At 42.6% G+C, this 57,671-nt stretch carries 47 protein-coding genes and 1 other RNA gene (2 of these 48 cut by a window edge); 24 read left to right on the top strand and 24 right to left on the bottom strand.

Annotated elements, in window-relative coordinates:
- From FEK29_RS05655 to FEK29_RS05630, 6 genes are all read left to right on the top strand, one after another.
- On the top strand, nucleotides 1-97 hold the final stretch of the coding sequence (locus FEK29_RS05655) for a DUF779 domain-containing protein (RefSeq protein WP_138257454.1). 278 nt of this gene lie to the left of the window's left edge; only the last 97 of its 375 coding nucleotides appear in the window; its start codon lies beyond the left edge, outside the window; the stop codon is at nucleotides 95-97.
- Between the two features lie 103 nt (nucleotides 98-200).
- On the top strand, nucleotides 201-434 hold the full coding sequence (gene yidD / locus FEK29_RS05650; RefSeq protein ID WP_138257453.1) for a membrane protein insertion efficiency factor YidD: 234 nt from the start codon (nucleotides 201-203) through the stop codon (nucleotides 432-434).
- Between the two features lie 87 nt (nucleotides 435-521).
- Entirely contained in the window at nucleotides 522-1,484 is a 963-nt protein-coding gene (lgt, locus tag FEK29_RS05645) for a prolipoprotein diacylglyceryl transferase (protein ID WP_138257452.1), read from the top strand.
- Between the two features lie 13 nt (nucleotides 1,485-1,497).
- Nucleotides 1,498-1,989, top strand: coding sequence for a DUF192 domain-containing protein (locus FEK29_RS05640; RefSeq protein WP_138257451.1), 492 nt, complete (start codon nucleotides 1,498-1,500; stop codon nucleotides 1,987-1,989).
- Between the two features lie 3 nt (nucleotides 1,990-1,992).
- Complete coding sequence (locus FEK29_RS05635) at nucleotides 1,993-2,511, top strand: GNAT family N-acetyltransferase (RefSeq protein ID WP_138257450.1); 519 nt, start codon at nucleotides 1,993-1,995, stop codon at nucleotides 2,509-2,511.
- Nucleotide 2,512: 1 nt separating this feature from the next.
- On the top strand, nucleotides 2,513-3,733 hold the full coding sequence (locus tag FEK29_RS05630) for an ATP-binding cassette domain-containing protein (protein WP_138257449.1): 1,221 nt from the start codon (nucleotides 2,513-2,515) through the stop codon (nucleotides 3,731-3,733).
- A 206-nt stretch (nucleotides 3,734-3,939) separates the two neighbouring features.
- Here FEK29_RS05630 and secDF read toward each other — a convergent pair whose 3' ends face one another.
- The 3 genes from secDF to mdh form a co-directional block, all read right to left on the bottom strand.
- The gene (secDF, locus tag FEK29_RS05625; RefSeq protein WP_138257448.1) at nucleotides 3,940-6,903 is read right to left on the bottom strand and encodes a protein translocase subunit SecDF; all 2,964 of its coding nucleotides are present in this window, start codon (nucleotides 6,901-6,903) and stop codon (nucleotides 3,940-3,942) included.
- Nucleotides 6,904-7,011: 108 nt separating this feature from the next.
- The gene (locus FEK29_RS05620; RefSeq protein WP_138257447.1) at nucleotides 7,012-7,626 is read right to left on the bottom strand and encodes a hypothetical protein; all 615 of its coding nucleotides are present in this window, start codon (nucleotides 7,624-7,626) and stop codon (nucleotides 7,012-7,014) included.
- Nucleotides 7,627-7,768: 142 nt separating this feature from the next.
- Nucleotides 7,769-8,695, bottom strand: a complete 927-nt coding sequence (gene mdh / locus FEK29_RS05615) for a malate dehydrogenase (RefSeq protein WP_138257446.1) — start codon at nucleotides 8,693-8,695, stop codon at nucleotides 7,769-7,771.
- Nucleotides 8,696-8,985: 290 nt separating this feature from the next.
- On the opposite strand from mdh, the gene FEK29_RS05610 reads away from it, so the two are divergent.
- A complete protein-coding gene (locus FEK29_RS05610; protein ID WP_138257445.1) occupies nucleotides 8,986-9,360 on the top strand; it encodes a hypothetical protein in 375 nt (124 codons plus the stop codon).
- Between the two features lie 147 nt (nucleotides 9,361-9,507).
- Here FEK29_RS05610 and FEK29_RS05605 read toward each other — a convergent pair whose 3' ends face one another.
- The 3 genes from FEK29_RS05605 to asnB form a co-directional block, all read right to left on the bottom strand.
- Complete coding sequence (locus FEK29_RS05605; RefSeq protein ID WP_138257444.1) at nucleotides 9,508-10,521, bottom strand: DUF6588 family protein; 1,014 nt, start codon at nucleotides 10,519-10,521, stop codon at nucleotides 9,508-9,510.
- A 70-nt stretch (nucleotides 10,522-10,591) separates the two neighbouring features.
- Complete coding sequence (gene gyrB / locus FEK29_RS05600; protein WP_138257443.1) at nucleotides 10,592-12,532, bottom strand: DNA topoisomerase (ATP-hydrolyzing) subunit B; 1,941 nt, start codon at nucleotides 12,530-12,532, stop codon at nucleotides 10,592-10,594.
- 297 nt (nucleotides 12,533-12,829) lie between these two features.
- Nucleotides 12,830-14,500: an asparagine synthase B gene (gene asnB / locus FEK29_RS05595; protein ID WP_138257442.1), complete on the bottom strand. Its 1,671-nt coding sequence runs from the start codon at nucleotides 14,498-14,500 to the stop codon at nucleotides 12,830-12,832.
- A gap of 242 nt (nucleotides 14,501-14,742) precedes the next feature.
- On the opposite strand from asnB, the gene FEK29_RS05590 reads away from it, so the two are divergent.
- The gene (locus FEK29_RS05590; protein WP_138257441.1) at nucleotides 14,743-15,282 is read left to right on the top strand and encodes a DUF2911 domain-containing protein; all 540 of its coding nucleotides are present in this window, start codon (nucleotides 14,743-14,745) and stop codon (nucleotides 15,280-15,282) included.
- 508 nt (nucleotides 15,283-15,790) lie between these two features.
- Here FEK29_RS05590 and FEK29_RS05585 read toward each other — a convergent pair.
- The 3 genes from FEK29_RS05585 to FEK29_RS05575 form a co-directional block, all read right to left on the bottom strand.
- Complete coding sequence (locus FEK29_RS05585; protein ID WP_138257440.1) at nucleotides 15,791-17,602, bottom strand: DUF885 domain-containing protein; 1,812 nt, start codon at nucleotides 17,600-17,602, stop codon at nucleotides 15,791-15,793.
- A gap of 28 nt (nucleotides 17,603-17,630) precedes the next feature.
- Complete coding sequence (locus tag FEK29_RS05580; RefSeq protein ID WP_138257439.1) at nucleotides 17,631-18,386, bottom strand: NYN domain-containing protein; 756 nt, start codon at nucleotides 18,384-18,386, stop codon at nucleotides 17,631-17,633.
- A 71-nt stretch (nucleotides 18,387-18,457) separates the two neighbouring features.
- Entirely contained in the window at nucleotides 18,458-19,411 is a 954-nt protein-coding gene (locus tag FEK29_RS05575) for a DUF6807 family protein (protein WP_138257438.1), read from the bottom strand.
- Between the two features lie 104 nt (nucleotides 19,412-19,515).
- Between FEK29_RS05575 and FEK29_RS05570 the strand changes: the two genes are divergently transcribed.
- The gene (locus tag FEK29_RS05570) at nucleotides 19,516-20,304 is read left to right on the top strand and encodes an NIPSNAP family protein (RefSeq protein ID WP_240042675.1); all 789 of its coding nucleotides are present in this window, start codon (nucleotides 19,516-19,518) and stop codon (nucleotides 20,302-20,304) included.
- Here the strand turns inward: FEK29_RS05570 and FEK29_RS05565 are convergent.
- The 3 genes from FEK29_RS05565 to FEK29_RS05555 are packed head-to-tail and all read right to left on the bottom strand — an operon-like array spanning nucleotide 20,298 to nucleotide 26,272.
- A complete protein-coding gene (locus FEK29_RS05565; RefSeq protein WP_240042674.1) occupies nucleotides 20,298-21,425 on the bottom strand; it encodes an OmpA family protein in 1,128 nt (375 codons plus the stop codon). The two genes, FEK29_RS05570 and FEK29_RS05565, sit on opposite strands and share 7 nt — an antisense overlap.
- Nucleotides 21,426-21,470: 45 nt before the next feature.
- On the bottom strand, nucleotides 21,471-23,225 hold the full coding sequence (locus tag FEK29_RS05560) for a TonB-dependent receptor (RefSeq protein WP_240042673.1): 1,755 nt from the start codon (nucleotides 23,223-23,225) through the stop codon (nucleotides 21,471-21,473).
- A 23-nt stretch (nucleotides 23,226-23,248) separates the two neighbouring features.
- Complete coding sequence (locus FEK29_RS05555; RefSeq protein ID WP_138257436.1) at nucleotides 23,249-26,272, bottom strand: tetratricopeptide repeat protein; 3,024 nt, start codon at nucleotides 26,270-26,272, stop codon at nucleotides 23,249-23,251.
- A gap of 157 nt (nucleotides 26,273-26,429) precedes the next feature.
- Here FEK29_RS05555 and FEK29_RS05550 point away from each other — a divergent pair, with 157 nt between their 5' ends.
- Entirely contained in the window at nucleotides 26,430-27,113 is a 684-nt protein-coding gene (locus FEK29_RS05550; RefSeq protein WP_138257435.1) for a cell division ATP-binding protein FtsE, read from the top strand.
- 12 nt (nucleotides 27,114-27,125) lie between these two features.
- Here FEK29_RS05550 and FEK29_RS05545 read toward each other — a convergent pair whose 3' ends face one another.
- From FEK29_RS05545 to FEK29_RS05530, 4 genes are all read right to left on the bottom strand, one after another.
- The gene (locus tag FEK29_RS05545) at nucleotides 27,126-28,184 is read right to left on the bottom strand and encodes a mandelate racemase/muconate lactonizing enzyme family protein (protein ID WP_138257434.1); all 1,059 of its coding nucleotides are present in this window, start codon (nucleotides 28,182-28,184) and stop codon (nucleotides 27,126-27,128) included.
- Complete coding sequence (locus FEK29_RS05540) at nucleotides 28,184-29,245, bottom strand: DUF1611 domain-containing protein (protein WP_138257433.1); 1,062 nt, start codon at nucleotides 29,243-29,245, stop codon at nucleotides 28,184-28,186. Before FEK29_RS05540 ends, FEK29_RS05545 begins: the two co-directional genes overlap by 1 nt.
- Before the next feature lie 7 nt (nucleotides 29,246-29,252).
- Nucleotides 29,253-30,314, bottom strand: coding sequence for a pyridoxal-phosphate dependent enzyme (locus FEK29_RS05535; RefSeq protein ID WP_138257432.1), 1,062 nt, complete (start codon nucleotides 30,312-30,314; stop codon nucleotides 29,253-29,255).
- Nucleotides 30,315-30,437: 123 nt separating this feature from the next.
- Nucleotides 30,438-33,059, bottom strand: a complete 2,622-nt coding sequence (locus FEK29_RS05530; protein ID WP_138257431.1) for an MGH1-like glycoside hydrolase domain-containing protein — start codon at nucleotides 33,057-33,059, stop codon at nucleotides 30,438-30,440.
- Between the two features lie 717 nt (nucleotides 33,060-33,776).
- Here FEK29_RS05530 and FEK29_RS05525 point away from each other — a divergent pair.
- Nucleotides 33,777-34,076, top strand: a complete 300-nt coding sequence (locus FEK29_RS05525; protein ID WP_138257430.1) for a hypothetical protein — start codon at nucleotides 33,777-33,779, stop codon at nucleotides 34,074-34,076.
- A gap of 140 nt (nucleotides 34,077-34,216) precedes the next feature.
- Nucleotides 34,217-34,966, top strand: a complete 750-nt coding sequence (gene ppgK, locus FEK29_RS05520) for a polyphosphate--glucose phosphotransferase (RefSeq protein WP_138257429.1) — start codon at nucleotides 34,217-34,219, stop codon at nucleotides 34,964-34,966.
- 27 nt (nucleotides 34,967-34,993) lie between these two features.
- Here ppgK and FEK29_RS05515 read toward each other — a convergent pair whose 3' ends face one another.
- The 3 genes from FEK29_RS05515 to FEK29_RS05505 all read right to left on the bottom strand — a co-directional run bounded on the left by FEK29_RS05515 (nucleotide 34,994) and on the right by FEK29_RS05505 (nucleotide 40,367).
- Entirely contained in the window at nucleotides 34,994-35,782 is a 789-nt protein-coding gene (locus FEK29_RS05515) for an SDR family NAD(P)-dependent oxidoreductase (RefSeq protein ID WP_138257428.1), read from the bottom strand.
- 279 nt (nucleotides 35,783-36,061) lie between these two features.
- Complete coding sequence (gene typA / locus FEK29_RS05510; protein WP_138257427.1) at nucleotides 36,062-37,861, bottom strand: translational GTPase TypA; 1,800 nt, start codon at nucleotides 37,859-37,861, stop codon at nucleotides 36,062-36,064.
- Between the two features lie 106 nt (nucleotides 37,862-37,967).
- The gene (locus FEK29_RS05505; RefSeq protein ID WP_138257426.1) at nucleotides 37,968-40,367 is read right to left on the bottom strand and encodes a TonB-dependent receptor domain-containing protein; all 2,400 of its coding nucleotides are present in this window, start codon (nucleotides 40,365-40,367) and stop codon (nucleotides 37,968-37,970) included.
- A 194-nt stretch (nucleotides 40,368-40,561) separates the two neighbouring features.
- Between FEK29_RS05505 and FEK29_RS05500 the strand changes: the two genes are divergently transcribed.
- The 3 genes from FEK29_RS05500 to FEK29_RS05490 all read left to right on the top strand — a co-directional run bounded on the left by FEK29_RS05500 (nucleotide 40,562) and on the right by FEK29_RS05490 (nucleotide 43,054).
- Entirely contained in the window at nucleotides 40,562-41,158 is a 597-nt protein-coding gene (locus tag FEK29_RS05500; RefSeq protein WP_138257425.1) for a hypothetical protein, read from the top strand.
- A gap of 15 nt (nucleotides 41,159-41,173) precedes the next feature.
- Complete coding sequence (locus tag FEK29_RS05495) at nucleotides 41,174-42,244, top strand: sensor histidine kinase (protein WP_138257424.1); 1,071 nt, start codon at nucleotides 41,174-41,176, stop codon at nucleotides 42,242-42,244.
- An 87-nt stretch (nucleotides 42,245-42,331) separates the two neighbouring features.
- Nucleotides 42,332-43,054, top strand: a complete 723-nt coding sequence (locus tag FEK29_RS05490) for a LytR/AlgR family response regulator transcription factor (protein ID WP_138257423.1) — start codon at nucleotides 42,332-42,334, stop codon at nucleotides 43,052-43,054.
- Here the strand turns inward: FEK29_RS05490 and FEK29_RS05485 are convergent.
- Complete coding sequence (locus FEK29_RS05485; RefSeq protein WP_138257422.1) at nucleotides 43,051-43,632, bottom strand: hypothetical protein; 582 nt, start codon at nucleotides 43,630-43,632, stop codon at nucleotides 43,051-43,053. The genes FEK29_RS05490 and FEK29_RS05485 overlap by 4 nt on opposite strands.
- Before the next feature lie 76 nt (nucleotides 43,633-43,708).
- Between FEK29_RS05485 and kdsA the strand changes: the two genes are divergently transcribed.
- The gene (gene kdsA, locus FEK29_RS05480) at nucleotides 43,709-44,527 is read left to right on the top strand and encodes a 3-deoxy-8-phosphooctulonate synthase (protein WP_138257421.1); all 819 of its coding nucleotides are present in this window, start codon (nucleotides 43,709-43,711) and stop codon (nucleotides 44,525-44,527) included.
- Here the strand turns inward: kdsA and FEK29_RS05475 are convergent.
- The gene (locus FEK29_RS05475; protein WP_138257420.1) at nucleotides 44,524-44,904 is read right to left on the bottom strand and encodes a DUF1801 domain-containing protein; all 381 of its coding nucleotides are present in this window, start codon (nucleotides 44,902-44,904) and stop codon (nucleotides 44,524-44,526) included. The two genes, kdsA and FEK29_RS05475, sit on opposite strands and share 4 nt — an antisense overlap.
- A gap of 316 nt (nucleotides 44,905-45,220) precedes the next feature.
- Between FEK29_RS05475 and FEK29_RS05470 the strand changes: the two genes are divergently transcribed.
- Nucleotides 45,221-46,387, top strand: coding sequence for a serine hydrolase domain-containing protein (locus FEK29_RS05470; RefSeq protein ID WP_138257419.1), 1,167 nt, complete (start codon nucleotides 45,221-45,223; stop codon nucleotides 46,385-46,387).
- An 84-nt stretch (nucleotides 46,388-46,471) separates the two neighbouring features.
- Entirely contained in the window at nucleotides 46,472-47,590 is a 1,119-nt protein-coding gene (locus tag FEK29_RS05465; protein ID WP_138257418.1) for an Sb-PDE family phosphodiesterase, read from the top strand.
- Here FEK29_RS05465 and FEK29_RS05460 read toward each other — a convergent pair.
- Both FEK29_RS05460 and FEK29_RS05455 read right to left on the bottom strand, forming a co-directional pair.
- On the bottom strand, nucleotides 47,564-48,898 hold the full coding sequence (locus tag FEK29_RS05460) for a sensor histidine kinase (protein WP_138257417.1): 1,335 nt from the start codon (nucleotides 48,896-48,898) through the stop codon (nucleotides 47,564-47,566). The two genes, FEK29_RS05465 and FEK29_RS05460, sit on opposite strands and share 27 nt — an antisense overlap.
- Before the next feature lie 309 nt (nucleotides 48,899-49,207).
- The gene (locus FEK29_RS05455) at nucleotides 49,208-50,407 is read right to left on the bottom strand and encodes an NAD(P)-dependent oxidoreductase (protein WP_138257416.1); all 1,200 of its coding nucleotides are present in this window, start codon (nucleotides 50,405-50,407) and stop codon (nucleotides 49,208-49,210) included.
- A 353-nt stretch (nucleotides 50,408-50,760) separates the two neighbouring features.
- Here FEK29_RS05455 and ssrA point away from each other — a divergent pair.
- Both ssrA and FEK29_RS05445 read left to right on the top strand, forming a co-directional pair.
- Nucleotides 50,761-51,160, top strand: a transfer-messenger RNA (tmRNA) gene (gene ssrA, locus FEK29_RS05450).
- A 669-nt stretch (nucleotides 51,161-51,829) separates the two neighbouring features.
- Nucleotides 51,830-53,362: a Kelch repeat-containing protein gene (locus FEK29_RS05445; protein ID WP_161595320.1), complete on the top strand. Its 1,533-nt coding sequence runs from the start codon at nucleotides 51,830-51,832 to the stop codon at nucleotides 53,360-53,362.
- Nucleotides 53,363-53,512: 150 nt separating this feature from the next.
- Here the strand turns inward: FEK29_RS05445 and FEK29_RS05440 are convergent, their stop codons facing one another.
- Entirely contained in the window at nucleotides 53,513-54,436 is a 924-nt protein-coding gene (locus FEK29_RS05440; protein ID WP_138257414.1) for a LysR family transcriptional regulator, read from the bottom strand.
- Nucleotides 54,437-54,528: 92 nt separating this feature from the next.
- Here FEK29_RS05440 and FEK29_RS05435 point away from each other — a divergent pair, with 92 nt between their 5' ends.
- The 4 genes in view from FEK29_RS05435 to FEK29_RS05420 are tightly spaced (at most 59 nt apart) and all read left to right on the top strand, a layout consistent with a single transcriptional unit that may run on beyond the window.
- A complete protein-coding gene (locus FEK29_RS05435; RefSeq protein WP_138257413.1) occupies nucleotides 54,529-54,837 on the top strand; it encodes a hypothetical protein in 309 nt (102 codons plus the stop codon).
- Nucleotides 54,838-54,896: 59 nt separating this feature from the next.
- Nucleotides 54,897-55,103, top strand: a complete 207-nt coding sequence (locus FEK29_RS05430) for a hypothetical protein (RefSeq protein WP_138257412.1) — start codon at nucleotides 54,897-54,899, stop codon at nucleotides 55,101-55,103.
- An 11-nt stretch (nucleotides 55,104-55,114) separates the two neighbouring features.
- Nucleotides 55,115-56,575 carry a proton-conducting transporter transmembrane domain-containing protein gene (locus FEK29_RS05425; RefSeq protein ID WP_138257411.1) on the top strand — a complete coding sequence of 487 codons (1,461 nt, stop codon included), beginning with the start codon at nucleotides 55,115-55,117 and terminating at the stop codon, nucleotides 56,573-56,575.
- Between the two features lie 4 nt (nucleotides 56,576-56,579).
- Nucleotides 56,580-57,671 carry the 5' portion of a DUF2309 domain-containing protein gene (locus FEK29_RS05420; RefSeq protein ID WP_138257410.1) on the top strand. 1,284 nt of this gene lie beyond the right edge of the window, so 1,092 of the gene's 2,376 nt are visible here — the first part of the coding sequence; it begins with the start codon at nucleotides 56,580-56,582; the stop codon falls past the right edge of the window.

The raw sequence follows: 57,671 nt of genomic DNA, 5'->3' as shown, positions 1-57,671 counted from the left end.
CTTGGAAATACCAATGGGCATTCGTTTCATTATCAAATCTAGACTCTACTCCCCGGAAGAGGCGGAAAACTTGGAGCCTGTTCGAGTGGGGGAGTAATTATTAAATTATAGATATCATTAAATTAAGGCCTGTAGAACATACGGGCCTTTCGCTTTTTCAACACAATTTATTGCGTAACTTGCCATCCTAATATTTTCGGTTGAAACCTACATTTAAAAATATACTGATTGCTCCTTTTGTGCTTTTGGTGCGCTTTTACCAGTTGGCCATTTCCCCCTATACGCCCGCCACGTGCAGGTACTCGCCCACTTGTTCGCAATACACCTTGGAAGCCTTGAAAAAACATGGTCTCTTCAAAGGCGGCTGGTTATCCATCAAACGTATTTTCAGTTGCAATCCGTGGGGTGGAAAAGGCTACGACCCCGTTCCATGACCGGAAAACTTTCAAACGTAAGATGCGTCATTTTCCCAGCCCTAATAGCTCCTATTTACGTATATTAGCCCTTCAAAAATAACTCGCATGTACTTCTTAGGAATTATCTGGAATCCCAACGAGACCCTCTTCAATTTAGGCCCCATCCAAATAAAGTATTATAACCTGCTTTGGATTATTGCTTTTGCCATTGGATGGTATCTTATGAAAAAGATATTCGTCAATGAAAAAAAACCGGTGGAACAATTGGATTCCCTTTTTGTGTATACCGTTTTGGGCACCATGTTAGGAGCCAGACTGGGCCACGTTTTCTTTTATGATTGGCCTTATTATAAAAATCACTTGTTGGAAATACTCTTACCCATTAGGGAAAGTGATACGGGCAGTCTCCTTTTTGGACTTATCGATGGCTATGAATTTACGGGTTTTACGGGCCTTGCCAGTCATGGGGCAACTATTGGAATTATTATTGCCACTTATTTGTTTACCAGAAAACATACCGGTTTCAGCATGTTATGGATATTTGATAGGCTGACGATCCCCGTAGCTATTGGAGCTTTTTGTGTGCGCTTGGGCAACTTTTTCAATTCTGAAATCAATGGGAAGACCGTTGACGAGTCCTTCATCTTTGCGACAAAATTCATCAGGGATTCTGACGATCTCCATCCATCAAAAGCCTTGGGCGTAACCAAGGAAAGAACACTGAACGCGGCCTATGATGCCATTGAGAACGACCCCCAATTTTCACAATATTTAATGGAGATTCCCTATCGGCATCCTGCGCAATTGTATGAAGGCGTTTGTTATATTTTTGTTTTTGTGCTATTGTATTTTCTCTATTGGAAGACCGATAAAAAGAAAAAGCCCGGCTATCTTTTTGGATTATTTTTAATCCTATTATGGACCGTTCGTTTCTTTGTGGAGTTCGTCAAGAAAAGCCAAGGCGGTTTTGAGGAATCTTTGGGGTTATTGTCCACAGGACAGTGGTTGAGTATTCCATTTATACTGTTAGGCCTTTATTTCATGTTCAGACCCGTAAAATCAAACTAATTAAATAAGACACATGCATCTTTCAAGGCATTTTTTAGGCTTGGCGATTGTTTTATTGGTTGGCTTGACATCCTGTAAAGAAGAAGCGAAAAAAGTAATCAAAACAACGCCCGTAACCTTCACAAAGGAAGGTTCTTTAAAGATTTTCAAACAGGAAAATGACTCGCTAATCTCCTCCTTGGATATTGAAATTGCCGAAAGCGATTATGAGACGCAGACCGGACTCATGTATCGTAAAGGCATGGAAACGAATCAGGGAATGCTGTTCATTTTTCCAGATGTCGCCATGCATTCGTTCTATATGAAGAATACCGAGTTTCCCTTGGACATCCTATTCATAGATGAAGATTTGAAAGTGGCCAGTATCCAAAAAAATGCACAGCCGTTCAATGAGAACGGTCTATCCTCCAAAGTACCCGTAAAATATGTACTGGAGGTCAATGCAGGCTTATCGGATACTTGGTCTATTGAAGTTGGCGACCGCATTTCGTTCGAAAGATTATAGCCCATGAACTATTCCATGGAAGGTGCCGAAACGGAAAGGCTACTATTCAGAAAATTATCTAGGGACGATTTTGATGCCTGGTTGCCTTTTCACGAAGACCCTAGATCGTCGAAGTTTTGGTCGGGCATTCCTCAAAATCCAGTTGCTGCCTGTTCCCAACAGTTTGACCGCGTTTTTGAGCGCTATGAGAAAGGACTTGGCGGAATGTTCGCCCTAATCGATAAGACCTCAGATGAACTCATTGGATTGTGCGGCTTGTTGATACAAGTTGTGGACGGCCAAGAAGAATTGGAAATTGGGTATTCCGTTCTACCGACGCATTGGGGTAAAGGTTTCGCTTCCGAAGCCGCACAAAAATGCAAGGAAACCGCCTTTAAAAATGGATGGGCCAATCGCCTTATATCCATTATCCATATCGATAATGAACCGTCAAAAAAAGTGGCCCTTAAAAATGGGATGCACCTGGAAAAAAGAACGGTATATAAGAACAATCCCGTTTACATCTTTAGAATAGACCTTTAGTATGCAACATTTAGGGATTTTTACGGATAATCAAACCAACAAAAAAGAGCTCATTCGAAAGCTCCAAAACAACGAATTTTCAGACATCGTAAACCTAAAGGATATATCCGGGAAACTATTTTCCCAATTGGCGGTAAGAAGGTTTATGGAAGAAGAGGAAAAACATGGAACCAAATATATATCCACGAAAGGGCAGGCATTGAAAACCATGTCAAGCGGGGAACAAAAAAAGGCCTTGCTTTTTCATATCCTCGACCAAAAACCGGACTATATCCTATTGGACAATCCGTTTGATAATTTGGACATTTCATTTCAAAATGATCTAAAAACACTTCTTCAAGAAAAGGCTAGCGGAACCTTGCTGATACAATTGGCCAGTAGAAAGTCTGACATGCTTTCCAATATCCGCAACTTTGCAAAAGTCATTGATGGCCAACTTAGGATACTAACCGAAGATATACAAGGAGAAGAGGAGGAAGCGACCATTTTTATGGGAAGCATTCCTCCTGCCATTGAACCAATACCGTTCAATGGGGAAACATTGATCAGCTTTGAAAAAGTATCGGTTTCCTATGGTGAAAAACACGTCCTAAAGGATATTGACTGGGAAGTGAAAACCGGGGAATTTTGGCAACTGATAGGAAACAACGGAACCGGCAAGACAACCATTCTTTCCATGATAACCGGCGATAACCCAAAAGCCTTCGGACAAGAAATATACATTTTTGGGAACAAGAAAGGTTCCGGGGAAAGTGTTTGGGACATCAAGGAAAAGATCGGCTACTTCTCCCCCGCCATGACCGATAGCTTTTCCGGAAGACATTCGGTCGAAAACATGCTTATTTCCGGATTATTGGATTCCATCGGATTGTATATAAAACCCACCGAGACCCAAAAAAGAATCATCAAGGATTGGCTCTTGCTTTTAAGTTTATGGGAGCGGAGAAACGTACAATTCAACGATTTGTCACTTGGGGACCAGCGCCTTGTAATGACCGTTCGGGCCATGGTAAAACATCCACCTTTATTGATACTTGACGAACCCACCAGTGGCATGGACGATGCATCAGCCAGCATACTTGTCCAACTTGTCAACAAAATAGCCCAAGAAACGCAGACCACCATCCTTTTTGTTAGCCACCGAAAAGAACCCGGACTCAACCCAAAGAAAATCCTTGAATTAAAACATACCGATAAAGGTTCCATCGGCATTGTAAAATAGACCTAACAGGTTCCAAAACCTTTTAGGTCTGGGCACACTAAGCTATTCCAGTAAACTACCTCGGGGCAAGCCCAGGAGGCATTCGCAGGAAACAAATTTTTTATTTCTAGGCAAGCCTCGGAGTATTAAACCCTTTGGCGGTGCCAATAAAAAAAGGCCGCTATGCAGTACATAGCGACCTTCTCGAGTTAGTTGTGGTCAAAGTCCTAATTAAGGACCTTGGTAATTTTCTTGCTCAAGGCATCGAACATTACGGGTGTCGCGATGAACACAGAGGAGTAGGTACCTACTACCACACCCACGATCATAGCGAACATAAATCCTCGTAACGACTCCCCACCAAAGATGAAGATGGCCAATAATACTACCAAGGTAGTCAAGGACGTATTCAATGTTCTTCCCAAAGTACTGTTGATGGCAGAATTGACATTCTCCCCACCTTTCCAACCTCTTTCGGCCAAAGTTTCACGTATACGGTCGAAAACCACCACGGTATCGTTCAAGGAATATCCAATGACCGTTAAAATGGCCGCAATAAAGGCTTGATCAATTTCCATGTTGAACGGCATTATTTTTCCGAAAATAGAGAACACGCCCAATACAATCAACACGTCGTGGAATACCGCAACAACAGCTCCCAAGGAGAATTGCCATCTACGGAAACGTATCAAGATGTAAAGGAATACCACGGCCAAGGACCCCAAAATTGCCAAGAAAGCATTGTTTTTAATATCATCCGCGATGGTAGGCCCAACTTTTACGGACTGTAAAATTCCAATGGATTTTCCTTCACTACCAATAGCAAACGCATCTTTAGAAGTGCCATCAGGTAGGTATTTTTGTAAGGAAGTGTATAATTTGTCCTGAATCTCGGTATCGACCTCAATCCCTTCCACATCCACTTTATACGGCGTTGTGATCTTGATTTGGTTAGCTTCACCAAAGGTCTTCACATTGGTGCCACTTCCAAATACATCGTTCAATTCTGATGCGATTTCCGATGGATTTACAGCCTGTTCAAAACGTACGGTGTAGGAACGTCCCCCTACAAAATCCACACCTTGCTGTAGCCCAGGTCCAAAAAATAAGGACGCTAATCCAACCAATACCAAAATTCCGGATATCACATAGGAAATCTTCCTTTTGGCCAAGAAATCGATAGAAAGGTTCTGAAACAAACCTTTGGTAAGACTAGTGGAGAAGTCCAAGCTTCTACCCTTGCCACTGATATACCAATCAATTAACAATCGGGTAATGAAAATGGCCGTAAACAGGGAGGTAAGAATACCGATCAATAGGGTTGTTGCAAAACCTTTTATCGGGCCTGAACCAAAAACAAATAGGATGATTGCCGTAAGACCTGTGGTAATGTTCGCATCCAGAATGGACGAAAGGGCGTTTCCAAAACCATCCGAAACAGCAAGACCTTTTCCTTTGCCCTTGGCCAACTCTTCCTTGATCCTTTCAAAAATAAGCACGTTCGCATCCACGGACATACCTATTGTCAAAACGATACCCGCGATACCTGGCAAGGTCAATACCGCGTTCAAACTTGTCAATACCCCAAAAATCAAAAGGATGTTCAATAACAACGCCACATCGGCAAAGGCTCCAGCCTTTCCATAATAGGCTATCATCCATAACAATACAATGGCCATGGCGATCAAAAAGGACATAAAACCACTATCGATCGCTTCCTGACCTAGTGACGGACCAACGATTTCAGATTGAATGATTTCTGCGGAGGCAGGTAGTTTACCCGCTCGCAATACATTAGAAATATCCTTGGTCTCGTTTACGGTAAAATTTCCCGTGATTTCAGAACGGCCTCCGCTGATAGGACCACTGGAAACCCCTGGAGCTGTATATACTTTATTGTCCAAAACTATGGCAATCCCCGTTTGGTTGTTATAGGCATCCCCAGTCAATTGCTCCCATTCCTTGGCGCCCTTGGTATTCATGGTCATGGAAACGGCAGGCTTGCCAAATTGGTCAAAATCATCTCTGGCATCGCTCACTACATCACCACTGATCCTTGGCACCCCTTCTCGGTTCGATTTCAAAGCGTACAAGTCGATAACCTCCGTATCCTCGGTAGCTGGTCTTTCCCAAACGAACTTTACGAATTGGATATCAGCGGGCAATAACCTTCTAATTTCAGGCATCCTAAAATAAGAACCAATCGTAGCCGTATCCTTGATAGCCGCCCTGAACATGGCATGGGTTCCAGGATTTGCAGGTATCAACAATTCGTAAAGTGGATTTACTTGTGTGGTCAAATCCAAGGAATCAGCGGCAACATCTGACAATAACGAATCCAATTCAGATTCTTCCTTAACGGGTTCCGGCTTTTTAACATCCACGATTTCCTTCAACTTTTCATTTGCTTGAATCAGGAAGGTACTAAAGGAAGGGTTGCTCTGCTTGTACGTCTCCCAAAACTCCAACTGCGCCGTACTGGACAACAAGTCCTGGGCACGGTTAATATCCCTGGCTCCTGGTAATTCTACCAAAATCCTACCGGAATTTCCTTCTCTCTGGATGTTGGGCTGAGTTACCCCAAAACCGTCGATACGCTCACGCAATACCTCAAATGCGGAAACCACGGACTCATCGATTTTTCTTCGGATGATAGGTTTTACCTCATCATCAGACATCTGAAAGTTAATTTCATCGCTCAATCCCTTGTTCGCGAAAATATCGGGTGAAGCCAATTTTGTTTCCCCCTTTATGTTGTCAAAAGCTTCGAAGAACAAGTCAATATAGGTGTCGTCGCTGTTCTTTGATGCGGTATCCGCATCGGCCAAGGCCTTATTAAAAACAGGATTTTTTGTATTGTTGGCCAAACCTTTCAAGATATCCTTTACGGAAATCTGTAGCGTTACGTTGATGCCACCTTTAAGGTCAAGACCTTTGTTCAACTCCTTCTTTTTGGCCTCGTTGTAGTTGGTATACCCTAAGATGGTATTGTTGCCAATGGAATCCAAATAACTGGCTTCCAAGGCCTCCCTTTTTGAGATATAATCCTCTTCCGCCTCAGAAATTCGGCTTGCAGCGAATACTTCCGCCTCCTTTTCAACCTTATTGGTGATGAACGTATAGGATAGCTGATAGATACTAACTAACCCGAATAATAAAGCGAACAGCTTTATAAGTCCCTTATTTTGCATTTTAATGTTTAATTTTAGTTATGTCGATTTTGATTTTATAATTTGAAACAAGGCAAACTACTTCTGCCAGAAAGTAATTGAAAGCCTTTGTGAAATTCTAATTGGATATTAGCCAATGCCATGTAGGAAAGGTCCTGCCCTACCCTCTGGTATATTCCGTGAAGTGTTGTCTATGGCTATGGCAATAGTATGGTACGTCTTAAAAGCCGTTTGGTCGAAAACCGGCCGTAAATGGAACGTATTAGTAGGATTTATCGCCAGGGTATTGTAAAATCCGCTGCATATTTCCTGCTGATTGGAAACCACATCCCCACTGATTTTTAAACCTTGGGGCCCTTGTTGGTGCAAATCTGAAACTACCAGACTGTAATTATCCTGTATGGGTTCTTTTGGTGATTTGGATGGAAGTTCTTCCCCATGTTCCAATGACATTGAGTCTTCCTCCGAAAGGAATTCCTTTACAACGTTCGCATCGATATCGCTGTAATAACGAATGTTTATATGGCCGGTAACGTCCTCGTAGACCTCGATTCCCTCAACACCCAAGAACAACAGCTTATTCGTGATATTCGATAAAACCTCCTCACGAGCGTTTTCAGAGGCCACTTCCACATCGCCAAACTGCAGGGAAATCTGCTGGTTGGAAATCTTTTTATGCGGTTGGCTCAGCCCCAATAGGGCAAAGATGACCAATAAACTACTTATGCACCATTTTGCATTCATGGCGCAAATATAAAAAGAAAGATTATTGTTGAAAGTAAATAATTGACAATACGTATGATACGGAGCGGCCTTCCTAAAAAAAGGAAAACCTCTGGAATCAAATTCCAAAGGTTTTTATAGTAAGTTATGAGGTGCTTAAAAACTATAGCTCCAATAAGCCATTCGTTTTGGAAACACCCTCTGCACTTTCCTTCATTTTGGCCTTTTCCGCATCGCTTAAAGGAATGTCCACAATCTGCTCGATACCGTTTTTACCTAAGATGACCGGAACGCCTATACAAATATCGTTTAGGCCGTATTCCCCTTCCAACATAGTGGAACAAGGGAACATTTTCTTTTGGTCGCAGGCGATGGCCTGTACCAAAGCGGAAACCGCTGCACCGGGAGCGTACCAAGCACTGGTACCCAACAATTTGGTCAAAGTTGCACCACCAACCTTGGTATCTTCGGCTACTTGTTGCAATCTTTCATCGGATAAAAATTCAGAGACTTTTATACTGTTTCTTGTAGCATGTGAAGTCAAGGGAACCATTCCTGTATCACTATGGCCACCGATCACCATTCCGTCCACATCTGAAATTGGCGCATCCAAGGCCTCAGCCAAACGGTATTTGAAACGAGCGCTGTCCAAAGCCCCGCCCATCCCTATTATCTTGTTCTTGGGCAGATTCGTTGTTTTATGCACCAAATAGGTCATGGTATCCATAGGATTGCTAACCACGATGATGATAACGTTTGGGGAATGTTCAATGAGATTACTGGAGACCGTCTTTACGATACCCGCATTGATCCCGATCAACTCTTCCCGTGTCATGCCCGGTTTTCTTGGAATACCCGATGTGATAACGGCGATATCGCTATTGGCTGTTTTTGAATAATCGTTGGTACTTCCGGTGATTTTGGTATCAAAGCCATTCAATGATGCTGTCTGCATTAAATCCATGGCCTTACCTTCTGCAAAACCTTCCTTTATGTCCAGAATTACTACTTCCGAAGCAAAATCCTTAATGGCAATGTACTCCGCACAACTGGCCCCTACCGCTCCAGCTCCAACTACTGTAACTTTCATTTTAGTATATTTTTATGATTTAAATTGATTATGATAAAATAAAAGGTTCAAAACACCTTTTAAGCTTGCCAAAAATACTCAATTATTAACAATTTAGCAGGCGAGAGTGGTGTAATATATGCCGATTTCCACCATTAAAAAACATCGATAAAATGCAGCTCGCGTTAAAAAAAGATACCTTTCAACGAAGAAATCGTAAAAAAGTTGCCATACATCGATTTTTAGTAATATCCCTAAAGAAGCCCCGTTAATAGCTATGGATCCCAAATCCAAACAAAACCTACTTAATAATGAAAAAGTTCCTCTCGTTAATGGCCATATGTGCCATTATCTTTTCTGCCAACTGTTCCCGTGTAGAACAGAACAACGACCCCATTATTGGCATTTGGTTTCAGACCGGAACGGAAATCAGTAACGGTTCTTCCAAAAGTATCCTCCGTAAAGAATGGATTTTCAATGATGTCTACCTTGGTAGGTATCATGAAATCAACGGAAATAACATTACCCTACAAACAGATTTTAAGTGGTCCAAGGAAGGAGACATTTATACCATAGAATATAGGGGACTTGAAAATGTACCTGTTGATCGATTGAAAATTATCGAAACCGACCAAGGTACTATTTTAGAAAAGGTAGACGGTGAACACGTAGCCATTAGGGAATAAAAATTTTCACAGGGCCATGGGAAAGAGCCTGTTCGGAGAAATCTGGGCAGGCTCTTCATGTATGAAAAAAGACCAAACCAAAATTTGCCAGACAGGTACAAAAAACCCGGCAATTTGCCGGGTCCATTATTTGTATTTTTCCGATGATTATCTAAACCCGAAATTGACGCCAAAGGTCCAAGTATTGAACTCGCCAAGGGTATAATCCGCATTCAATCTAAAGAAGCCCAACTTCAATTTTGCACCTACATTGCCCGTAACACCGTTTACTCTTTTGGTAATTGAAAAGGGGTCTTCGTACGTTTCCGAAGCAAATGGACCAGCAGTGACCTCATAGGTTCCCAGAACATCCGTTACCGATTTTCCCGTTACATAGCCCAGTCCCCCATAAAAATTGATGATGGGAAGCTTGGTGGAGACCACGGCATTGAAGGCCCAGGTGCTGATAGCGGCCTCAATGCGCTGATCATTCCCTTGTACCAAGTTAATATCCGTTAGGTCGTAATCCCCGTTCACCTTTGTATATCCTATAACGGCAGAAATGGCTACAGGCAATATTTTGTCCGCGGGCAGAAGTTTAGTAAAATCGTGCTGCAATCCAAAACCGATTAAGCCTACGGCCGCACCTTCATACTCCAATTTAGGCAAAAACCGGGCCTTAATCTCGGTTCCCTTGATAAGACCCACGCTGCCTTGTAAGTATCCAGAAGGCACAAAATCAATACCCTCCCTTGAAAGTCCCGAAGGCAATTCAAAAGTTTGCCGCACCGTGGTTCCTGCAACCTGTCCTTCAACGAATACTTCTACATCGCTTATATCACCAAGCGCAGTGGAAACCTCCCTTGCTACCCCCGGATTGTTTACAAAATCCAGGTTTTGATAATCATTGGGATCAAGGACAAATGCTTTTTTGTCCGACTTATTATTAAAATTGGTTAGGTTACCAACCACTGAAATTTCAAATCCCCCAAGTGGTTTGGCATCGGCGGTATTATACCAGCCTGTTGCAAAATTATATACGGCACTTTCTGAAAGTGGCTCCAAATAGTCCGTTGTAAATTGTTCCGCGTCTTCCACACCTGCCGCCAAAAGGTCGTTCAAGTCCTGGGCCATAGCGGCACTAAAACCGCACAACAAAAAACATGTAAGTAAATTCTTCATTTTTTTAATTTTTTCTAAAACTAAAAAACCTGCGTTTTTGGCGCAGGTTTTTGTTGTGTAATGGGCTTTTCTATGTGTCAATGTTCGCATAGACGGCATTTTTCTCAATGAATTCCCGTCTGGGAGGAACCTCGTCACCCATGAGCATGGAGAATATGCGGTCCGTTTCCGTCGCATTTTCAATGGTAATTTGACGCAATGTCCTGAACTCTGGATTCATTGTGGTGTCCCACAACTGCTCCGCATTCATTTCCCCAAGACCTTTGTAGCGCTGGATACTTACACCACCGCTGTAGCTGGCCGCAATTTCATCACGCTCCTTATCGGTCCAGGCATATTGTTTCTTTTGACCTTTCTTGACCAAATATAGCGGAGGTGTTGCTATATACACATGGCCTCCTTCGATCAATTCCCGCATATATCGAAAGAAGAACGTCAAAATTAATGTTTCAATGTGGCTACCATCCACATCGGCATCACACATGATGACCACTTTATGGTATCGTAATTTTTCAAGGTTCAAGGCTTTACTATCCTCTTCGGTACCAATAGTTACGCCAAGGGCCGTATAAATGTTCTTGATTTCCTCGTTCTCAAAAACCTTATGCTGCATGGCCTTTTCTACATTCAGAATTTTACCCCTTAATGGCAGGATGGCTTGGAAATTTCTATCCCGACCTTGTTTGGCAGTACCACCGGCAGAATCCCCCTCCACAAGGAACACTTCACATTGTGCAGGATCCTGTTCAGAGCAATCGGATAATTTCCCAGGCAATCCACCCACACTCATTACCGTCTTGCGCTGCACCATTTCCCTGGCCTTGGTGGCCGCATGCCTGGCCTGGGCAGCCAATATCACTTTTTGTACGATTACCTTGGCATCATCCGGATGTTCTTCCAAATAGTCCGTCAACATTTCAGAAACGGCCTGACTCACCGCAGAGGATACCTCCCGGTTTCCTAATTTGGTTTTTGTCTGACCTTCAAACTGGGGTTCCGCCACCTTTACGGATACAATAGCCGTCAATCCTTCCCTAAAGTCATCCCCTTGAATCTCGAACTTGAGTTTGTCCAACATTCCGGAGGAGTCGGCATATTTCTTCAACGTGGTAGTCAAACCTCTTCTAAATCCGGATAAATGTGTTCCTCCTTCATGCGTATTGATATTATTCACATAGGAATGCAAGTTCTCCGTATAACTCGTATTGTAGATCATGGCCACTTCTACGGGAATATCGTTCTTCTCCCCTTCCATGGAAATCACGTTTTGGATCAAAGGTTCGCGATTACCATCCAAAAACTTGACGAATTCCTTGAGTCCGTCATTGGAGAAAAACGTTTCTGAAATAAATTCCCCTTTATCGTCCTTTCGTCTTCTATCCGTTATGGTGATGGTTACGCCTTTGTTCAAAAAGGAAAGCTCCCGCATTCTGTTGGAGAGTGTTTCATAACTGTATTCAATAGTCTGGGTGAAAATGGAATCATCCGGTTTAAATGTTACAATGGTGCCCCTATAATCGGTTTCCCCAACACTTTTCACCGGATATAAGGCCTTGCCTCTTTCATATTCCTGTTCCCATATTTTTCCGTCCCTATGTACGGTCGCCTTTAAATGATTTGAGAGCGCGTTCACACAGGAAACACCCACACCGTGCAAACCACCCGAAACCTTATAGGAATCCTTATCGAACTTACCACCTGCCCCAATCTTGGTCATAACGACTTCCAAGGCTGACACACCTTCCTTTTTATGTAAATCTACCGGTATACCCCTACCATTGTCTTTTGTGGTAATGGAGTTGTCCTCATTTATGGTCACGCTGATGGTATCGCAATGCCCACCCATGGCCTCGTCAATGGAGTTGTCCACTACCTCATAAACCAAGTGGTGCAAACCGCGGGCACCTACATCGCCAATGTACATGGAAGGACGCATCCTTACGTGCTCCATTCCTTCCAACGCCTGTATACTGTCCGCAGAATATTGCTTTTTATTTGCTTCTTCGCTCATAAGTTAAAAGTTGTTTTTACTTCAAATTTTGCAATCTTACAAATATACGGAATACCCTATGAAATAGGACCTTTCTATGAGTTTAGGGTCGTCAAGTTATCAACAAAAATTGTGGAAAATTACGGCTATTTTCACCCCCACAAACGGTTCAGTATTGTGGTAAGGGAAGGGCTGAAAAATAAGAAATTGATAAAACAAAAGAGGTGCCAATGGATGGCACCTCTCAAGGACTAATTAAAAAATAAAAACTGCCCTGCTCTTCTCCGAGACAGGTAAACAGAATTATCGTGAAATCAACTACTTTACGTAGGCATCAGCATGAACTTTGGCCACCGCACGACCCGATGGATCGTTCATGTTTTTAAATGCCTCGTCCCACTCCAATGCGATTTTGGTACTACAGGCTACGGATGGTTCCTGGGGTACGCACAATGCGGCCGCATCTGAAGGAAAATGTTCCTCAAATATGGAGCGATAATAAAATTCCTCCTTGGTAGTTGGCGTTTGTAGCGGGAACCTAAATTTGGCATTCGCCAATTGGTCATCGGTTACCTCGGTCGCCACCAATTCCTTAAGGGTATCGATCCAACTGTAGCCTACTCCATCTGAAAATTGCTCTTTTTGCCTCCAGGCCACACTTTCCGGCAGCATATCCTCAAATGCCTTACGGACGACCCACTTTTCCATGCGCTCCCCGTTAATCATTTTGTCCTTAGGGTTGATACGCATCGCCACATCCATAAATTCCTTGTCCAAAAACGGCACGCGGCCCTCTATGCCCCATGCAGCCAAGGATTTGTTGGCCCTTAAGCAATCGTACATATGCAGCTTGTCCAGCTTACGAACGGTCTCTTCATGGAAATCCTTTGGGCTTGGAGCTTTGTGGAAATACAGATAGCCTCCAAAAAGCTCGTCCGCACCTTCTCCAGACAACACCATTTTTATCCCCATCGATTTGATAACGCGGGCCATCAAGTACATTGGAGTGGAAGCACGTATCGTTGTTATATCATAGGTTTCCAGGTTATAGATTACGTCCCTGATGGCATCCAAGCCTTCTTGGATGGTAAACTTGATCTCATGATGTACGGTGCCGATATGGTCCGCAACCTTTTGGGCGGCGGCCAAATCTGGGGAACCTTCCAGACCCACCGAAAAGGAATGCAGCTGGGGCCACCAAGCATCTGCCGTGTCTCCCGACTCAATTCGCTTCTGGGCATATTTTTTGGCTATGGCCGAAGTAACGGAGGAATCCAGTCCGCCAGAAAGCAATACCCCATAAGGAACATCGGACATTAACTGACGGTGTACCGCGGCTTCCAAGGCCTCTTTTATAGCTTTGATACTGGTTTCGTTTTCCTTCACGGCATCATATTCCATCCAATCCCTTTTGTACCATCGCTTCAATTCCCCGTCCGCACTATGCAAATAATGCCCCGGTGGAAACAGTTCTATCTTTGTACAAGTACCCTCCAAGGCCTTAAGCTCAGATGCCACATAGAAGGTGCCGTTTTGGTCCCAGCCCATATACAAAGGAATGATTCCCATATGGTCCCGTGCCACAAAATATTCGTCCTTTTCGGAATCATAAATAGCAAAGCCAAAAATTCCGTTCATTTCATCAATGAAGTCTGCTCCTTTTTCCTTATAAAGTGCCAAAATCACTTCACAATCGGACTCCGTCTTAAAATTATATTTACCGGCAAATTGCTTACGCAACTCCCGGTGATTGTATATTTCGCCATTTGCGGCCAAAATCAATTTACCATCTTCACTTAATAGAGGTTGCTTCCCTGAAGCAGGGTCTACAATAGCCAAACGCTCATGGGCCAAAATGGCCTTGTCATCTGCATAAATACCGCTCCAATCAGGACCTCTATGTCGTACCTTCTTAGACATTTCCAGCAATTGAGGTCTTAGTACTTCCGTACTTTCCTTGACATCAAACGCACAAACAATTCCGCACATATTCTACTGTTTATTATAATTTAGTTACAAAAATGAACTACATGTTTATAATATAAAACACTTTGTGTAAATATGGTTACATTTTTAAACCTATAAAAGATATTCTATATAAAAAAAAAACCATATTCCCACAAAATGAAAATTACGCGACTATTTTGTAAGTATGTTAAAATTTAACGACTTTTTAAAAGTATTAGCTAGGTGAACTGCTTAGCTTTGGAACACTAAAATTAAATTCAATCATGAAAAAAGTTATTTACCTATTCCTATTCATTGCCGTATTAGGATTTTCAAACAGCCTGAGTGCGCAAAAGTTCTCTGGATTGGACAAAAGCCCCATGGATATGGCTTCTTATCCTACAGATTACAAAGTATCTGAAAAAGTAGTGCGCATCATATATGGACGCCCACAACTAAAAAATCGTTCCTTGGCGGAACTGGCCCCTGCCGGGGAAGTTTGGAGAACGGGTGCCAATGAAGCCGCGGAAATCACTTTTTACCAAGATGTTAATTTTGGCGGTAGGGACATTTCCGCAGGTACGTATTCTTTGTTCACAATTCCCGGTGAAGAAGAATGGACCGTCATCCTGAACAAAAATTTAAATCAATGGGGTTCTTATTTCTATGAAGACAGTGCAGATGTTGCTAGAGTATCCGTACCAAACGGTTCTGATTCTGCCAGCTTGGAAGAGTTTTCCATCGCTTTTAAAGAAGTGGACAAAGGAGCTCATATGGTCATGGGATGGGACAAAACAAGAGTGGCGGTTCCTATTACATGGTAACCATACTTTCAAAAATAAAAAACGGACTTAGGTCCGTTTTTTTTGTTTTAATTTTAAGGCAATGGCATAAAGTCCTTAACTTTTAATTTTCCGGTAATTTCCTTATTCCGTTCACCGCGTAGTTGACCTCCTTTGCAAAAACCTCCCCCACAAGCGCGTCTCCCTCCATAGTAAGAATAACGGCAACACGCTACACACGATCAGGTTTTACATGAAATTGCAGTTTGTCACCTGCTACCAGAAGGTCATGCGCAATCAGCGATTCACCATTAGGCAACTTAACAAGCAAATCATGTTTACCTTCCGTTTTGTCAATTATCAAAAGACCTCGACTATAGCCATGGTCCAAACACGCCACTTCGTAATACAAAATAACCTTAGGTTCCGTGTAATCTAAAGCTTATTCATTTACAAGGTTTCTGAAACCATTTTGTGCATTTCCAACTGAAAGCCCCAACAATTAAAGTTATAAGACTATAAAATACTTCTCAATAATTCCACCTGATTTTTATTCATAACTCGCAATCCATGAATTTATTTTCTCCTCCAAAAGCACTAAAGGCAAACTACCCGAACCCAACACTTGGTCATGAAACTCCCTCAAATCAAATTTGGGACCCAATTCTGTTTTGGCTTTATTACGTAATTGCAATATCTTCAATTGACCAATTTTATAAGAGAGCGCCTGACCGGGAGTGGCCATATATCTTTCAATTTCGGCAATGATACCTTCCTCGGACTCCGCCTCATGGGCCAAGGAATAGGCAATGGCGTCTTCCCGGGTCCAACCCATTGCATGGATTCCCGTGTCCACTACTAATCGAATTGCGCGGTGCATCTCCATACTGAGCATCCCAAAATATTGGTAAGGGTCTTCATAAAGCCCCAATTCCTTGCCAAGGGATTCCGCATAAAGTGCCCACCCTTCCACAAAGACACCCATACTTTCAGGGTGCAAAAATTCAGGCAAACCTTGGTTTTCCTGCTGCAAACTCAATTGATAATGATGACCTGGTATGGCCTCATGCAGGAACAAGGCCTCATCGTGAACCACATTGTAGCTTTTGACATCGGGGATTGGAACATAAAAGGTTCCTGGCCTTTTGGCATCCTTAGAACCCGGAACGTATTCAGCACTGGCCGATGCCTCCCTGAAGGCTTCAGTACGTTTTACTATAAAATCAGCCTTTGGACGAAGATTGAACACACTATCCAATCGTAGGCTTAACCGCTCACGTATCCCATTGAAATGCGCTATTACCTTCTCTGGATTTTCGAATGGCATTAGTTCTTTCTTGGTTCGAACCATATTGAAAAAATCATTTAATTCGCCTTCAAACCCCAAATCTTCCTTAACTTTTTCCATTTCGCCTGTGATGCGTTCTACTTCTTGCTTACCCAAGGCATGGATTTCTTCTGCAGTCATCTTCGTGGTCGTATGCAAACGGATCAAATAATCATAGGTCCCTCGCCCATTTGGTAAGGCGGACAGTCCATCCGTTTCCCTACAGACAGGAAGATATTCCTGTTCCAAAAATTGATACAATTCTTCGTACATGGGAAGGATTTCTTGGGTAATTATTCTCTCATAATCGGCTTTCAAGCCTACCCTAACATCTTCCTGAATCGCTTCCGGAAAGTGGAGCACTGGCTGATAAAAAAGATTTTCCTCCAGGGGAATATCTATGAATGCCTTAATCTGCGGTAGCATTTTTAATGTTAGGACCTTGGGTAAAACGATTTCCTTTTTCATTCCTTCCCGCATATGTTCCATACATGTATCCAAAAACTGAAGGTAGTCTTCCAATCTGTGTAACCAATTTTCATAATCCTCTTTAGTGGCGAAGGGCTGTACACTGGTACCCCCGGCCAATTGGGCCACATATAGATGGAGCGACTGTACTTGGAACAAGGGCATAAGTTCAAAACTGGGGAGGTTGTAAATGGGAGATGCCATGGTTACCAAGGAGTTGTTCAGCCCTTCCAATTTCATCCGGCAGTCCCATTCCAGGACCCGGGCACTCAAGGCATCCTCCGTGGAAAGCTCGGACACGGGATATTTTTCCAATTCGGATAAAAACGAGGTGTAGGAATCCCTAAGAAATTCCTGATGCCCGTCCGAAATATAATTGACAACAGTATCATTATAGATATCAATTCCCGCTTTTGTGGCCTCTATGGGATTAATTTCTTTTTGAAAATCGTAAAAAGCAACAAAAAGACTATCTATGTTCCCGGTATCCTCTATTGTAGTTTTACGCTCTGGTGTACAGGCTCCAAGCAATAGTATTATTGCTAAAATTAATCCTTTGCAATTCATGGTCAGTGGTTTTTAGGATGCTATAGCTCTATTTCGATTTTTTATGTTTCTTTTCCTTTATCCGCACATAGATCAGCTTGTTCCTACCCTTGGAATCCTCACGCCGCTCAATTTCAAAATGCGGTATGGAGTTGATCAAAGGGGTCAACTTTTGAAAGCCATAGTTCCTGGAATCAAAATTTGGTTGCTTTTTTTGCAACAAGCTCCCAACATCTCCCAGGAATGCCCAACCGTCATCGTCCGCAACATCATCGATCGTAGTCGCTATGAAACGAAGGTCCTTAGGTGTAATTTTGTCAATATTGCTCTTTTCGGTTTTTGAACTGTTCTTGGCCGATGTCGTATCCTCCGACTGACTCTTGAGTATTTCCAGATAGATAAAGCGGTCACAAGCTACAATGAATGGATTGGGGGTCTTTCGCTCCCCGATACCAAAAACCTGCATACCGGCTTCCCGAAGACGGGTGGCCAATCGTGTAAAATCGCTGTCACTGCTTACCAAACAAAAACCGTTCACTTTCCCGGAATACAAAATATCCATGGCATCGATGATCATGGCAGAATCCGTAGCATTTTTACCTTGTGTATATCCGTACTGTTGTACTGGCGTAATGGCATTTTCCAAAAGCAGGTTTTTCCATTTTCCCAATCTTGGGTTGGTCCAATCCCCATATATACGCTTAATGGTAGGATTGCCATATTTCGCGATTTCCTCCATCATTTCCTTAACATACCCGGCGGGTATATTATCACCATCGATAAGCACGGCCAAGTTTAAGTCCATTTGTGTTGTTTTGTGTAAAGTTACAGGGTTTTCTACCTATTTGAACATAAGGCGGATATTAAATTGTAATGCTATTCCGATAATTTATAATATTCCTTTTGTAAATCGAATAAGGTTGTAGTTTGAATAAAACCATTATGAACGACCAACCTATATTTCAAAACAAGGGGGCTTTCTCGCGATAAGGGTACGGGGTTGGCCCCTGGAAAAGGATACACCGCGTTCTGCATGCTCTCCTTGGTTCGTAGAATCCACGGATTTGGATGACCGGGATTGTCCTTTGAAGGAATGATCGTTAAACCATACGGTGTTTTGTCTTTACCTACCCTGCTAAGGATGTTTATCCAGTTCACACCTGGAACCGGCGTGTTTTTCGGGATTATTTTTCCTTCGGAATCCTTAAACATCACATCCCCCGATAATTCTACCCGGGCCGAAAATCCCCCATATCCCTTTTCATCCTCTGAGCCACCAATAGAAATAGAATCGAACAACGGATACAGTTGAATCTTAATATCCACCAACCTATAATTGCCTTTTCTGGGATAGACGGTTATCCAATTTGTTTCCGATACAAACGGTATTCTGGCACCATCTTCATCAAGATACACGTCCGATTCCCAAAGCACCTCATTTTTTAGTGTGATTGCCCCATTGCGTCCCGCAGTTTTGGATGTATTGATAACATTCCATTCAAAATCCTTTAGTTCCCAACCGTCCCCTATTCTTTTCCCGTTGATATACAACTGATGCCACGCCCAAAAAATGCCCCTATGGTGCAAATGGTCGGCCGGGAAATCTTCTGTAATAGAAACACCGTCCAAAGAAAATAAGGGATGTATGTAATTGGCCCTTTCATAGCTTCCATTCAAGGATTTTGGCTCTTTTTGATAGACGAGTACACTGTCCTTTCCTTCCAGGAATACAGCATTTTTATCGGATATATGAAGATTCACTTGTTGGGAAAAAATACTTCCCCAACAAAAGACGAAAACTATGAAAAGAATGGGTGCGCTTTTGGACATCTTTGATATATAGATTCCAAACTACCAAAATTTATCGGAACCTACATCGAAACTAAATAGAATTAGTAACTTAAACCCTGAAATTAACAAATCAAAGCATGGGAATGAACAATAAAATTACATCGATAGGCATTATCCTTTTTCTTTTTTTTACAAGTATTGCAAATGTTTTTGCACAGGACCAAAAACAGGAGTACTACGAACTGAAAACATATACCATTAAGAACGAGGCCCAGGAAAAAAGGGTGGATGATTATCTCGAAAAGGCCTATCTACCAGCTTTAAAGAGAATGGGCTTTGGGAATATAGGCGTTTTTAAAATCCGACCTGGAAAATTCGTCAAGGCCGATAAAATCTTTGTGCTTATCCCATTTTCCTCCATGGACGAATTTGCGAAAATGGAAGCTTCCCTGGCCGTGGACAAAACCCATCTAGCCGCCGGTGAGGACTATATCACGGCAACACATGACAACCCTCCCTATGAACGTATCAGTTCCACCTTGATGCGGGCCTTCTCAAAAATGCCGAAAATGAAGCCAAGCCCGGTAGCGTCCCCGCGCAAGGACAGGGTCTATGAACTTCGAAGTTATGAGTCCCCTACCGAGGCCTTTTACATAAACAAAGTGTCCATGTTCAACGAAGGCGAGGAGGTTGAATTGTTCGAAAGCCTGGATGCCAATGCCGTTTTTTATGGCGAAGTACTTTCGGGAGACCGTATGCCCAACCTCATGTACATGACCACCTATGAAAATATGGAAAAAAGGGACGCCCTTTGGAAAGCTTTTGTGGCATCGGATAAGTGGCAGGAGCTTATAGGGGAGGAAAAATACAAAAACAATGTGAACAAGGCCGATATCTGGCTTTTATATCCTACCGATTATTCCGATTATTGATCGATTTTCGTAAACACAAACTCCACCCTGCGGTTTTCATGTCTACCCCCGCTGGTATCGTTAGTGCCTATCGGTCGGGAACTACCAAAACCGTCATCATCTATTCTATGGGCTTCTATACCATGTTGCATTAGAAATTGGGCAACGGCCGAAGCCCTCTTTTTTGAAAGAAACTTGTTATAGGATGCTGTCCCAATGGCATCGGTATGGCCCATAATAAAAATTGACACCGTGGGATTTGAATTCAAATAGGATACGATCTGCATCAACTCAGCTATGGCATCATCGGAAATATCAAAACTGTCAAATTCAAAAAGGAGACTGTTGAACCTGTGTACCTCGTTTGTACTATAGTGCCGCGAATTTCCTGCTACCGTACGGTTTCCCCCTTTGGATTCGCTCCCGGAACCCACCAAAGAGATCATATCCAAATAATAATACGAACCCTCTGTTGCCCTGCGCTTGGTCTTAAAGGTCTGCGTCCTTTTATTGTCCTTGAAATTCCCTATAATCAGATAATTCTCCGTTCCGTTTGCCACAAATTCCTTTTCTACCTTCACCCAAGCAGCATCATCGGAATAGAAATCGGAATACCTGATCTCAAAGGTATTTGAAACATCCCCGCGCACTTTGGACAGCTGCATCCTGGAAAGTACTTTGGTCGTTGCTACCTGTAGCGGGTTTTCAGAGAGGAGAATCCCGAATTCCTTAATAGCAAAATCCGACCGTTCCGCCAAACTTACATAAAATGAAAGCGTGTAGATTTCATCCTTTTGGAGTGTTTTGGTGAGGGTGGCCTGCAAATATTCCCTATAGTCATCCGGGGCATAGAGATAGAGCCCAACATAACCATCTCCAAATTCGGCCGGTTGTTCCCCGTTAAAATTTTTAGGGGTTCCCATGGCCTGACTACAGGCGTGAAAATAATCTGTGGATCCCAAGGTTGGAATGTTCCAATGGACCAAATCCTCCTCAAGATTTCCCAACTTTTTGGGACAGTTCACAAACTCCTCAAAACTGGGATTTTTTACCAGATTTTGTCCATACAACCCGCACCACCCGATAATCAGAACGAAAATTGGAACTATACACCGCCAATATGGATTTAAAGGACGCACCACTCCCCTAATTTAAAAAATAAGGGGGTTATTTATACGGGATTCCCTTTACAAATCGAACTTATAGGTAGCACCTGCCAAAACCTGCAAGCCTTGAACGGGATAATTTGCCCATCGCTGGTAGTTGTTGTTGGCAATGTTTGCCGCCTTCAAAAAGATGGATAATTGATTGTCTACCCTATATCCTAAATGAGCATTGGCATCAAAAAAGCTATCCAAATTGATCAAGGTTGCAGGAAAATCGGATACGGGAGCATTTTGCACCACTACCGTTGAAAAATCCTCCCTTTCCCCTACATAGAACAAATTGGCGCCGGCGAACCATTTTTCGCCAATCTGATAGTCCATAAACAGGGAGCCCTTTAAATTAGGCAGGTTCCAGGCAGGGTTGTCCGTTTCCGTATTGTAATCATACACTTCGGCATTGATACCCAAGGTAAAATTTCGGTTTACGTCCACATTCAACTCCCCAAAAAGCCCAATAGTTTTTATGTCATCATAGAAAACCTCAAAAGAGTTACCAAAGTAATATCCCTTTTCATCGTCCCTAAAATTGTTCTGGGGATTTAGCTTGAATAAGGGTGTATTATTTTCGGCCGTGTACGAACCTTTGATATTGTAGCTTAAATTAGGTAACAACTGTCCCCGCAATCCAATGTACGCATTGTACTGACTATCTGTTGGCGCAATGGTCAACGTAGGCGAGACAAAGGTATTCTCTTCTACAAAATCATAGTAGGAGTTTTGCCGTAATTCACCTTCAACCCCACCATAAGCGATGACGGTCTCATCCAACAAGCGGTATGAGGCTTTTACTGCAGGATAGATATAAAAATTTCCCTCATTGGCCTCCAGATTCATTCCGTAGACCAAGTTTACGCCTAAATTCAAGGAAAAATCATCCCTTCTCATTACCAATCCAGGACTGGCGCCCACCTGTAGATGCCCATACGAAATCCCCTCATCGTTGGTGGCACTATTGACACTGGCATTTTCAAAATTTCCCGCTACATAATCCACCTTAGTACCTATCGCAAAGACTTCATCATTTAACGGGGCCTCAAAGGACATATTCAAGATGGCCCTATTTTCACCGGACTTCACGGCATCAAAAAACCTTCTGTATTTCAGGTCCAAACGCCTGAAAAAGGACTCCTCCACATTGACGTGACCCCCAACTTCCCCCATATAATAGTTTTGGCGTTCGTTGATTCCGTTAACGGTAGCTTCATCATACACACCATCGGGAAGACCGTACCAATTGTATAATTGGTGCTGGAAAGCAACATTGGCACCCCAATCAAAATCGCGGTCCCGCTTTTTAAAGGATGCGTCCAAACGGCTATCTGCAAAAATATTGTCGAGCTGCACGCCTTCTATGGCACCCCTGGAAGAATTGTGGTTAAAACCCAAGTCGAAAGTCGCGTCCCGATCTACTTCGCGGGTCGTATAGAATTCTGCCGTTGCATTCCCATAATTGCCCGCCCCCGCCGAAGCATAGGTATTGAAAAGTTCCGGCGGTGGAATTCTTTCAACCCGTGAAGCGGTTCCCTTGGATGGTGTAAAGGTGGAGGCCACCGGAACGGAAAAAATGCTGTAGTTGATTTTCTTTTTCTGCAAAACGATGGAATCGTTTAGATTGGGCATGGACTTTATTTTGAAGGCATCTGAGACCGTAGGGGTATAGGCCTTGGTCACCGTAACGGTTTCCGTACCTAAATCCTCAGTTTCTTCTTGTGCAGTGGCCCAAGGGGCCACCATCAATATTACCAATCCTATTCCTATTTTGATGCTTTTGTACATACGTGTTCTATTGCTATGCTGGTTTACTCTTGATTTGGATCTACGGAAGAATTGCGCTGGGATTCCTTGGATTTTATGATGGCCAATTCTCCTTGGGCTTCGGCCACAATTTCTGGATATTGACTAAAATTGGATATCACACTGTCCAAAATATAGGTCGCCTGATACGAATCGCCCAAAGCGTAAAAGTTTTTCGCCATCAAGACCAGCCCTTTTCCGCCCCACTCTTTATAAGTGGCGTAATCTTTTGCCAATTTCTGTACGGAGATGTTGGACGATTCATAATCCCCCTCCTTGTTCTTAAAGTAGGCATCGTAGTACAATGCCTCGGCGGCCGTTGCCCCGGATGCGATGGTCAGCACTTGTGCGTAGGCAGATTTCGCCTTGGATTCGTTACCGGTAGCTATGGCAGACCGTGCGATCATTATCTGGGCATCGCTTTTGATACGGTCATCAATACTAGCGGTAGCTAAAACCTTATCCGCATACTCCAAGGTTTTTGGGTAGTTCTTTTGTTCGTAGTATCCTTTCATCAAGTTGGACTGGGCAAAGGTCCTGTTCTGTTGGATGTTGGCCTGGTCCTCCAATTTCAAAAGATAGGGAAGCGCGGTAGCATATTCATCTTTTCCGATGTATACCTCGCAGACCCTAGTCAAGGCCTGCTCCGCATATTCGCTGGTAGTCTTATCGGCCACATATTTGTAATAAGGCAAAGCGGCATCCTTATCCCCGGCACCAAAATACAGCTGTGCCAAACTGAAATTTGCGTCCAAGGCATGGAGTCCGTTGGGGAATTCCTGGATATATTTTTTATAGGCGCGAATTGCGGCATCGGTCTTACCCTCCAAATTCTGTTTTTGGGCCGATTCAAAAGTGGCGTTGTCAAGTTCAGCATCGGTCACTTCCACAAAATCAAGACCGTTTACCCAATTGGCGTACTCATCCACCCTACCCAAATCCACATACACCAACTTGGCCGTAGAAACTGCCTGAATGGCCTCCTGGGTATTGGGAAAATCCCGTACCACGGTTTTGAACTTGCCCAGTGCCTCATTGTTCCTTCCGGAATTGTAAAAGACGAGCCCCTGCCTCATAAGGGCCTGAGGCACAAGGGAACTTCCCCTAAAATCATTGATCAATCGGTCATAGGCCTGGAGCCCTTTGTTCTCTTGCCCTGCGGATACATAGGTATTGCCGAGTTCAAACAGGGCGTCGTCCTTAAATGTTGACCTTGGGTACTGTGCCACGAAATTCTCGAGGTTTTCAATTTTACTTTCTGTCCTATCAACAAAACCATAGCTCATGGCCTTTTGATAAGCCGCGTAATCCTTTTCAGGTCCGGTCAGGGCCAAGGCCTTGTTGTAGGTCTCTATGGCCGGCCAGTATTTGCTGGTCGCAAAATAACTGTCGCCCAATCGCAGATAGCCATCGTGCAACTTCTCAACATCGTCCTTTTGGGCATCTGTGAAAGCGCTGAAATAGGTAATGGCATTGGCGTAGTCCTTTTGTTTAAAGTATGCATAGGCCAAATCATAATCTACGTCATTTCCTTCATTTACATTTCTGGAAGCAGGGTTTTGTTTGAAGTCCCTGAACCCTATCGCAGCGGCATCAAACCGATTCAGCAGATAATCCGCTTCGGCCTTCCAATACGTTGCACGCGCCCTAAAGGAATCATTAACGGCACTGCCCAAGGATTTTCCCAAAACTTCCGATGCCGCACTGTAATCCCCTTCCATGTACAATTCCAGACCCCGGTAGTAGGCCACCTTTTGATAGGTTTCCTTGGTGGCATAATTTTGGTTCCGCTCCAACAGTTCCATCGCCCCCGCAAAATTTTTGGAAGTAATGAAGGAGTCCACCAACAAGGTCTGCATCTCCTCCTTGTTTTCGTCGTTGGGAAAGGCATCCAGATAGTTCGTTATTACCTGTGGTACAGGCTCGTAGGCATTCCCCACTTCATAGCTCAATCGCGCATAATTGAGAAAGGCATCCTTCTTTATATCTGGATTAAAATCCATTTGAGAGGCATTCCTAAAGGCATTCAACGCTTCCTGTTTTTGGTCCTGTTTCAAATAGCACTCCGCCAAATGGTAGTAGGCATTTTGGGAAACACTGTTCGTACCGCCAATAATTTTGTTGAACTGGGCAATGGCATTGGCATAGTCCCCCTGTTTGTAATAGCAGTATCCCAATTGGTAATAATCCGTATTGTTCCATTTGCCACGCTTGCCATTGTATTCCTTCAAATAGGGGATGGCATTTTCATATTGACCGAGGTTAAAATAACTCTCCCCGATGATTTTATTGAGTTCCGATACTTCCGTTCTGTCCGATTTTGGAAGTTGCTTCTTGGCCAAAGCGATGGCTTCCTCGAACTTACCCAGCTTAAAGTTCATATCGGCTTGATAATAACTCAATTTCTCCTCGAGAACGTTCTGGTCCGTAATCTGGTCAAAGCGCTCATTGGCGGTCTCGTAGTCGTCCTGTTGATAGGAAATGTATCCCAAATAATATTTGGCTTGGGAACCATATACCGGGGACGTGGTCACCTTTTCCAAATAGCGCTCCGCTTCCTTTGGCTTACTTGAGGAAAAGAGTGAATATCCGTAGTTAAAGTTGAATTTGTCCATTTCGCCCCGCGACAAGGCGCTTTGATCTACCCTGTTGTACCATTTAAGGGCATATGGATACTTTCCCGTATCAAAATAGTATTCCGCTACATCTGCATAGGCGGAATTTGTTTTGGTGGATGTTGGATAGTTTTCAACGAACTCCTCCATCATTCGGTCCGCGCCGGGCTGGTTCAATCGAACCGCAGCATTGGCCGCATAGTAGGCACTATTGGCGGCAATCTCCTCGTCCTTGGTCGTTGATTTTACTTTTTCGAATATGGTTTGGGCCGCCTGAAACTGTTCATTGTTATAAAGCGTTAAGGCGTCTTGAAAGTCCTTGTTTTCGTGTGTGTAGATTTTGGATTCCTGGGCAGTTCCCATCCAAATAACTCCCATGGCCAATGGAAGAAAAGCGGTGATTTTATGAAACATAGTGTTCTATTACTATTTTGAATTACCGAAGTATCACAAAGGATAACGGCAAATATTGTACCTAAGTATGTGGGTTGTGCCTACAAAAGAAAAGAATTTGTTTTAGGGTACGCCGTTATCAAAAGGAACTTATTACTTTTATATTAACAGAGCATTTATGGAAGAGACGGTTTTAGAGTTAAAGAATGCATCCATTTTCCAAAAGGAAAGTCTGGTGCTAAGCGAAGTAAATATCCATGTAGCAAAAGGGGAGTTCGTATACCTCATCGGGAAGACGGGCAGTGGCAAAAGTAGTTTTATGAAAACCCTTTATGGAGACCTTCCTTTGCAAAAAGGAGAGGGGAAAATCGTGGATTTTAACTTAAAGACACTTAAGGAAAATGATATTCCTTTCCTACGGAGAAAACTGGGAATCGTTTTTCAGGACTTTAAGCTCCTGCCGGATCGGAACATAAACCAAAACATGCTGTTCGTTCTAAAGGCAACCGGGTGGAAGGACCAGGCCAAAATGGACGCCCGGGTGGTGGAGGTTTTGGAGAAGGTTGGCATGAAGACCAAAGGCTTCAAGTTTCCGCATGAGCTATCGGGCGGGGAACAGCAGCGCGTTGCCATTGCCAGGGCACTTTTGAACGACCCAGAACTCATTTTGGCGGATGAACCTACCGGAAACCTTGACCCCCAAACCAGCGTGGAAGTAATGAAGGTACTTCAAGAAATCAACAAATCTGGACGCACCATCTTGATGGCGACCCATGATTATGCACTGATTCTTAAATATCCGTCCAAAACCATTAAGTGCGACGCAAATAAAGTTTTTGAAGTGGTCCAAAAGGCTGTTTAGTCCTTTCTTAGATTATTCCGAATAGCCCAATCCATACCTTTCCGTTGGATAAAGAACGCCCTTTTCCAACCGAAAAATATTTTTAAAAGGATCCCCCACCAAGTCTAGATGGCCATCCAGATCGGCATATACAATATTAGGTCTTGATAGGGCGAAATGCAGTCCGGCCGAAATACCCAATCCGCATTCATCGATACATCCTACCATGGTCTCCAATTTGGCCGCCTTTGCAACAGAACTGATATGGTTGGCGGTAAGAATTCCGCCTACTTTTTGAAGTTTGATGTTCACCATATCCACCCGTTCATTCTGCGCCAACCGAAAAGCATCGGTCAAGGTTTTTAGGCTTTCATCGGCCATAACGGGAATATCCACCTGCCCGGTGACCTCCCCTAAGTGTTCGTCCGATTCCTGTTTGGTAGGTTGCTCAAAAATTTCGATGCCAATGGTCGACGTTGCCCTTACGAAGGCGATGGACTCCTGTACGGTGTACCCCTGATTACCGTCAAACCGAAACTTAACATGGGGGAATGCCTCATGTAAGCGGATCATCTTGGCGATATCCTCCTCGAGATTTAAGCCGCCCTTAATTTTTAGGATCGAGAAGCCCATAGCCGTATATTCGTAGGCCTGTCGAACGGTCTCCCCCATATTCAGGATTCCAATGGTTATACTGGTGGGTATGCTCGACCTATAGCCTCCCAAAAACTTGAACAATGGAACCTGAGCCTTTTTGGACACTAAGTCATATAGTGCAAGATCTACCATGGCCAAGCAACTCGATTTTTTACCTAAAAGTGTTCGTAATTCGGAAAGTATTAGGGCGAAGGTAAACGGATCTTTGTTTTTTAGGTACGGTATGATGATAGAGTCCAAGGCATTTTGAACGTCCTCAGGAGTTTCATGGGTTACCTCCATATCTGGTACGGAACATCCATAACCTACCCAATTGCCATCGGTTTCTAGTTTCAATATGAAATTGGTGGTCGCATCAATCCTTTGGTAGGCAATGGTATAGGAAACTGCAAGTTCCAGGTCCAATCGCTCATAGCTAACCTTGGTAATCTTCATTATAATTTACCCCTTACCAAGTCTACCAATTCCTTCGCGCCGTACTCCAATACATCGAACGCCGGTAACTTTGTCTCCAATGTGATACGTTTACAGACCTCTGGTATTTCATTCTTTTCCATTCCTTCATGGTTTACCGTAATGGCAATGACCTCCCTTCCTGAAATTACCTGTATTGCGTTGATCTGCTCTTCCAAGGAATGAAGACGGTATCCTGGAAATCCGTCGTACTCCAGTCTTTTGGGAGCATGTTGCAGAATGACATAATCCGGCCGGCCGGCTGCCAAAATTTCAAAACCACCGGGGTACGCGGGATTCATTAAACTCCCTTGTCCTTCAATGACAATAACATCCGGATGTTCATTTTTCCAGGCACTGACCACCGCATATTCTATTTCCCCGGAAACAAAATCATTGATACAACTATCCATGACCATACTGTATTTGGCTCCCTGCATCCAAGCGGTCTGGCCCGTTCCGATCATTTCGGCCTTTTTTCCCGCTTCGCGGAGCGCATGTACCAATATCCAAGCGGTGGTCCGTTTTCCCAAAGCGGAATCCGTTCCTAAAATGGCCAATTTAAGACAATCCACCTTTTCGATATCGCCCGTAAAAAAATGCAGTTTATCCCTGTCCGGGGTCTTTCGTATATCCCGAATGGTTACATTCTTTTCTTTGGCAAGCGCAACCAACTCGGCATCATTTGTTAAAAAATCGTGCAGACCACTATCGACGTTCATCCCTTGCTCCAGGGCCAATTTTATACTTCCTTTCGCCTCTACTGGTAATCGGCCACCATCCGGGGCCAATCCAACCACCAAATATTCCGGAGTAACATCCAGATTTGCAATGGCTTCCTGCAAATCCCTAAAAATGGGTATTCCGTTAGGTCTGCCATCCAACACGTGTCCAGCATCCTGCCCGGCATAATTAGAATCCAGCACCCCTAAAATCTCATAGCGTTCCGTAAACCTCACCAATCCGTGTGCCGTTTTTCCATTTGGCGTATTAAAGGCGCCCTGGCAATAAACCAAGGCCTTTCCATCTATTATTCTCTTCATATCAAAATCAGTTTTTTGCAGTGAGTACGGCCACAAAACGGTCCGCATCAAAATTCATTCTTTCATTAAGTTCCAATAGGGCTATCAATCCGGCGGTCGCGGCAGGTAGAACCTTGTACCCCTCCTTTTTGTTCAAAAGGGTAGTCATATCACGCAATTTCTTATCACTTATGTTAAAAGCCTCTCCGTTGGACTCCTTTATGGCATAAAGTGCCTCTTCACCGTCAAAGCTATGCCAATTTATCAAAGGTTCGTTGAGTTTGGTTTCCTTTATCATATCCGGTTTTAAATCTTTACAATGATCCATTCCTTGTAAAAATGAATACACTATGGGGTTTTTATTGGCAGAGGAAGCCGCTATCATTTTGGGAATCCTAGAAGTCTTCCCTCGTTTATATAACGTTACAAAGCCCCTGAAAATACCTGCAATGAGCGTTCCATTCGATACGGGAACCGCGCAATATTTGGGAGCGTCACCCAAATCTTCAAAAATTTCCAAGGCCAATTGTGAATACGCGGTAATTTGCAAAGGCGTATTAGAACCTCCAGGATTGGCATCGTACCAGTCGTTCTTTTCGGCAAGTTTGGAACTTTCCATAACCACGTCCTCATAACTTCCCGGCAATCTGATGATTTCCGCATTTAGCTGCTCCATCTCCGTGATGCGATCGGTATGATAGGTTTCCGGAATGTATATTTTACAGCGTACCCCGGCCAAATTCGCCGCAAGGGCCACGGCAACGCCGTAATTGCCACAGGTGGCCAAGGAGACGGTATCGTATTCCCTTCTGAGGGCATCGTACAACTGCGCAAAGGCTATCCGATCCTTTTGGGTTCCCGTTGGATTATCGCCCTCATATTTGATGTAAAGTTGCCTAAGGTCAAACTCCCTCTCCAAGGTTTTTGCCCTGCTGAGCCCCGTATCCCCTATCTCCAGACTGATTATATCCTCATAACACTCCAATCGATCTACGAGCGATTTGGAACGGTCACGAACAAAGGCACTCAATTTACGAGCCTCTGATGAAACTTTATTTTCCGAGGTTTTTACGCCATCCTTCAGATCCATCTCTTATCTAAATAATTGGAATGAATATAATCCAAATTCGAAGATCGAATTGCCCCAAAAAGATGATTTTTTAAAAATATCCATCTACCTCTAAACCAGTACCAGTTTAAAAAACCAAGGAACCTAATCCATCTCCAAAATCAAATTGGCGATCAATGCCGTCCAACCTGTTTGGTGTGACGCTCCCAAACCTTTTCCATGGTCGCCATCAAAAAACTCATAGAACAAATGATGGTCCCTAAAATGAGGGTCATTGGTAAAGAACTTGTTTTCATCGTCTGAATGATATTGGAACTTTCCGTCCTCATTGCGTTCAAAGAGCTTCAATAGCCTTTTGCTCAGTTCATTGGCAATCTGCTTCAGATTGACTTTCCTACCGGAACCGAATGGAAATTCATACTGATAGGTGTCTCCGTAAAATAGATAGTATTTCCGTAAGGATTGTATGATCATATAATTCAGCGGCAACCATATTGGTCCGCGCCAGTTGGAATTACCGCCAAACATGTTGGAGCGGCTTTCCCCGGATTCATACTGAATTTGATGATGACCGTGATGTTTGAATACGAACGGATGTTCCTCATGGTATTTTGAAAGGGACCTAATGCCATAATCCGATAAAAATTCATCCTCATCCAACATACGCCTCAACAAACGCTCCAGACGAAATCCGCGCATGATGGAGAACAGGTAATTGCCATCGGCATTTGTTTCCTCAATATTGGAGATAAGGGATGCCAAATCTGGCCTAGTCCTAACGATATCCGCGGCCCTTCGCCTAAATTCCTTAAGTTCCTCAAAAAGGTCCTTGTGGATGATCTCAACTGCGAACAATGGAATTATACCCACCAGTGACCTCACTTTCAATCGATTGGTCATACCGCTATCCATCTCCACTACGTCATAGTAGAAGTTATCCTCATCGTCCCAAAGGGAAATATCCTTTTTACCGATGTGGTGCATGGCCCAAGCAATATTCAAAAAATGCCTAAAGAACTTAGCGACCAGGTCTTCATAGGATTTGTTGCTTTTGGAGAGCTCCAAACTCATTCTCAGCATGTTCAGGGTGAACATGGCCATCCAGCTGGTCGCATCGGCTTGCTGCATTCTGGTAATTCCCGGTGGCATATGGTTGCGGTCAAAGACACCAATGTTGTCCAGGCCCAAAAAACCGCCCTCAAAAAGGTCCGTTCCGCTTTTATCCTTTTGATTGACCCACCAAGTGAAATTGATTAACAACTTCTGAAAGGCCTTTTCCAAAAAATGGATATCGCCAGTGCCGGTCTTTTGTTTGTCCTTTTCGTAGACGTTCCAAACGGCCCAAGAATGTACGGGCGGATTCACATCGCTAAAATTCCATTCATAAGCGGGTATCTGCCCATTTGGGTGCATGTAACTTTCGCGTAACATCAATATAAGCTGTTCCTTGGCAAAATATGGGTCAATCTCAACGAAAGAGGCCATGTGAAAGGCCAAGTCCCATACAGCGTACCACGGGTACTCCCATTTATCGGGCATGGAAATGACATGTCTGTTGGTCAAATGCTGCCAACTGAAATTTCGGGGGCTTTCCCTGTAAGGTTTTGGTTCGCCAGGACCACCAAAAAGCCATTTATAAACATCGTAATAATAGAACTGCTTGGTCCATAACAAGCCAGAAAATGCCTTCTCCACGATTTCCCGATGTTCCTTGGGCAAATTCCTATCGGCAAGAATATCGTTGTAAAATTCATCGCATTCCTGCATCCGGTTTTGGAAAATAGCATCGAATCCAGACCATGGGTCGTCCAATTTTCCTTTGCTCAATCGAATCCTAACCGTTTTTTCCTCACCGGCCCGTAAGGTCAATTTATGCCAAACAGCAAACTTGGAACCTGTTTTATCCGGATTTACGGTATCCATGCCGTTTACAACGTGGTTGTTAATGCCATCCTTTACATAGGGAACCTCGTTGTCCACGTTATAAATGCGCTTGTTGTTGGTCTCATTATCGCAAAAAAGCTGTTTTCCCTTTTCATGGTACAGATAATAACGACCGTTCCTGACGCTTCTGGACATGACGCAATCTTCCGAAATAGCCTTCATGCTAGGTCTTTCAAACCGCTTGTTGTGCTTCCAAAAATTACGGAACCACAAATGTGGCAAAACATGGATGGATGCCTTTTTGGATGCCCTGTTCACTACGGTAACCTTCATTAGGATATCGCCCACATCTGCCTTGGCATATTCAATAAAGCAATCAAAGTAGGTATTGTTCCTAAAGGCCTTGGTATCCAGAATCTCATACTCCGCTTCTTCCCTGCTTCTGGCCCTATTTTTCTTTACCAAATCGGAATATGGGAACTTTTTTTGAGGATATTTGTACAAGAATTTATTATAGGAATGTGTTGGGGTTGACACTTGATGAAAGTACAGCTCCTTTACATCCTCTCCATGATTTCCTTCACCATTGGTGAGACCGAAGAGTCGTTCCTTGAGTATCGCATCCTTTCCGTTCCAAAACGCCGGTGCCAAACAGAGGATTTCCCTGGAATCGCAGAATCCGCCGATGCCTTCCTCGCCCCATCTGTAGGCATTGCTACGGGCTTTGTCATGATCTACGAAATTCCATGCCTGTCCGTTTACGCTGTAATCCTCACGAACCGTACCCCACTGGCGATCCGCCAGATAAGGTCCCCAACGTTTCCAATTCTTGTAATTGTCCCCAACGGCAAGACGTTGCTGCTCGGCATTTTTTTTGGTCATAAATCTGAATTCTTTATTATCAAACGGAACAACATTGGCAAACCTCCTATTTTTAAATGTTTCCTGCCCTTTCAGTTAGAGATCGAACAACCTATGGGCCAGCTCATTAGATGTTCGGAAAAATTATACTTTCAACTTAGTAGCAAAACCACCTGAACAATTGTTGGCAGCCCACTAGGTATTACACCCAGAGGCGATGCCCATAAAAGTGTTAAAAATAAAATTTATTTGTTCAACTATTAAACGTGCATACAACTATTGAAGTATTGCTATTATTGTAGGCCGACTTTTATTTTGTTGATCTTACAATCCATTATAATTTACCAAAACCACAAGTTAATTTGAGGTCAAAAGATATCGGCCTTGCTTTATGGATGTTGTATTAATCGGCTTTTAATAAAAAAATGTCTAAGCAACGTATATAAAAGAAAGAATCCGAAAAAGAAAGCATTTTGAACCGACCCTCTATTTCCAGCTCTAACGCCCAGTAATTAAAGGATAATGATAAATTCTAATACCAATACTTTCTAAAGTAAAACAAACTAAATAATAACTAATTGTTTTACAGTACATTACATTTTTAAAAAACTTGATTTGAAAAAACTGAAAAAATAATGAACATTCAAAAAAATTGAGTTCATTTGTGTCGGTTTCCAATCCTGTCCATCGCAGGAATAGAATCAAGACAAGAATTAAAAAACAGAAAAAACATACAAAATGAAAACACTTTTTATCGCGTTCGCTATGTTCGCGACCACATTTTACGGAAGTATTCCTCAGGACACCGTAAAGGTAAACGGTACTTATGACAGACATGAGGACGGCGTTTATTTTTTTATGGGCGATGAGGGAGAAATCTATGAATTTCATGACATTACCGAAGAGGCATCTGAAGCTTTTGACCTTATGGACGAAGCGCTAATCGGAAAATTGTTCAATATCACCTTCACCCTGGAAATGGGGGAGGACGATGAAATGGAATACAACACCATTATCGCCCTGAAATTAATTGAATAACCCATATTCCCGAAACTCTTGGAAAAAGGACTTCGGTCCTTTTTTTGTTTTACAATTTCCCTAAAAACAAGGTAGTAGGGCGGAAAATTCAGGGAAAGGAATCTTTTTTGTTTCTTTGTGGTCTCTTATAAATTTTCGTAATGACTTTACTTGGTATTGATGTAGGCGGCTCTGGAATCAAAGGCGCATTGGTGGATTCTGAAAGTGGTGAAATGCTGACGGAAAGGTTCCGTATTCCCACACCAAAACCACGAACGCCAGAAGCCATGTCTGACGTTATTGCAGAAATCGTACAACATTTCGACTACTCCGGTAAAGTTGGCTGCGGGTTTCCTACCATTATCAAAAAGGGAGTCTGTAAATCGCCTGGAAATTTAGATCCAAGCTGGTTAGGCGTCAATGTAGAAGAGCTATTGGAGAAAAAGACAGGCTTGGATTTTACCGTAATAAATGATGCCGATGCCGCTGGATATGCCACGATGAACTATGGTGTAGGAAGAGGTAAGGAAGGACTGGTCGTTATGATCACTATTGGTACGGGACTGGGGAGCGGGGCCTTTTATAACGGGGAACTGATTCCCAATTTTGAGCTTGGCCAAATACCTTATAAAAAATACGAGAAAATAGAACTATGGGCCGCGGGGAGCGCCATGGAGCGTGAGGAGCTTTCCTATAAAAAATGGGGAAAAAGATTCAATACTTTTTTGGAGTATGTGGAACTGATTATTTCGCCCGACCTTATCATTCTAGGAGGGGGCGCTTCAAAGGACTTTAAACAGTTCAAGAAAAAAATTAAAATTGAAACCCCCGTTATACCTGCAGAACTGCAAAACCATGCCGGAATTATAGGTGCGGCCGTGGCGAGTCTCCACAAGGCTCCCAAGGTTTAATTTTTTAATTGCTTTCCATACTCCATACTACAAAGCCTTATGGCCTTCACTGGACGCTTTAAAATCTTCGTAACTTTCGGCAACTTTGGCATCGAATTTTTTGGGCTCCATAAAGTTGACCTCGCTATCCTTTATTCGCTGTTCCCCGCCAAAAATCACATGTAATTCTTTGTTCAGCAGGCCTTCGATGGATCTTTTGGCCACAAACTCCGGGGAATCCATTTCCATTCCATCAAACTTCTGCATCATATCCGTAGCCGTGGCCGTAGGAAAGGAGCACGTAACGGAAACATTATACGGAGCCAATTCCCTTCGTATGGAATCTGAAAACTGTTTAACTGCTGCCTTGGTACTGCCATACACTGCATAAAACGGCATCCCTATGAGGCCCAATCCAGATGAAATATTGAGAATGGCCCCTTCCTCAGACGATTTCAATAAAGGCACGCAGTATTTTGTCAATAATAATATGGCGGTTTGGTTGACTGCCACCTGATCGTAGATTTCCTCATCGGGCAATTCTTCCAAAGGCCCCGCCGAAACGATGCCTGCATTATTTATCAAGATATCCAGATACCCCCATTTATCCTCGATACGGGCCGCTGCCTCCCTAAGGACATCAATATTTGCGACATCGCCGGAAATCCTCATAAATTTGACCTCAGGATATGTCTCGGACAATTCTTTTAGGCTTTTCTTGTCCCTGGCAATGATGGCCAGGTGCGTTACGCCGCCATCAATCATTTCTTGCACAATACATCTACCGATGCCCCTTGTACCCCCTGTTATGAGTACCCGTTTTCCTTTTAATTGCATGTTAGTCCCTATGAGTTTTGTTAGTTAGCCTAAGTTGTTTTGGGACTTCAAATTAGAAAAAAAAATGCGGTAGCATTAAAGAAAATTAGGCTTGATATAATTATTACGAAAACGTTATTTTTTAAACAAATTCTATTTGAAAATAAGAAAAAAGATATTAAAAATTTAACAGTTTGGTAAAAGCATTTTTTAGCTACAAACGGAGTCGTGCAGAATTAACTAGGTATTTGAACACAAAATAAAGAAACAAAAAAAGCCCTGAAAAATCAGGGCTTTGTTTTAAGCTATTTTATTCCGTTTTCGGTCGTTTTCCGTCAAGTATATTTTTCGCAACCTAAGATGCTTAGGGGTAACCTCAACATATTCGTCCTTTTGTATATATTCCAAGGCTTCTTCCAAGGAAAATTTGATGGCAGGTACTATCCGTGCCTTATCATCTGCACCGGAGGAACGTACATTGGAAAGTTTTTTTGTCTTGGTAATATTCACGGTCATATCGTCCCCTCGGGAATTCTCGCCAATTACCTGTCCTTCGTAAATATCCTCTCCGGGATCCACAAAGAATTTACCACGCTCCTGTAATTTGTCAATAGAATATGGAATAGCCTTGCCGGTTTCCATGGAAACCAAGGAACCGTTCTGGCGCTGTGGTATGTCGCCTTTCATGGGTTGGTACTCCAAAAATCTATGTGCCATAATGGCCTCACCGGCGGTTGCCGTTAGCAATTGATTTCTAAGTCCGATGATGCCCCTAGAAGGAATTTGGAACTCACAGACCATTCTGTCGCCCTTTGCCTCCATACTGGTCATCTCCCCTTTTCTGATGGAAACCATTTCAACGGCCTTCCCCGAAACATCCTCGGGCAAATCGATGGTCAGATGCTCGATGGGCTCACATTTCACGCCGTTTATTTCCTTAATGATTACTTGTGGTTGGCCAATTTGAAGTTCATAACCTTCCCTTCTCATGGTCTCTATCAGTACGGATAAATGAAGTACCCCACGGCCAAAGACCAAAAACTTGTCGGCACTATCGGTCTCGTTTACACGAAGTGCCAGGTTTTTTTCCAATTCTCGCTCCAAACGTTCCTTGATGTGGCGGGAAGTAACGAACTTACCGTCCTTTCCAAAAAACGGACTGTCGTTAATAGTGAACAACATACTCATGGTCGGCTCGTCAATGGCAATGGTCTTCAAACCTTCCGGATTTTCAAAATCGGCCACGGTATCCCCTATTTCAAAGCCTTCTACACCAACTAGGGCACATATATCTCCTGCTTCAACCGATTGTACTTTTTTACGGCCCAAGCCTTCAAAAGTGAACAATTCCTTGATTTTGGATTTGACGATGGTCCCGTTTCTTTTCACAAGAGAAATAAGCTGACCCTCCTTCAATGTACCTCGTTGCAATCTTCCAATGGCGATACGACCTGTAAAAGAAGAGAAATCCAGTGATGTTATCAACATCTGTGTGTTGCCTTCCTTGGGTTCAAAAGAAGGTACCTGTTCGATGACCATATCCAACAAGGGTTCAATAGTACTGGTCTGGTTCTTCCAATCATCGCTCATCCAATTCTGCTTGGCAGAACCGTAAACTGTTGGAAAATCCAACTGCCATTCCTCCGCGCCCAACTCGAACATTAGGTCAAATACCTTTTCGTGTACCTCCTCAGGGGTACAGTTTTCCTTATCTACCTTATTGATGACCACACAAGGTTTCAAACCAAGATCAATGGCTTTTTGAAGTACGAATCGGGTCTGAGGCATGGGTCCCTCAAAGGCATCTACCAATAGCAAAACACCATCGGCCATGTTCAATACCCGCTCCACTTCCCCACCAAAATCCGCGTGTCCCGGGGTATCTATGATATTTATCTTTGTGTCCTTATAGACAACGGATACATTCTTGGATACAATGGTTATACCACGCTCCCTTTCCAAATCGTTGTTATCAAGAATCAAATCCCCTGCATTTTCGTTCTCACGGAACAAACTACAGTGGTACATGATTTTGTCAACCAAAGTGGTTTTACCGTGGTCTACGTGTGCGATGATCGCAATATTTTTTGTCTTGGACATAAGGCCTTATTTTAAGCGCGCAAAGATAGTCTTAATTTTCGTACCTCCGACCAAACAAATGTTATTTTTATCTTATTGATTTTGAAGGATTTCAACAAAAATATTGTTAGTTTCCAATCCTATCGTTTTCATCCTCTAATCCAGTCTTTCTATTTCGGGCTTTTTTGATTTCGTCCCGGCCAAAGTCATAGGTTAGACTAAAAGCTACTTGCCTACTGTCGCTACCCCCGCTACCGTCAATAAATAAGTCTCCAAATTGTGTGGTTCCCCGCCAGGGAACCGTATAGAGAATATCATTAAAGGCCAACCTTGCCGTAAGTTTTTCTTTAAAATATCTCTTTTGGAAAGCCAAATTCAAAGAACCTAAGGCACTGGTCCGGTATGTGCCTCCCCAAACACTGGGCGAACTGTACCAGCCGGAAACCTCCAACGTGTACTTCCCGGGTAAGTTAAACGTATTTTGGGCGTATATACTCAAGGTTTCCTGTTTCACCGGCAAAAACTCCGGACTATTGGCCTTGTAATTGCTCACGTAGGCATTGAGGCTAAAATAAATGTTCCACCATTCCTTCACTTGTTTTGGGTAAGAGATTCCCAAATTAACGATTTCCTGGTCCGCCACATTCCTAGTGGTAAGAAAGTTACGGCTCTCGCCTTCCGCCACGGTCACTTGGGCAAAAAAGTCCGAAACGTAACTATAGCTCAAAGAGGTCGTTAGACGATAGTTATAGGTATGTGAAAACTTAATATTGTCCGTATACTGAGGTTGTAAAAAAGGATTTCCTTTGCTAAAGGAAAGCTCGTCTATTACATATTCGAACGGATTTAGGGATTGATAGTTAGGCCGTTGTATGCGCTTGCTGTAGATAAGTGCCAGTTGATTTTTTTGGTTCAGTTGAAAGGTCAATCCCCCAGAAGGAAAGAAATTGGTATAGTTGCGTTCCACCCGGCTATCCCCATTTTGTTGATTGCTGACCAGATTGCCATCTGAAACTGTATTCTCCGCCCGAAGCCCCATTTGCAGGTTCCACTTCTCCCATTTATAATTATAATTGATGTAGGCGGCATTTATTTTTTCAGTGTAATCAAACTGGTTGCTTTGCATGGTGTTCAAAACAAATTCGCCATTGATCTGATTGAAAAAATCAAAAGTATTAGCCGTATTTACGTACGAAAACTTAAAGCCCAGACCTAGTTTCCCCTTGAACAAATCCTGTTCATAATCTGCCTTGTACGTGATAATTGCAATATCGGTGGGGGTATTCTGGCTTGTAGCATTTTCCCGAATAACCTGGGTCTCATCCCCATTAAAATAAACGTTGGGTTGCAAGGCTGTCCGGTCACTCGAATACCGCCCATAATCAAAATCCATATTCAGGGTATGCCCAAGGGTATCCGCATATTTATAATTTAAATTAGCATTGATATTATAGGTTGTATTTGTGGTTCGGTTATTGGAAACCAACACACTATCATTTGCCGTATTCGCGACCGGTCGAATGGGCGTTCTGGAGTTATTATTGCCAAACCCGTTGTTGAAATTCCCGTTAAAAATGGCTCCGATAGTACTTTTTTGGTTGGCGTAGAAATCATATCCCAGTTTCACGTTATTGCTATTTTGGTCGTAAATACTATTGGTACGCGCGTTGAATTGTGTACCGGACTGTGTACGTAAAAGGTTTAAAAAATTACTACTCTTTCCATACCTGTTACTGTAGGTCCCATAAAGGTTTCCCCTTTTTCCTCTCGAATTAAAATTGATACTGGAATTGTAGCGGGCAAAATCCCCAATAGTAATTCCTGAAGTTACGGAACCATTGGTTCCCAGGCTTTTGTCCTTCTTGAGTTTGATATTGATGATACCCGCGTTACCGGCAGCATCGTATTTGGACGAGGGTTGGGTAATGATTTCTATGGCCTCGATATCGGTAGATTGCAGGCTTTCCAAATAATTGGTCAGGTCTTGGCCTTGTAGGACCGATGGCCGGTTATCTATAAAAATTTGAACGCCCGCTTTACCTTCCACAATAAGACCACCGTTATTGTCTATTACAACCCCAGGTGCCTTACGCAGTAGTTCAAACGCACTGGTACCTGTAGCATTTATGGTTTTTTCCACGTTGAATACCGTTTTATCGGCCAATACCTGAACCATCGGTTTTTCGGCAACGACCGTAACCTCGTCCAAATTTTCCGTAGCTGCCTCCAAAATAATGACGCCTAAGTCCAACGAAGTATCATTAACCAAGATTGTCTTACTATAACCAACAAACCCGATATTGGAAATGTTGAGAATGTACGTTCCACTGAATGCATCCTTGATTTCGAAAAAACCCTGTTCATTGGTAATAACAGCCTTTACCAGACTAGAATCTTGTAGTTGATTTAACGTAACCGTGGCATAGGGAATAGCTTCTTGTTCCTGTGAAAGTACTTTCCCTGTTATGGATTGTGCATATCCAAATCCAAAGGTTGTCCATAGCATAAGTGTGAAAAAAAGTCTCATGATCGTTCGTTTTTTGATTTGATCCAAAATTCAGGCTTTGATTCCCTCAGTTCAAGGAAAAACTGATGAATAGACCCGTGTAGCGTTAAATGGACCCTGGGCAATTCATCCGCGTATAGGACAGCTCGTCTGAAAGTATTTTAAATAGTGTCAGTACCGGTTTACATTTATGGTCGAATCCTAAATTGGAACTCATGCTGAAAGTCTTATTGTATATTTTAGCCTTACTTATTGGCAAATATGTAACTGCCCAAGATTATTTTGCGGTCGTAGTCAAAAATGAGAACACCACGTACAATTATCCCGAGAGTGCTGAATTTACGTTGATAAATGAAAGCGGCAGCCAACAAATACTAGGAAAGGACGAAGCCGTGACCCTGGAAGGCGATTATACCCTATCCATAAAAACATTTTGGAAATCATCCCCAGAAATCATTAAAAGTGAAGGCGGAAAACTGGAAATTTTCATATTGCCCACGGAGCGCCGCAACTGGACCCAAAATTTTAAAAACGGTTCTCAAATTGTTTGGTACGATAAACATGAAGATAAGCCGGGTTTGGAGCGAAAAGAAATTAAGCTTTCGAAAGTAAATCCAAAAAGTTATAATCTTCTGGCCGTATTCAACAACGGATTGGTATTCAAATATGAGGATGGGGTGGTTAGGGCTTGGCTTAATAGTGAAGAAATTGAGGTTACAAATCAGTATCTTGTACAAACACCGGATGGTCTTCTGAAAGCAAGTTTTGACCCATACGATGGAGAGTTTTGGTACGTTTTCGATATCCAGTGAATTAAACTTTTAAAAATGAGCGATAAAAACAAGACTACATTCTTTAATACCACAGTAAAGGAAATATTGGCCATTTTTCTTTTCTATTTCTTTTTTGCTTGGCTATACCGTATCGTACTATGGTATAACGGGATGTGGTATGAAGAAGAAGGAATTTGGGGATGGACAAACTTGAGGGGATTTTGGTTTGCCTCCGGACAACAATATGCCTTCCTATTATTGGCGTCGGTTTTAATCTGGTTTTTTGGGTATTATCTTTTCCGAAATAAATCCAGAAAATGGCAGATTTTAACCGTTTTACTTTTATTGCCCATCGTGACCTACTTCGTAAGGGAAATAAGGTACATGATTGTTGAGGCTATGGGAATGAATCATCTGGAAGGTTCTGGAGCCATTTGGGACTGGTACATTCCGCTCTTGTTTCTTTTTATACAATTCGGATGTTTCTTTGCCTACCGGTATTTCAGGGAGAACGAACGAAAGATCAAATTGGAAGGGGAGTTACGGCAGGCCGCGTTGAAAAGTGAACTTGCCGCGATAAAAGCGCAATTAAATCCGCACTTTCTTTATAATGTGTTCAATACGATAAATGCCTCGCTCCCCCCTGAAAATGAAAAAACAAGACAGATGATCGCACAATTGAGCGATCTTTTCCGGTACCAATTGCAGGCCTCCCAAACCGAGCTGGTTCCCTTGCGGGAAGAGCTGGAATTTGTAAAAAAATATTTAGACCTGGAAAAGGCCCGGTTTGATGAACGATTGCAAATTGATATCAACGTACCCGAAAACCTGTTGGATGAAATGGTGCCGCCCATGCTATTGCAGCCCTTAGTGGAAAATTCGGTCAAACACGGACTGGCCAGTTTGATCAATGGAGGAACCATATCCATCAACATTAAAAAAACAGAAGGTAAATTAAAATTCGAGATTTCCGATACGGGTATTGGAATACGAGAAAAGACAGCAGCATTCGAAAAAGGTATCGGCCTCAACAATACCCGATTACGGCTCCAAAAAATGTACAATTCCCAGATGGAATTGCTGGATAATAAACCACAAGGACTGAAAATATTGTTTTCCATATAAAACGCGGAAACTAAAAAAGATGGAATGTTCACGAATAGTTAATGACAAATTACAGCTGTCCGACAAAGAACAACTAATGACAAGAAGATGAAAAAGGTGCTGATTGCCGATGACGAAAAAGCGGGACGCCAATTGATCAAGGAATATTTAGAAGGTTTTCCTGACTTGATTCTCATTTCCGAGGTCAATAACGGGGTGGATGCAGTGAAGGAAATTAACGAGTTTAAACCGGATCTGGTCTTCTTAGATGTTCAGATGCCGGGATTTACCGGTTTTGAGGTTTTAACACGCTTAGAGGAAATACCCAACATTATTTTTTCTACGGCGTACGATAAGTATGCCCTTCAGGCCTTTGAAGTACATGCAATCGACTATCTGCTCAAACCCTATACCAAGGAACGGTTTACAAAAGCTATTGAAAAATTGAATCAAACGACAGAAAAAGTCGGTTCGCTTACTCAATCATTATTGATGGATAAAACCGATTATCCAGAACGGGTATTGGTAGAAAAAAAGGATAAACTTATTACCATTGCCGTTGCCGATATTATCTGGATCGAAGCGTATGGCGATTATTCCAAATTACATACCGCTTCGGATGTTTTAGTAAGTAATTACGGTATTTCCGCTTTGGAGGAAAAATTGAATCCAAAATCCTTTCTGAGGGTACACCGATCATCCTTAATCAACCTGAACAAAGTGAAAGAGCTTCACAAGTATGGTAAATCTTACGACATCACCATGGAAAACAATGAAGTGGTAAGGGTAAGTAGAGGCTATATGGATGCTATTAAAAAAATAATGCTTTAATCAAATGTCGGTTTTCTGGATTTCCGCTTGGTAGCGACCCAACCAAAAGTAAAGTTCACCAAAGGCCCGTAACCATTGGGAACCCCATCGCCCCTGTAATAACCCGCTCCCAACTCCAAATTGAAATTAAAACCCTTGGGATACGTACGTTGAATGCCATAAACCGCCCCAAATACTCCCAAATTAAAATCGTCCGGACCTTCAATATTGCTCGCCAGTCTACCTTGGGAGAAGAAAATGCTTCGCGCAGCGGCAAAATAATCCCCGGAGTTACCAGAAACATTTTTGTTGTTTCGGATGCGTCTATTAAAATTATGGTAATATCGAACCCTTGTATGTAAGGTTACTCCAACCGCATACCCTTCTTCGTACGTGGCATATCCCAATCCCAGGCCACCCGATGCACTCACGTTTTTAAAAAGCCCCAATTCATAGGAAATTCCAGGAGATAGCAAATCAAACCTAAATTGATGTCGTTCCAGGTTTACAATTCCAAACCCTTTTTCAGTGACCCCATAACTTTGGGATTGCACTGTTAACCCTACTAAAACGAGTAGAAAAAAGAGAATTTTGTACATTTCGATTGATGGTTGTTGCATTTAAATCTAAAAACAATACCAGGGAATAGTACTATCTTTATGAAAAATTTATAAGATGGATTTGTCCAAGATTTCCCAAATAAAATACACCGATTCCAACAATTTCTTTCTGCTATCAGGGCCCTGCGCCATTGAAGGTGAAGATATGGCTTTACGAATAGCCGATCATATTGTTTCTCTTTCAGAAAAGCTGAAAATCCCCTATGTTTTCAAGGGCAGTTTTAAAAAAGCCAATAGGAGTCGGCTGGATTCGTTTACGGGTATTGGGGATGAAAAGGCCCTAAAAATTCTAAGAAAAGTGTCCGAAACCTTTAAGATTCCCACAATTACGGACATTCACACGGAACAGGATGCCGCAATGGCGGCAGAATACGTGGAAGTTCTACAGATTCCTGCCTTCTTGGCCCGCCAAACCGATTTGGTGGTGGCCGCAGCGGAAACCGGCAAAACGGTAAATATCAAAAAAGGACAGTTTATGAGTCCGGAAAGCATGAAACATGCCGTAAACAAAGTCACTGAAACCGGAAACCAACAAGCTATCATAACCGATCGTGGTACTATGTTCGGGTATCAGGACATGATTGTGGATTTTAGGGGCGTTCCCACCATGAAACAGTTTGCCCCTGTGGTATTGGACGTTACCCACTCCCTACAACAGCCCAACCAATCCTCTGGGGTTACCGGCGGCAGACCGGCTTTGATAGGGACCATGGCCAGAGCGGGAATTGCTGCAGGAGTCGATGGACTCTTTATCGAGACCCACTTTGACCCTGCCAATGCCAAAAGTGACGGAGCCAATATGCTGGATTTAAGTTTGATGGGAAAATTGCTGACAGATTTGGTAGCCTTACGGGAGGTAGTGAATACGTTCTAGGTTAAGTCCTCCCTTTTATAAAAACCTTTGCTTTTTAGGGATTCGGCCTCCAAGAGCACCTCTTTGAGAATGGTTTCGTCAATTTCTTCCAAAGTATTATAACGAAGGGATTTAACCACTTTTCTTTTTTCCGAAACCATTTTGTCCAGATGTTTTTTTAGGTGGGCCGAGTTCCAAAAACCAACATCCACAAACCCTTTTTTTAGGGACACGTTCAGATAACATAAAGGAGTCTTTCCAATATAAAAACAAGGAATACGCCATTTATATTTCATGGAGGCTGCCGGAATAGAATGTTCAACCACAGCCTTTATGTGGAGCAAAATGCTTCTGTAGGGCTCAGGTTGGTTTAAAATATAGTATTCAGCCGGGTTCATATCCGTTACAAGTTAACCAGATATTTTCAGACATATCGATATTTTTATTTTCTGAAAATAAAATTGAAATCCTCAAAAATCGAAAGGCATAATTAAAATCGAGTTCAATACTAAATGTTATTCCAAAAACCAATGAATCTTACTCTTGGTAGATACTTTAATTTTTGTATACCAAAGATTTTCCAAAATTGTTCTTGAGGGTCCAAGGTTATCTAAACCTATGATTTATCATAATCACCAATTAATCTGTAGGTACTTTCAATTGGCTTAAAATTGAGATTATTAGTATCTTTAAATAATATTGAAACTGGGTATTATGAAAAAAATACTTCTTTTCAGCTTTCTCTCTTTTTTAATGTTTTCTTGTGAAAAAGAAAGCACGGATGCGCCCATTTCGACTCCAGAAACTAACGAAATCAAAGAGGCTTCCCCTCCTACAGAATTTATTGAGGAGCAAGGGCAACAACCTACTGTTCAGGTTTCCCTAAATGAAATAACTTCCGATTTTGAGAGATTCATGGCCCAAAACAATTTTCGTGGTGCCCAAATGGCTATTATCCGAAATGAAAAATTGGTATACCTCAAAGCTTTTGGGATTTCAGATGTCGAGAAAAATTTACCTGTTTCCAACTCCACTTTGTTCAGGATTGCAAGTATATCAAAACCCATTACCCTTTTAGCAATCTCAAAATTGATGCTTGATGGAAAACTCAGTTTGGATGAGCGTGTTTTCGGGGCCAATTCAATCTTAGGAAATACTTACGGCAACCTTCCCATAGAAAATAACGAGTTGCAGATTACCGTTGACCACTTAGTGGAACATACCGCTGGTTTTGCTAACGAACCAACCGATATCATGTTCGAGCAAGTCGATTTAAATTTTAATGTTCTAGCAGATAGGGTCTTGGATGAGCGCTCGTTGACCTTTGAACCCGGTCTCCGTTTTCAATACTCCAATTTTGGGTACGCCTTATTGGGAAAAATTATTGAAGCCAAAAGCGGCCAACGCTATAAAGATTATGTAAAAGAGAACATTTTGGAACCCAATTTAATCCATGAGGTTTACATGGGGAAAAGCACTCTTGAAGGTAAACTACCTGATGAAACCAAATATTATTCTTCTTGGGCTTCTCCTTACAGCATGAATATAGAACGATTGGACGCTGCCGGTGGATGGGTATCCAATGCAAAATCCTTGGCCCTACTTGCAGTAAAATCAGATGGCAGATTCAATGTTAACAATATATTACCGGCAGGGAACGGAGTAAGTTACCTTTTAAGGAGTAGTTGGACACATAACGGGGCATTACCAGGAACATTGGCAGCTTTGCATGTTGGACATCCATTTTCTTATGTTGTTCTTGTAAATAGTGGGGAATCGAATTTTGCCACGGTTTTGGACGCTATCCATACATTTATGAACAACATGATAGAACGACAGGATGCTTGGCCCAATACAGATCTGTTCGAGCCTAACCAATAACTATTTTCAAATTAATTATTTAATAATCTTGGGCATACGCTTAGGTAACCACTGAAAATACAAAAAGTTCTATTTTTAAACACCATGAAAAATAATTACTCCGTTCTCTTCTTTTTATTTTCCCTATTCTTGGTTTCGGGACAAGAACACACGCATCGCAGTTCCAGACCATTAACTTTCCCAGATATTCCTAACTATATAACCGTAAAGACCGATCTACACATGCATACCGTATTTTCGGATGGAAATGTATGGCCAAATATCCGTGTGCAAGAAGCCCTCAGGGATAATTTGGACGTGATAAGTTTGACGGAGCATTTGGAGTATCAGCCGCATTCTGAAGATATACCCCATCCGGACAGAAACCGTTCGTACGAAATTGCACTTCAGGAAGCCAAGGACCATGACCTATTGATCGTGCACGGTTCGGAAATAACCAGAAGCGCACCTATGGGACATAACAACGCGGTTTTCATCGAGGACGCCAATCCAATTCTTCAGGAAAAAGCGGAAAATGCCTTTAAGGAGGCCAATAAACAAGGTGCCTATGTTTTTTGGAACCATCCAGCGTGGTATGCACAAAGCCCAAAAGGTACGCCCATCATGAGCGATTTCCAAAAAAGCCTTGTGGAGAAAGGACAGCTGCATGGCATAGAAGTCATTAACAGTTTGGACTACGCAGAGGAATCCCTTGCGCTCGCCTTGGAGTACAATCTTACCATTATGGGAACAAGTGATGTGCACGGACTCATCGATTGGGACTATACCGAAAAGGGAAACCACCGCCCCATCACCTTGGTTTTTGCGAAAGAAAAGACGCTTCCCTCGATCAAGGAAGCCCTTTTTGCCGGAAGGACCGTAGCGATTTACAATGATCTTTTGGTAGGAAGGGAGGCCTATCTTGTGCCTCTGATCCAAAATAGTGTTAAAGTCAACTCCGTAAAATATATAAAGGACAGCTATGTATTGGAAGTGGTGCTGGAAAATTTGAGCAGTAGCGACCTAATTTTCGAGAATGCGACGGAATACTCGTTTTATAGCAAACCGGCCATTTTCACGTTGAAGGCCGGTACTTCTGAAACGCTGCTTATCAAGACCTTGGAAAGCATGGAAGAAATGACCCTGAAACTAAAGGCCCTAGGAGCTTATATAGCACCCAGAAAGAACCCCATAATTTCATGGAACCTCAGCGCAAGCGAATGATTCCTTAAGGTTTTTCTTGCTACCAAAATTAAAAAGCACATCCTCCTTAAAAAAGGAAAAGAAAAAAGTGGTTCCTTTTCCTTCTTTGCTTTCCAACCAGATATCTCCACCATTTTTGGATACTATCTTTTTTACCAGTGCCAGCCCTATTCCACCGGATTCGCCGCTTTTATCATCGTTCAACTTTTGAAATAGTTTAAAAATTCGGTCAAAATGCTCGCGTGCAATGCCTATTCCGTTATCCTGTACATAAAAGGTAAAGCGATCTACTTCGTCCATAACACCTATATTGATATATGCAATGGGCTTGTCATTATACGTAATCGCATTCTGGATCATATTTTGGAAAACCTGTATCATTTGGCTTCGGTCTGCCACTAAGCGGGGTAGTGAGCTGTCTTTTTCAATAACAACCTTATCCGAGGAATTGGCCCTAATGAGACCATCCAAAACCTCATTTAAATCCAAAAGTGTTGTAACTGTCTTTTTTTCGATTCCTAGTGAGTATTTAAGTATTCCATCTACAAGTATATCCATTTGAGCCACTTGGTCCATTAAAAGTTGGAGGTTGACCTTGCCCTGTTCCAATCGGCCATCGTTTATATCTTCCAAAATCCATGCGCCCAATGAATGTACATTGCGCAACGGACTTTTCATATCATGGGAAACCACATAGGCAAATTCCTCCAGTTCCTTGTTTTTGACGGATAGTTCACGGGCCCTTTTTTCCAAGGCCTTTGTACGCTGTTTTATCTCGAACTCCAAATCTATATTTTGCTTTCGGAGTTTATATTTATACCGAATAAAACCGTTCTGGATAAAAGTGGAAAAAATGAAAATGGTCGCCAGCGACAACAAAATTGCTCCACCATCGGATGGGGAAAAGTCCGCCGACCGTAATTGAACCAATAAATGAACAAAGGAGGAAAATGTATAAATAATTATCCAGATCCGATGGTTCAGCAGAAGAATACCTCCAAAAAGGACCACATAGGTACCCAAAAGATAGGAAAGATGAAATTGGTTCAGGGCAGAGGTTATTATCAAATAATGGGCGAACAACAATAGGACGGAGAAAACGATATATCCATAATACTTTCGACACCAAGATTTAAAGAAAAAAGGGGTTAACCCCACCCCCAAGAAAAAAAGACTCAAAATCTCAGGTGACCAATCCAATTCCGCACGCCCTGGGTCTAGCTGTCCAATAGCCATGCTATAAAGATAAAGACCTGGCGAAATTAACAAAAGAACAGGACGTGAGCTCTTAAGCTCAAAGACATCCATTGCAACGAGGGTTTTAAACATATCCTTTCCATTTGAAGAATAAAATTACCTCCTTCCAAAACCCCTGTAGGAGCGTTAATTCCAAGATGGATATTTGTTTCGATGAATCGCGGTTTCCTTTAGATAGAGAAGGCGATTTAAAGAAACTATTGTAGAATGTTAATTCCGTAAATCGATTGAATAGGATTTTTATCGTCAGTTATACTCATGAGTCTTAAGTGAATTCCTAGTTTTCTAGCAATTACAATAGGTATAATTTAGGAACACATCCTTAGAATTAATGTCGTTTATCTAAAGTTACCCTTAAATATCTATCAATAAATCCCAAATTCAATTTGAAACGTAGTCTTGTAAATAGGCATATCGAGATGTCAATTTGCCATTTTGCGTCATCCGCGCCCTTTGTAAAATACCGTCCGCATCCCCATTAAAGAAAGCAGGAATTACATTTTTTACGAAAGCCTCCCCAAAACCCTGGCTAGCATCGCGGGGCAATTCACAGGGAAGGTTGTCCACGGCCATGACGGCGATGGCATTGGGATTTTTATAATCGGTTTCGCTTTCCGTTTGTGGGTCGTACCCATAAATGGGATCTTCAATGGTTGATGGTCTGATTGTGGAAGCCACGGGACCGTTAATATCGCAACTTACATCTGCTACTACCTTTATCTTAAAATCAGGGTGTTTAGCATCCTCGCGGGTATAGAGATAGGGTGCCCCTTGGCCGTAAAAATGTCCGGCAATGTAAAAGTCCGTCACTTTTGCAAACCGGAAAAAATTGGATTTATATTCTTCGGGGTGTGCAAAGAAGTCGGCCTTGTTTCCACGCACCCCGTCCTTGCGTTTGTTGTATTCCCCAGCATCGATCTGGCAATAGACCGGTTCATTAAAATCTTCCTCCAAATATTCGGCGACACTAACGCGCCGCAGACCCATGCCATCCAACATTTCACGGGCTCCGTTCCCTACCCTGCCCCTACCCGTAAGTAGTATCTTTATGTTGGGCAGTTTGATGTTTCTCAATTCACTGATCAATGCTTGCTGGTCTGGCAAGGCATTTGCTTTTGGCAACTTGAACAGATCAAATTTTAATCCGTAGGTACGGAAACCATTATAGGCCCCAACAATACCTGCATAGCGCCCAAAAGCTACCAAACGCTGTTCCTTGGGATTTGTAATGACCTCATGGTCATATAATTCGATATTCCTGTCCAAAATGGCCCGTAGCAAATCCCGATTATACGGCTGCTTTTTTATCGTATGCGAAAAGAAAAAGTATTTTTTGTTGGGAATGAGGGCATTGATGGGTACTTCCTTCACGCCCAAAAGCACATCACAAGTTTCCATGGTGTTTTCAACCGGTATCCCCAATTGCCTGTACGATTCATCATCAAAGGCCCTAATGGGCGATGGTTCCACGAAAATCCTTGCTTTAGGAAAGGTACTCAAGACTTTTTGACAGGCCTGTGGTGACAATACCACCCTGCGATCTGGGGGATTCTTACGCTCTCTGATGATTCCGAACTTCATATATTCTTGGTATGGATTTTGCGCTAAAATAAGTAAATAAGGAGAGTTGGGATTAGGCTTTCCCAAAATTGTAGCGTATGCCAAACTTTTGTTAGCTTTGCGTCCCGCGCGTTAGATCCTTTGACTACGCCCAGGATGACTTGGTTGAAAATTTGCGTTAAGGATTGAGGCGATATCCTTTTTCTGTTTTTCGACTCCGCTCAAAATAACAGAAAAAGATAAAGCCGAAAGCCTGACCCATTGAAGTTTCACGAAAAGGGAAACGCCCAACCCTTTACCGTACTACGTACCGTTATAGTTCTTTGACAAAAAAGTGATAGATTCCCGCCGGTGCGGGAATGACATCCCATTACGGGGCCGACTGGTTTTGACAGCGAGACCAATGGCAATGTAAGCATGCCGAGCGCTGGGGTACAGCTCGTTAATATCATACTTCACACTTTTAATTGGCGAAAATAATTACGCTCTTGCCGCATAATCTGAATTATAGTAAGATATGCCTCGTCCCTACAAGGTAGGGAAGCGAGATGTTCCTGAATAGCCCTTGTTGACGGCGATTCATTTAGGAGCACCAGAAAAGTCAACACAAGGGTATCCGCTCGCTTTGGCGGTGCCTCTAAAACCTTAAGAAGATAAGTGTGCATTAGGCGGTTTCTGGTCAGGTGCACATCGAAAACCAAACAGATACTAAGCATGTAGAAAGCACTGACGTTGCTTGTTTGGACGAGGGTTCGAATCCCTCCGGCTCCACTAAAGTCAAAATTTAGAATTAAATGCGAAAGCGAGCAAATGAAAAAGCTCGCTTTTTCATTTTGTGAGATTAGCATTTGCAATCCATAGGATTGAAATTTTGATTTTCAATTACGGTTAGGAGGTCAAGGCTTTAGCCAATCCTCCGGCTCCACTCCAATAGCCACCATTTTAGGTGGCTTTTTTCGTTACGCCATCGAGCACCGAAGGCCAGCGCGGCAAGCTCGCTCCTAAGTTTATGCTGAGCGTAGCCGAAGCGCAAAAAAGGTCTACAAGACCTTTTTTTAACGCTCGGCCGTCCCCGGCTCCACGATTAAGCAAAAAGCCGCACATTTATGTGCGGTTTTGCTGTTTTGGGCGAAAACATTTACGATTCATAGGATTGAAATTTTGATTTTCAACTACGGCAAGGAGGGAGAGCCGAAGGTAATCCCCCAGTTCAAGTTCCAATATTGGAGTCCCCACATCTTCCCTTTAGAATTTACCCTTTCTCTTTCCTTATTATATTAAATGAATATTGCTTTAAAATACCCATTGTTGGGTATTTACTTTCCTAATACATCTATCTAGTTTGCCAACAATAAACCTTTGTTGAAATCCGGCTTTTGGAAAATCAGCACCTCTTAAAAGGCAAAATGATATCCAAAACCCACAAAACACAAAAAAATGAAGATGAAACGATTATTTCTAATGACCCTTACCGCAGTTCTTATTTTAGCTTGTAACAATGATGATACCCCCAGTGTCATAGAGGAAATTACGGAAGAAACCGAGGAGGAAACAGTAGAGGAAGAACAGGAACCCCAACTAAGTCCGGAGGAAATTCTGTCCGCCGAACGCGCTGAAATCATTACCGAAATTACAGCGGACAATGAAAAGGTGTGGCGTATAGCCTCGGCAATACTGACCAATTCCAATGGTAGTTTTAATATTACGGGGGCTTTCAATATAGTGGACGACGAGTTTATATTTAAAAACACGGTCCACGCCACCGGTAAATCGGAGTTTGAAGGTAGTTTAGTCTGGAATCCTGGTTTCGCATTCGATATTGGTGCCTTAAGCGAAGTGGACGCATTGACGGAACTCTACGCGAGCCCTGCCGAGAGCACCTTTGATTTCGTCGAAAACAGTTCCACACAGATTGAGGCCTTTAACAACAACTTTGTGTTGGATCTTTCAACCCAAAACCCAATGGCGACTTGGGATTTTGGTGACAATAGAAGCATGGAACTAACATTGGTTCCCAAATTGGCGACAGACTACCAACAGGTGCCCAGTTCCATGCTAGAATTTACCGAAGCGTTCACTTTTGCCTCCAACTTTATAGATAGTGGTGCTCCTGGAATGGTTGGTTCGCTTACGAGCAATAGTTTTTACTTGGCAAACAGGGAATACGATCCTACACTTGATGCCAATATCGAAAAAATAAGAAAATTTGATATTTCCAGCGAATCCCTTAGCAAAAGAATTAATCCACTACTTGACTTTGTTTCCAAACAAGTAAATATCATTGACGATAAAATTTATGTGGCCGGTGGTCAAAGAATCAACATTTACGATTTGGAATTACAGAACGATCCGGTAAGCACACAGGATTACGGTGCGGCCCTTGGAATTCCATTTTTGGGACTTAGCCGATTTGGAACGGCAGTCCTTGGCAACAAAATCTATATCGTAGGCGGTGACCTAGACAATAACCTGACAGATAAAATCCTGGTTTTTGATACGGAAACACAGACCCTTGGAGAATTTGCTACCATGCCAGAACCTAGATCGGGAGCCCGTGCCGAAATTGTGAACGACAAGCTTTATATTTTTGGTGGACAGACCGCTTTTTTTACACCACCGGCCAAGGATACCATTTATATTTTTGATCTAAACACTTCTGAACTGACAGTGGAACAGTTGCCTACAGCCATCGATTTTACTTTTACCGGTAAGACACAAAACCTAATATATGTGGCAGGTAGAATAGAAACTGTGTCCCCTGAGAACATGTTATTGGACCGGGAACCTTATTTGGGCGTCTACGATACAAACACAGGGGTTTTTACTGAATTGGAGACCAATCTTTCCAGCCCGAATCTGGAGACCATTCATTCCATGGCTGTTTTTAACGACAAGATTTACGTGGTTTTTGGTCAAGGTCAAGCCCAGGAAGAAGGCCAATTCCAAACTTGGTCCATACTATCGGCGGATATTTGAGTTAGTTTCAATAGCACCTCTTAAATAAAGGTGAGTTTAAAAAGCTCCTTGTTGATAACCATTTTGAGTTTCGGGGGAAATCAAAAATAGGAGAAGACAGGGAGCTTTTTTTTTGAATTTTAGTTAATAAGAAGATATTCATACAGGGGTTCAAAAACCATCCACCCACCCGAATTTTTTCTGGATAATGACATCTTTTTCCTGTTCCAAATACTCCAAAAGTGCCAAGGCAACTGGCGACAAATTTTTGGATTTGAGCCAAATGAGGTTCCATGTTGTTGTGATGGGGAGTCCCTGAACGGGAACAATCTTGAGTTCGTTGCTTTTTAAGGCGTTCTTGATGCCGATCAAGGGCATTATGGAACAACCCAACCCCGCAATTACGGCCTGTTTTACCGCTTCGTTAGAAGTAAGCTCCAATTTTTTGGTGACCGAATAGCGGTTTTGGGAAATAAAATACTCCATAGCATTTCTGGTGGCCGATCCAGGTTCCCTGTAAATAAGGGGAATTTTTTCGAATAGGTATTTTTTAGAGACCTTTTTGGGCAATTCCCGATGATAATTGCTTACATAGAACAGTTTGTTGGGCATTAGCTCCACTCCGGAAACACTTAATTTATCGGGAAGTACGGACACCAGGGCGAAATCGACCTCGTTCTCCTCCAAACTTCGTACGACCTTGGTTTTATTGGTCACGTCCATGATCAGCTCAATGCCATCATGTTCCTTGATAAAATCCGACAAAAAATAGGGCATGACATATTTTCCGGTAGATACGACAGATAGTTTCAACCTACCTGAAAGCTTCCCTTGATAGGCCACCGTCCTGTGGTCAATTTCCTGTACCTGTTCCAGGATTCTTTGGGCCGCTTGGGCGATTTCAGTTCCAAAATCGGTTATAAAAAGTCGGCGCCCAACCACTTCCGTTAATGGAATTGGAAATTGATCTTGAAAGTTTTTTAATTGTATTGATACTGCAGGTTGGGTCAAATGCAATTCTTCCGATGCCTTCGTAATGCTTTGTAATTCAGCTATTTTTAGGAATATCTGAAGCTGGTGCAACGTATAGTTCATAAAATATTTTAATGTTTAACATTATAAATATAAATAAAATTTAATGATTTTAATGGTACATCTTTGCACTGTAAAATTTAAAAACGCAATCCATGGAAACCAAAGAATTATCCAAAGTCAAAAAAGAGCAAAGAACGATTCAACTAGTGGACGGAACGTTCACCCCCAGCGAGGCATCCGATGTGATAACCGCCTTGATCGATGAAAAAATCAATTTTCATAAAATTCAAAGATTACAATTGTGGGAAGGAAATCATAAGTGCAACACCAATGGGCTCGACGGTAGGATCGAACAATTGATGAAGGAAAAACAATTGGCCCGGGAAATCATAAACGAGGCGCGTTCCAAAGGAACCAATATCATTATCAACGGTACCTTAAGTCTAAAATTTGTGGATTGATCCTTCCTTCTGTCCACATAAACTAACACCAAATAAAATCCGAATTCAAAAACAAAAAAATGCAATTAAGTAAAAAAACAACGCTTATGCTGCTTGGTGCGCTGGCACTTCTAATCCTTATTGGGGTATCCTATCTAAACAAGTCCATTTTCTTGGAGCAGATATTGGTTTGCTCCTTCATTATTGGCTTAACCGGCCTTGTGCACCTATTGGGGGACATAAAGAAGATGGAGCAGGACAATGAGAGGGCCGCAGGGAAATCGTAAAAAGTAACAGAATGACATCACAATACACAACTTTTCCGACCTTATCAGAAAGACAATCAGGCAAAGCCGATGTAACCGGGATGGTGCCTTTTTTATTCTGGATCCTATTCCTTGCCAATGTAGTTTTCACCCTAGTTAATTTCCCGAATATTCCAGAATGGAGATGGGGCGACTTGTTCAGAACCAATGATTTTACCCTCCTACTATTCACCACCGTATCATTTTTCAGTGCCATCATAAGTACCTATGCCAAATTCTATTTTAAGGAACGGGGGCAGCGGTCAAAATTCATGGTACTCTGCCTAGCATTTACATTTGCAGTTCTTTTCTTTATCATTTCGGAACATTTGCTGCTGTTACTTCTGGGATGGTTGCTCATGGGCTTGGTCATGTCTAGACTTATTGGCTTCCATGCGGATTGGGGAGAGGCCAAAGAGGCCAAAAAACTATCCCGAAACTATTTTTTGTTGGGCAGTTTTCTGTTGGGAGTCGGGCTTTTGGTGCCCGCCGCCTACCATAACAGTATCAACTTGGATGCTTGGACGGATGCCATTGGACAAACTCCAAAATACATCCTATTGCTTTCAGCTTTTTGTATTATTGTTGCCGCTTTGATCCAGTCTGCCATATTCCCTTTTCACAAATGGTTACTATCTTCCATGACGGCCCCTACTCCTGCATCTGCCCTCATGCATGCAGGTTTTGTGAACGGGTCTGGAATAATCCTAACCTTGTTGGCGCCCATTATTGTTGCATCCAACACCTTGGATATACTGCTCATCATTGGCGGGCTTACGGCCATCGTAGCACAGTTTACAAAACTTATCCAAGTCAACGTGAAACAACGTTTGGCGTGTTCCACTATTGCGCAGATGGGTTTTATGATCATGCAATGCGGCCTTGGTTTTTTCAATGCAGCCATCTCGCATCTTATCCTACATGGGTTTTATAAAGCATCCCTTTTTCTCTCCAGCGGGGAAGAGGTTGAAAAACTTCATCCAAAATCCCCGCCGTCCATACGTATAAAATGGTACCAAGGGCTGATTGTTTTAGTATTCAGCTTACTGGGGGCTTACCTTTTCGCCCTACTCACCGGAAAAGGATTGACTTGGGACAGCGGCATATTCTTAACGCTGATAGCGGCCATCACCGTGGGACAAATGACCTACAATCTCGTAAAGCTTAATCCACTCAAAGGATGGCAGAAAATGGTGTTGCCCCCGTTACTTTTTATTTCAGGAATCGCGGTATATGCCCTCGTATATAAATTGGTGACCACCTTTATGACCGGGATGGAAATCATTGCTATACCAACCCAGATCACACCTTTTCAAATTGTATTTGGTATTGTGTTCTTAGTGGGGTTCTTTATCATGAAACTTGGAAGCTATAGAAAGATCCCTTGGCTTTATGTAAAACTTCTGGGCCTGTCCCAACCCTCCAAAAAATCCTTATTAAATTATAAAAACTAACACCATGAATCAATTGGACATCGATATACTAGTAGATAGGGCCACGGAATACGTAGGAAACACATGGCCCCTCTATTCGTTTGTGACCTCCAATCCCCTAAGTGGTTTCGAAAGCCGACATTTTTTACAGGCAACCCAAGAAGCCGGGGACCTCTTAAGGGCGCAAATGTTCCCTAAGGCTTCGGTTTACAAAAAAGCCTTGGATAGCGGAGCTATAGCCATTTCCGAAATAAAGGATATTTTAAGGGAGAAAGGGTATTCCTATTCTCCTGAGCATTCTTTGGAGCTAATGACAAAAAAGACCCCTAAGGGAACGGAGTCTAAGGAAAATGCGTTGGACCGCTACATGGTAAAGTGGCTTTCCTCCTTTATGGACGAAGGTCTGGCGGAATGGGAAATGCCCTATAAGTCCGAAGGATTTTATCAAGCTTGGAGAAAATTGGCACCGTACGATGATAGTTTAGGTATTGTTCGGTTGACCATGATTCCCAAAACCAGTGATGACGCCCTAGAAATGTTGTTGGATGGATTGCCCGAAGAAGTGATCCTGAAAGCCTTTTCCCAACATCTAGCAGCCTTGCCGGGATGGACCGGTTACATTAAACACAGAGCGAACAATCTCAAGGCTTGGCAACAGGAGGCCCCGATCGACCTTAAGGACTATTTGGCCGTACGACTTTGGGCGAATAAAAAGTTGGGATTCGGACTTGTACATAAGGATATATCGAACAATACGAAAGACCAAACCACTGAACTCCACTATATATGGCTAATGGCTTGGGAAAGAAGTTGGCAGAAAGAATTGTTACAGACCCTAAAAAAGTCGGATATCGGCGTTTCAAAAAACGAATATTCGAAGCCCGATGCACAGATGGTATTCTGTATAGATACTAGATCAGAACTCATCCGTAGACATGTGGAATTTCAGGGTAACTACGAAACCTTTGGGTATGCGGGTTTCTTTGGTATAGCCATGGATTACGAAAACCCAAAGAACGGCCTGTCACAAAAAGCCTGTCCGCCCATTTTGGAATCCTGTTATCTGGTTTCGGAAAATGCCAAAGAAGACAAGGAAGCTTCCAAAAATCATCTGGAC

It is taken from the genome of Maribacter aurantiacus (genome assembly GCF_005780245.1).
Classification (GTDB): Bacteria; Bacteroidota; Bacteroidia; order Flavobacteriales; family Flavobacteriaceae; genus Maribacter; species Maribacter flavus.
This window is presented reverse-complemented; position numbering and strand designations above follow the sequence as displayed.

Bases quoted from the DNA above. Each gene is read 5' to 3' on its own strand.
- lgt (WP_138257452.1), top strand. From the start codon at position 522: ATGTACTTCTTAGGAATTATCTGGAATCCCAACGAGACCCTCTTCAAT.
- FEK29_RS05640 (WP_138257451.1), top strand. From the start codon at position 1,498: ATGCATCTTTCAAGGCATTTTTTAGGCTTGGCGATTGTTTTATTGGTT.
- FEK29_RS05635 (WP_138257450.1), top strand. From the start codon at position 1,993: ATGAACTATTCCATGGAAGGTGCCGAAACGGAAAGGCTACTATTCAGA.
- FEK29_RS05630 (WP_138257449.1), top strand. From the start codon at position 2,513: ATGCAACATTTAGGGATTTTTACGGATAATCAAACCAACAAAAAAGAG.
- secDF (WP_138257448.1), bottom strand. From the start codon at position 6,903: ATGCAAAATAAGGGACTTATAAAGCTGTTCGCTTTATTATTCGGGTTA.
- FEK29_RS05620 (WP_138257447.1), bottom strand. From the start codon at position 7,626: ATGAATGCAAAATGGTGCATAAGTAGTTTATTGGTCATCTTTGCCCTA.
- mdh (WP_138257446.1), bottom strand. From the start codon at position 8,695: ATGAAAGTTACAGTAGTTGGAGCTGGAGCGGTAGGGGCCAGTTGTGCG.
- FEK29_RS05610 (WP_138257445.1), top strand. From the start codon at position 8,986: ATGAAAAAGTTCCTCTCGTTAATGGCCATATGTGCCATTATCTTTTCT.
- FEK29_RS05605 (WP_138257444.1), bottom strand. From the start codon at position 10,521: ATGAAGAATTTACTTACATGTTTTTTGTTGTGCGGTTTTAGTGCCGCT.
- gyrB (WP_138257443.1), bottom strand. From the start codon at position 12,532: ATGAGCGAAGAAGCAAATAAAAAGCAATATTCTGCGGACAGTATACAG.
- asnB (WP_138257442.1), bottom strand. From the start codon at position 14,500: ATGTGCGGAATTGTTTGTGCGTTTGATGTCAAGGAAAGTACGGAAGTA.
- FEK29_RS05590 (WP_138257441.1), top strand. From the start codon at position 14,743: ATGAAAAAAGTTATTTACCTATTCCTATTCATTGCCGTATTAGGATTT.
- FEK29_RS05585 (WP_138257440.1), bottom strand. From the start codon at position 17,602: ATGAATTGCAAAGGATTAATTTTAGCAATAATACTATTGCTTGGAGCC.
- FEK29_RS05580 (WP_138257439.1), bottom strand. From the start codon at position 18,386: ATGGACTTAAACTTGGCCGTGCTTATCGATGGTGATAATATACCCGCC.
- FEK29_RS05575 (WP_138257438.1), bottom strand. From the start codon at position 19,411: ATGTCCAAAAGCGCACCCATTCTTTTCATAGTTTTCGTCTTTTGTTGG.
- FEK29_RS05570 (WP_240042675.1), top strand. From the start codon at position 19,516: ATGAACAATAAAATTACATCGATAGGCATTATCCTTTTTCTTTTTTTT.
- FEK29_RS05560 (WP_240042673.1), bottom strand. From the start codon at position 23,225: ATGTACAAAAGCATCAAAATAGGAATAGGATTGGTAATATTGATGGTG.
- FEK29_RS05555 (WP_138257436.1), bottom strand. From the start codon at position 26,272: ATGTTTCATAAAATCACCGCTTTTCTTCCATTGGCCATGGGAGTTATT.
- FEK29_RS05550 (WP_138257435.1), top strand. From the start codon at position 26,430: ATGGAAGAGACGGTTTTAGAGTTAAAGAATGCATCCATTTTCCAAAAG.
- FEK29_RS05545 (WP_138257434.1), bottom strand. From the start codon at position 28,184: ATGAAGATTACCAAGGTTAGCTATGAGCGATTGGACCTGGAACTTGCA.
- FEK29_RS05540 (WP_138257433.1), bottom strand. From the start codon at position 29,245: ATGAAGAGAATAATAGATGGAAAGGCCTTGGTTTATTGCCAGGGCGCC.
- FEK29_RS05535 (WP_138257432.1), bottom strand. From the start codon at position 30,314: ATGGATCTGAAGGATGGCGTAAAAACCTCGGAAAATAAAGTTTCATCA.
- FEK29_RS05530 (WP_138257431.1), bottom strand. From the start codon at position 33,059: ATGACCAAAAAAAATGCCGAGCAGCAACGTCTTGCCGTTGGGGACAAT.
- FEK29_RS05525 (WP_138257430.1), top strand. From the start codon at position 33,777: ATGAAAACACTTTTTATCGCGTTCGCTATGTTCGCGACCACATTTTAC.
- ppgK (WP_138257429.1), top strand. From the start codon at position 34,217: ATGACTTTACTTGGTATTGATGTAGGCGGCTCTGGAATCAAAGGCGCA.
- FEK29_RS05515 (WP_138257428.1), bottom strand. From the start codon at position 35,782: ATGCAATTAAAAGGAAAACGGGTACTCATAACAGGGGGTACAAGGGGC.
- typA (WP_138257427.1), bottom strand. From the start codon at position 37,861: ATGTCCAAGACAAAAAATATTGCGATCATCGCACACGTAGACCACGGT.
- FEK29_RS05505 (WP_138257426.1), bottom strand. From the start codon at position 40,367: ATGAGACTTTTTTTCACACTTATGCTATGGACAACCTTTGGATTTGGA.
- FEK29_RS05500 (WP_138257425.1), top strand. From the start codon at position 40,562: ATGCTGAAAGTCTTATTGTATATTTTAGCCTTACTTATTGGCAAATAT.
- FEK29_RS05495 (WP_138257424.1), top strand. From the start codon at position 41,174: ATGAGCGATAAAAACAAGACTACATTCTTTAATACCACAGTAAAGGAA.
- FEK29_RS05490 (WP_138257423.1), top strand. From the start codon at position 42,332: ATGAAAAAGGTGCTGATTGCCGATGACGAAAAAGCGGGACGCCAATTG.
- FEK29_RS05485 (WP_138257422.1), bottom strand. From the start codon at position 43,632: ATGTACAAAATTCTCTTTTTTCTACTCGTTTTAGTAGGGTTAACAGTG.
- kdsA (WP_138257421.1), top strand. From the start codon at position 43,709: ATGGATTTGTCCAAGATTTCCCAAATAAAATACACCGATTCCAACAAT.
- FEK29_RS05475 (WP_138257420.1), bottom strand. From the start codon at position 44,904: ATGAACCCGGCTGAATACTATATTTTAAACCAACCTGAGCCCTACAGA.
- FEK29_RS05470 (WP_138257419.1), top strand. From the start codon at position 45,221: ATGAAAAAAATACTTCTTTTCAGCTTTCTCTCTTTTTTAATGTTTTCT.
- FEK29_RS05465 (WP_138257418.1), top strand. From the start codon at position 46,472: ATGAAAAATAATTACTCCGTTCTCTTCTTTTTATTTTCCCTATTCTTG.
- FEK29_RS05460 (WP_138257417.1), bottom strand. From the start codon at position 48,898: ATGTTTAAAACCCTCGTTGCAATGGATGTCTTTGAGCTTAAGAGCTCA.
- FEK29_RS05455 (WP_138257416.1), bottom strand. From the start codon at position 50,407: ATGAAGTTCGGAATCATCAGAGAGCGTAAGAATCCCCCAGATCGCAGG.
- FEK29_RS05445 (WP_161595320.1), top strand. From the start codon at position 51,830: ATGAAACGATTATTTCTAATGACCCTTACCGCAGTTCTTATTTTAGCT.
- FEK29_RS05440 (WP_138257414.1), bottom strand. From the start codon at position 54,436: ATGAACTATACGTTGCACCAGCTTCAGATATTCCTAAAAATAGCTGAA.
- FEK29_RS05435 (WP_138257413.1), top strand. From the start codon at position 54,529: ATGGAAACCAAAGAATTATCCAAAGTCAAAAAAGAGCAAAGAACGATT.
- FEK29_RS05430 (WP_138257412.1), top strand. From the start codon at position 54,897: ATGCAATTAAGTAAAAAAACAACGCTTATGCTGCTTGGTGCGCTGGCA.
- FEK29_RS05425 (WP_138257411.1), top strand. From the start codon at position 55,115: ATGACATCACAATACACAACTTTTCCGACCTTATCAGAAAGACAATCA.